The following is a 54176-nucleotide window of genomic DNA, read 5'->3' on the forward strand; positions in this document are numbered from 1 at the left end:
CCGACAGCGAGAAGAGATCGTTTCATGTCAGCCTCCAGCCTGTTCCCCGGACCGAGATGACCACCTCTGCCGGCGGCTCGCAAGGGCTTCCCCCGGTTTGCGTAGGACGCCGACCTCGCCCTACTCCCGCCGCGGCACGATCGCGATCGGGGTGAAGGTGTAAACCTCCTCGCCGTTCTGGTTGAACATCGTCCATTTCACCAGCGCGATGCCCTGCGGCTTCGACTTCGACGGCGTCAGGCTTATGACCTCCCCGACCAGATGCAGGCGGTCATCGGGCCGTACCGGGATGGTCCAGCGCAGCCCGTCGACGCCGGCGCCGATCAGCGGATGCGGGCCGAAGGGGCGGGTCTGGATCGCGAGGCTCATGGCAATCGCGGCGGTGTGCCATCCCGAGGCAGCGAGACCCCTGAACAGCGTCTGCTTGGCGGCTTCGTGGTCGAGATGCATCGGCTGTGGGTCGAACTCTGCCGCGAACCGCTTGATGTCCGCCTCGGTGACGTGAACTTCAGGGGATTTGAACTGCATTCCAATGGTGAGATCGTCGAACCACTCGACCTGCGCCATGATTTCGCCTCGCAATGTGATGCGCCGCCTCGCGCTAACAGAATTGAGCAAGAGCGGGATGTAGCGGCTCCGCAGCGCACAAGCCAGCCCGGGGGTTCCCCAAGAAACCCGTTTCCAGATGCGACGAAACACGCCTGAAACAGATGGCCGGTTATCTGGTTGTCAAAATCATACAGGGACGGCCACCATGCAATTCTTCCTCGACCTGATCTGGGATTACTCCTGCTGTCAGCACCTCGTTGCCCTGCCACCGCAGGAGGACGAGCTATGATCGAGCTGATCTCGGCCTTGCTCGCGCTTTGCAGCGTCGGCGTTTTTGCAGCGCACGCGGTGGATGCCTATCGCACCACACATCACTGATAGCCGTGCACTGATAGCCTTGCCCTAGAACGGCCGCCGGTAGAAGTGCTCCGAATGGGTTGCCGGCGGAAACCTGTTGGCGAGCGCGAGCGCCCCCCTTTCGTCCGTCTCGAGCGCAATCTTCTGTGCGAGCATCACGTCGCCGGGAACGAGAAAGCCTGACGGGACGAAGCACCACCCCATCGTCGCATTTCCGGCCGCATCGATCTCATGGACATTGGCCGCAGTGCCATAATGGATGCGATAGGTCTTGCCGGTATCGCAGCCGACGACATCGAAATGCCGGTGCTGCTCGAATTGCGCGCGCTGCGCCGGCGACAGCCAATCGGCCAGAAGCCGGCGGCCGCGGGCATCCGGCGTGTTCTCGCCGAAAAAGCGCCGATAGAGTTCGCGTAGCGCATGCAGACGCGCACGCGCCGGCGCGCGGAGCCAGACTGCCGCGATCATGAGCAGCTCAGATCAACCGCCGACCAGGCGGGGATAGAACAGCGTTTCCTGCACGGTCGGGTCGAACGATCGGATCCGGGTGACTTCGCCAGGTCCGGTTCGCAGCGCGGCGGTGAAGCCCGCTCCGGTCAGCTCCCGAAAGCGCCGTTCGGCCCGCGCCAGCGCTTCGGCATTGCCAGGATCAAACTCGTGGCGCGTGTCGCCAGTCTGGTCCATCACGATCTGGGTTGCCATGTTGAGTCTCCTCATGCCCAGCCCTGTTCGATCTAAGCAAACCTCGTGCCGTCGGTTCCTGATGGCAACAACTTTCTCTTGTCGGCGCATCACGCCTTGCTGAGCTGCTCAGCGCGAGGCGGCCGTTCCTCCGCCCTCGTCGATCTGCCGTCCCATCAGGGCGATCGCCTTCTGATAAACGCCGGCGGCATTCCAGGCCTCAATGGCGACGAAATTCGGCTCGCCCGGCTGGTAACCGGCTCCTGCGCGCCAGCCGTGGGCCTTGAGGAAATTCGCCGTCGAGTTCAGCGCATTGGCGGCAACTTCGAGATTGCCGGTGCCATAGGCCAGGATGTTCTTGGGCATGAACTGGGTCTGGCCGACCTCACCGTGCATCGAGCCGCGGGTTGCACCCGACAGCGTGCCGCGATCGATCAGCTTCAGCGCCGCATAGAGCTGCTCGGTGAAGAATTCGGGACGGCGGCAGTCGTAGGCGAGCGTCGCAATCGAGGAGAGCATGTTCTGGTTGCCCCGCTGGCTACCGAAGCCGGTCTCCATGCCCCAGATCGCGATCAGCGGGCCCGGCGGGACGCCATAGCGCTGCTGGATCGAGGCGAACAAGGCGGCCTGCGACTGCTTGAGCTGGCGGCCCTTGGCGACGATGGTGGTGGCGCCGCGCTTGGCGAGGAACTGGTCGAGCGTCAGCGAGAAACTGCGCTGGCCGCGGTCGGCCGCGATGGTGGCACTGGCGTAATTGGTCTGCATCAGCGCCGAGAGTGCAGTCTGGCCGACGCCCTTGCCCTGCGCCTCCGCGCTGAATTCGCGCTTCCAGGCCTCGAAGCCGGCCGACGAACTGCCGCATTGCGCGGCGTGAGCGGCGGGCGCCAGGCAGCCGAGCAGCGTCATCGCCCCAAAAACCGCCCCAGCTACAGTTCTGCCCCTGATCATGTACGATGTCCTCTCTCTGGCGCGATCCAATGCCCGAGCTTACCCGGACGAAGGCGCCGACTCCATGGCGTGATCATACGACAGTTCCAGTCCATCCAAATTGCCCTCCTTGCGCCACTTGTCGAGCAGCCGCAGGAATGCCACCGGCCCGCGCCAATACTGGCTGTTTCTCGCCGCGATCGGATCAAACACGCCTTCATTGTTGTAGTAGCCGGGCGTGCATTCGGCGAGATAGGTCTGGCGGCCGAGCGCGGCTTTGACCACCTCCTCGACCCAGGCGTCCTCGGCCTCGAGCGTCGGCTCCAGCGTCCGGGCTTTGCGCTTGCGCGCCTCGGCGATCACATAGGCGATGTGCTGCGACTGCGCGTCGATGATGTGTGGGAAGTTGGCGCTCTGGCCGGCCTGCACCGTGACGATCTGGAAGCAGTTCGGGAAGCCGCGACTGTAGAAGCCGTGCAATGTCTTGACGCCATCGCGCCAGCGCGCGGACAGGCTGATGCCGTCGCGACCATAGACCTCAAAGCCCATGCGGCGGGCGTAGTCGGTGCCGACCTCGAAGCCGCTGGCATAGATCAGGCAGTCGAGCTCATAAGCCTTGCCATCGACCACGACCGCGTTCTCGGTGATGCGCTCGACGCCCTGTCCCCTGGTGTCGACGAGATGCACGTTGGGGCGATTGAAGGTGTCGAGATATTCGTCGTGGAAACACGGCCGCTTGCAGAAGGCCTTGTACCAGGGCTTTAACGCCGAAGCCGTCGCCTCGTCCTTGACGATCGCATCGACGCGCGCCCGGATCTCTTCCATCTTGCGATAATCAGCCTGCTCGATAACCTTGAGCGCCTCCTCGATCGAGGTCACCGGCTGGGCCTGGCGGCGCGGCGCCAGCAGGATCTCGCCGAGCAGGCCGGTCCAGCCGTCCTGCACCAGATCCTGTTCGAAGGGCTCGCCCGAGATCACCGCGGTGAAATTATCCATGCGTTCGCGCTGCCAACCAGGCCTGAGCCCCTGCGCCCAGCTCTGATCCGTGGGGCGGTCGTCGCGCACGCCGATCGCCGACGGCGTACGCTGGAAGACGTAGAGCTCCTTGGCCGAGCGGCCGAGATGCGGCACGCATTGCACGGCGGTGGCGCCGGTGCCGATGATGCCGACGCGTTTGTCGCCAAGACCGGTCAGACCACCTTCGGCCGTGCCTCCGGTGTAGGCGTAATCCCAGCGGCTGGTATGGAAGCTGTGTCCCTTGAAGCTTTCGATGCCGGGAATGCCCGGCAGCTTCGGACGGCTCAGCGGGCCTCCGGCAAGAATGACGAAGCGCGCGCGGATGCAATCACCGCGATCGGTCTCGACCAGCCAAATTGCCTCCTGCTCCTGCCATTCCATGCGCGTGATGACGGTCTGAAACAGCGCGCGCTCATAGAGACCGAAGTGACGGCCGATGCGGCGCGAATGTTCGTAGATCTCAGGTGCTCGCGCATATTTGCGCACCGGCATGTAGCCGGTCTCTTCCAGCAACGGCAGGTAGATGTAGCTCTCGGTATCGCAGGCCGCGCCAGGATACCGATTCCAGTACCAGGTGCCGCCGAAATCGGCGGCCTTTTCCACGACCCGGAAATCATCGATGCCGGCTTCGCGCAGTCGCGCGCCGCACAGAAGGCCGCCGAAGCCGCCGCCGACGATGAGCACCTCGGTCTGTTCGCTGACAGCCCGCGCGCAAATCCGGAATTGGCCCAGAGATCGTCGAGATAGCGCCCGAACTCGCCGGTCACCTCGACATATTGCGCCTTGCCCTCGGTGCGCAGGCGGCGATCGCGCTCGTCGCGATAGCGCGCACGGAGTGCCGCAATGTCGATTGTAGATTCGCCGGCTGCACCGGTCTTGTGTCTTTGCGCTGACATCCGTTTCCTCCCCGGCGGACACTGCTTCGCCGGCAGCTCGCATCACTTAGCCCCGAAAAAGAGACGCGCGCAATCACGTCCCTCGCTTTTTGCGTGAACGTCGCGTGGCGTTCCGCTAACCTCAAGCGCACATCACAAAGCGTACGCCATGCAACGACATGGCGGTCCGGAGGACACGATGCAGGGATTGATGATGGACATGCCGCTCCTGATCAGCGGCCTGATCCAGTATGCCGCCGATTATCACGGCGAGGCCGAGGTCGTCGCCCGCGAGATCGAAGGCGACATCCATCGCTACACCTATGCCGACGCCCATCCACGCATCAAGCGCATGGCATTGGCGCTCAAGAGGCTCGGCATGATGCCCGGTGACCGCGTCGGCACGTTGGCCTGGAATACGCACCGGCATTTCGAGATGTTCTACGCCGCGCCGGGCATGGGCTATGTGCTGCACACCATCAACCCGCGGCTGTTCCCTGAACAGCTCGTCTACATCGTCAATCATGCCGAGGACCGGCTGCTGTTCATCGACCGCGCCACACTGCCGATTGTCGAGGCGATCGCGCCGCAGCTGAAGACGATCGAGGCGTTCGTCGTGATGTCCTCCCGCGAGCGGATGCCGGAGACGAAGCTGGCGAATGTTCATTGCTACGAGGAGCTGCTGGACAAGGAGAACGACGCCGGCTTCGCATGGCCGGAGTTCGACGAAAAATCGGCATCGACCATCTGCTACACCTCCGGCACCACCGGCAATCCGAAGGGCGTGATCTATTCGCACCGCGCCGCGATCCTGCAGACCATGGTCTCCTGCAATTTCGACTTCCTGCCTGGGCACCTGGAAGGCGTGCGCGAGGTGATGATGCCGATGGCGCCGCTATTCCACGGCAACGGCTGGAACATGCCGTTCACCGCGCCCTATACCGGATCGAAGCTGGTGCTGCCCGGCCGCAATTACGAGCCCGACAAGCTCTATGAATTGCTCGAAGGCGAGAAGGTGACGCTGTCGGCGGGCGTGCCGAGCTTCTGGTTGATCCTGCTCGACTGGCTCGGACGAACCGGCAACAGGTTCTCGACACTCCGTGCAACATTGTCGTCAGGCTCGGCGCCGCCGCGCGCGATGGTCGAGAAGCTCAAGCGCGAGTATGGCATCGATTACATCCAGGCCTGGGGCATGACCGAAGCCCTGGGCTGCTCGATGCCGGGCTTGCGGCCGGGCTCCGAGCATCTCGACGACAAGGAGAAGTTCGACCGCCGTCAGGTGTCCGGCCGCGCCTGTTTCGGCACCGCCTTGCGCATCGTCGACGAGGGCGGCAACGAGCTGCCGCGCGACGGCAAGAGCGTTGGCCATCTGCGCGCGCGGGGACCGTGGGTTGCGTCCGGCTACATGAAACTTGATGAAGGCCTCGACCGCGACGGCTGGCTGATCACCGGCGACATGGCGGTGATCGACCCTCAGGGCCACGTCACGCTGACCGACCGCTCCAAGGACGTGATCAAGTCCGGCGGCGAATGGATCTCCTCGATCCAGCTCGAGGACGTCGCCTTGTCTCATCCCGATGTGCTGCAAGCTGCCGTGGTCGCGATCAGCCATGAGAAATGGCAGGAGCGGCCTCTGCTCCTCGTCGTCCGCAAGAAAGGCGCGACCGTCGACGGCAAGACGCTGCTCGACCACATGCGCCCGAAGATCGCGAGCTGGTGGATGCCCGACGCCGTCGAGTTCATGGACGAGTTCCCGATGACCGGCACCGGCAAGGTGCTCAAATCGGCGCTGCGCGAGAAATTCAAAGAGTATCGCGCCCCTTGAGCCGATCGCGCGCCGGCCTGTCCATCGATCAAGGAGACCAAAGATGCTCTACCCGATGTCCCCCAAAGTCGTCGAGCTCAAGCGCAGGCTCGAAAGTTTCATGGACCGGCACATCTATCCGAACGAGGAGCGCTTTTATCGCGAGGCGGAGGAGCTGGGGCCCTGGAAGGTCTATCCGGTCGTCGAGGAGCTGAAGCCGCTGGCGCGCGCCGAAGGCCTCTGGAATCTGTTCCTCCCGGACTCCAGCCACGGTGCAGGCCTGACCAATCTCGAATATGCCCCGCTCTGCGAGGTCATGGGCCGCTCGCATCTCGCGCCCGAAGTCTTCAACTGTTCGGCGCCCGACACCGGCAACATGGAGGTGCTGGAGCGCTATGGCACGGACAAGGACAAGGAGCGTTGGCTGAAGCCGCTGCTCGCAGGCGAAATCCGCTCCTGCTTTGCCATGACCGAGCCTGCCGTCGCCTCATCCGAGGCGACCAACATCGAAAGCTCGATCGTCCGTGACGGCGACCATTACGTCATCAACGGCCGCAAATGGTACACGACGAACGCGACCGACCCGCGCTGCAAAATCTGCATCTTCATGGGCAAGACCGATCCCGACAATGCGGACCGCCACAAGCAGCAATCCATGATCTTGGTGCCGATGGACACAGCGGGCGTCGAGGTCAAGCGTCCCCTGCCCGTGTTCGGCTTCTACGGCGTGCCCGACCGTGCCTCCGAGGTCGTCTTCACCAATGTGCGGGTCCCCAAGGAGAACATGCTGCTCGGCGAGGGCCGCGGTTTCGAGATCGCGCAGGGACGCCTCGGTCCCGGCCGTATCCACCACTGCATGCGGCTGATCGGGCTCTCCGAACGCACGCTGGAGAAGATGTGCCGCCGGGTGCGCAGCCGCGTCGCCTTCGGCAAGCCGGTTTCCGAGCAGACGGTGACGCAGGAGCGCATCGCAGAAGCCCGCATCATGATCGAACAGGCCCGGCTGCTGACGCTCAACGCCGCCTACGCGATGGATACCGTCGGCAACAGGGTGGCGAAAGCCGAGATCGCGATGATCAAGGTCGCCGTGCCCAACATGGCCTGCCAGATCATCGACTGGGCGATCCAGGCCCATGGCGGCGGCGGCACGTCGAACGATTTCGGATTGACGCAAGCCTATGCGACCGCGCGTTTGCTGCGTCTAGCCGACGGCCCAGACGAAGTGCACAGGAACCAGATCGCGCGGTTCGAGCTGAAGAAATATTCGAACGCCTAGCGTCCCACACTGGCCGATGAGCACAGTGCCCTGTTCCTTCTCCCCTTGCGGAAGAAGGTGGCGCGAAGCGCCGGATGAGGGGTCTCTCTCAGCGAAGACAACCCCCTCATCCGAGGGTGTCTGCATCAACCAGCGGAGCTGCCCTCTCCCGCAAGGGGCGAGGGCACAATGACACGCAGCCCGATTGCAACCAGCGCCTTGGCGCCCTCGCCTCAATTCACGACGTACACATCCGGGTCGAAGCTGGAGCTCGGCTTCTTGAAGGCGTTGCGCAAGGCGCCCGACATGGGGACGTTGTAGTTGAGGCCGTTCGGCGGCGTCGGCGATTCCAGCCACTTCTTGTAGAGGACCTCGATCTCCTGGCTCGCATAGAGCTCCGCGGTCGCGCGATCGGCGAGCGCCTTGAAGGGCGCGTCCTCCCGACGCAGCATGATCCCGTAAGGCTCCGGCTTCGAGAACGTCTCCTCGCTGATCATGAAGAGCTGTGGTTCCTTCGAGCGCGCGATCGCGACCGCGAGCTGCACGTCGTCGAGCGCGTAAGCCTGGGCGCGATCAGTTTCCAGCAGCAGGAAGGCTTCGGCCTGGTCCTTGGCGGGCATCACATTGATGCCGAGATTGCGCTCGGTGTTGACCTTGGCGAGCTGCGTCAGGTTGACCGAGCCGGCCACCGCCGTCACCGCCTTGCCCTTGAGATCGTCGATGGTGTTGATCTTTGCGGCTTTCTTGGCCGCAAATCGCGTTGCGCTGAGGAAGTGCGTGTTGGTGAATGCGACCTGCTTCTGGCGATCGGCATTGTTGGTGGTCGCCGAGCAATGCAGGTCGAGCGTCCCGTTGACCATCAGCGGAATCCGGTTCGACGACGTCACGGCGAGGGTGTCGACGGCGATGTCGGGCATGCCGAGCTGCTTCTTCACGGCATCCACGATCTTGAGGCAGATATCCATGGCAAAGCCGACCGGCTTCTGGTTGCCGTCGAGATAGCTGAACGGGACCGAGGCCTCCTGATAGCCCAGCGTGATCTTCTTGGTCTCTTTGACCTTCTGAAGCGTACCCGACAGGTCTTCGGCTGAGGCGGCAGTCGCAAGGCATGTGAGGGCCAGGACAACAGTGGGAAGACGCATCGGGAGCTCCTCAGGGATCAGCGGCTTGCGCCGGCGCGCAGCCGCGGATGGTGTAACCCATGGCAGGACCAACCGCCAGACGAGGTTGTACCTATCAGCTATCGCGGTTTTATATCGACGCCAGCCAAGGTGTATTCGTGCCCGTCTATTCGCAAGTGAGTTGCTGCTCGAACCAGCCAGATAGCCGATCGGACAGCGGCGGCCACATCCGCTGGAAGCTCGCGAGCTTGCCGACATTGGCGCGATACATCGCGCGTAACTCCTGCTCGATGGCCGGCAGGTCAACGCCAATACAAGCCCCGTCCTTGGCAATCGTTTTCCCCGCAACGACGACTTCCTTGACCATGGACGCATTGCCGCGGGCGAACAGTAACGCCATGGAATCAACCGGCATGATCTGGTCACGGTCGAGCCGGTCGAGATCAATCACGGCGAAGTCCGCGGGATTGCCGGGCGCGAGCTCGCCCGTCCCCGGCGCGCCGGTAGCGCGCCGGCCGTTGTGGACGGCGAGCGCGAACAGTTCGGCCGGCGTCCATGTCTGCCTGAAGCCGAGGCCACCATGGACCATCTGAACCAGCCGCATCTCGCGCAGGACGTCGTCATCCTCGTCGAGCGCCAGCCCGTCGACGCCGACGGCGATGGCACAACCGCATTTGTGCGCGGCGGCGATGGGGGCGAGCCCTGAGCGCAGATGCATGTTCGAGCTGAAGTTGGTAACGATGCGCGCGCCAGAGGCCGCGATCATCTCGAGCTCATCCGGGCGGGCGTGGATGCAATGCGCGAGCGTCAGCCGCTCGGAGAGGAAGCCGATGTCGCGCAGCCATCGCACCATGTCGGGAAAGTTCTGGTCCGCCCAGGCGCGCTGATACACGGTCTCCAGCAGGTGCATGTGGATGCGGCGGCCGGTCCGCACCGAGTTCTCGGCAACGGCTTCAAGGAGCGGCTTCGAGCACCATTGCACGCCGGCGGGCCAAGCTGCACATCGACCATGGGGCCAGTGATCGCCGCGGCAATGGCGTCGGTCATTTCGATATAGGCCTTTGGCGACATCGGTACGCGGACAAAGAGGTCCTCGATGGTCTTGCGATCATCGCGGGAGAGCCCAGCGAGGACCGGTTCGGCATCACCATAGACGATCGGATTCTGGTCTCGCACGGCCAGCGCGAAGGCGATGCGGATGCCGACATTGGATGCAGCCCTCGCGATCACCTTGGCTTCTTCGAGCATGGGCATCGTCCCGCTCGGCCGCGTGTAGTGAACCATCATCGCCGCGCAGCCGGCCTTGGCCGAGCGCGCCAGCGCAGAGGCCGCGGTCAGATAGGGATCGACCGGCGTGCCCAGTGCGGTCCGCAGGATCCAGCTCTCCAGGGGCATGCCGACCGCACCGAAGGACGACGCGGTCACGCGGGCATGGTCATGGGCGTTGACGAACGCTGGAATGACGAAGGAGCGAGGACCGCTGGTTGGCCCCGCTCCTTCAGAAACATCGGTGATGACACCGCCGTCGTGCCGCAGCACGACATTGTCGGAGACACCACGATCGAGGCCACGGAACAGGCTGGTCGCCGCAATCTCCGTGACCATGACCGCCCCTCCCAATCAGTTGGCGGTATACACCAACTCCCGCTCCGCGCGCGGCGGCAGGAATTCGCGCGAGAAGACTTCCGCCGGGGTCGGCGCCCGGGCGAGCTGATAGCCCTCAACCACGATGCCGATAGCCCGCGTCATGCGGTCGTCCTTGATGTCACCGATCCCGATTTCTTTCATCTCAGCCGAGACGATCAGCTTGTCGAAGGAATATTGCAGCCGACGCTTCTCGACTGCGACGTCGATCAGATTGTCGTAGTTCAGCGCGGCTTTCATGCCGGCGTTCTGGTCCTTGGCGACGGCAATCGCGCCCTTGTTGATGGCACGCACCAAGCCCGCTACCGCCTTCGGGTTCGACGCGATCAGCTTCTTGGAGACCATCACGCCGTTGGAATAGAGATCGAGGCCGTATTCACCGAAAGAGAACCATTTGAAATCCTTGTCGGGATCCTGGCGGTTGAGCACGAGATTGAAGTAGCTGGTGATGTTGAACACGAGAGCAGCATCAATGTCGCCCTTGATCAGCATCGGCTCCTGCAGGTTCGGCGCCATGTTGGAGATCTTGATCTTGTCGCCGTCACGGCCGTTCTTGCGCGTGAACACCGGCAGCAGCCGCGTCGTCGGCGTGCCCTGCGCGCCCCCGAGCGTGTGCCCTTCAAAATCCTTGATCGTGTTGATGCCGCTGGTCTTCTTGGCAACAATCGCGAACGGCGGCTGGTTCCACATCATGTAGACCATGACGGGGGCGTCCTGCGGCTTGGTCGAGGCGTTCTGGATGATGGCGTTGACGTCGCCGAACCCTGCGTCATAGGCGCCTGACATGACGCGCGTGACGGTGGCACCTGATCCCTCGCCCTGGTCGATGACAACGTTAAGGCCTTCCTCTTTGAAGAAACCGTTGTCCTTGGCATAGAAGAACGCGGCATCGCTACCCTGCGTCTTCCAGCCCAGCGTGAACTTGATCGTGGTGTCCTCGGCCGCGGCGAGGCCCGTGGACAGGGCCAATCCCAGCACTGCGGCAGTTACTTTTCTCAACATCGAGACCTCCTCAGCTTCGTTGCGTGACGTTTGAAAAAATCAGGTGGCGATGACGTCGTTCTTGCGCGTGGCCCAACCGGTGACACGCCCCTCGATCAGCGAGAACACGACGTAAAGCGCGACGCCGAGGGCGGCGAGCACGAACAGGCTGGCGAACACCAGCGGCACGTTGAAATTCGATGACGCGGTCATCATGACGTTACCGAGGCCGCGGTTGGAGGCGACCGTCTCCGACAACACCGCGCCGACGAAGGCGTAGGAGATCGCGACCTTCAGAGAGGCGAAGAAGAACGGCATCGTCCTGGGCAGGCCGACATTCCAGAGGATGTCAAACTTGCTGGCGCCGAGCGCCTTCAGCACGTCTTCGAGTTCGGGCTCGGTGGTCGCAAGTCCCGTCGCGATATTCACGACGATCGGGAAAAAGCAGATCGAGAGCGCCGTCAGGACGGCGGGCACCGTGCCGGAGCCGAACCACAGCACGAAGATCGGAACTACCGCGACCTTGGGGATTGAGGAGAAGCCGATCAAGAGAGGATAGCAGGTGTCATAGGCCGTCTTGGACACGCCGATGATGGCGCCGAGTGCGACACCGAGCGCGACGCCGAGCACGAAGCCGAACATTGTGGTGGCAAGCGTCTGCACGATGCGGGGCCACAGCACCGGAAAGCGCAGGTACAAGGTCACGAATACTTGCGACGGCCGGGGAAGCACGAGATCGGACATTCCCGTCGCGAGACAAAACAGTTCCCACGCGACGAAGAACAGCACGATCAGTCCGGCCGACCATGCCTTCTGCCTGATATAGATTGCGGACATCTCAGCCTGCCCTCTGTTGGGCCGCGCCGCGCGCATCCTCGATGAAGGCGCGCAGCTTCTGGTTCAGCGCGACGAATTCCGGCTCGAAGGTCATGGCGACGGTGCGCGGCCGCGCGAACTCCACACGACTGTCGTCGAGAATGCGGCCGGGACGCGCGCTCATTACGCAAATGCGGCTGGCAAGGAAGCCGGCCTCGCGCAGGTCATGGGTGACGAGCAGCACCGTCGGCTTGTGCGTCATCCAGAGGTTCTGGAGGATCGCCCACAGCTCCTCGCGGGTGAACTGGTCGAGAGCGCCGAATGGCTCGTCCAGCAGCAGCATGCGCGGCTCGTGGATCAGCGCTCGGCAGAGGTTGGCGCGCTGCAGCATGCCGCCGGAGAGCTGCCAGGGAAAGTGGCTGCCAAAGCCCTTGAGGCCGACCTGCTCAAGCAGGGCGTTGGCCTTGTCGCGGAACGCAGTCTTGCGCAGCTTGCGGAAGTTGGAGCGGAACGGATCGACGATCTTGAGCGGCAGCATGATGTTCCGCTCGATCGTCATCCACGGCAGCATGGTCGGGTTCTGGAAAGCCATGCCGACCCGCAGCGCGCGCGCCGCGACCTCCCGGCCGCCGACGATGACGACCCCGCTGGTGGGCTGCACCAAGCCGCTGACGAGACGCAGAATGGTCGATTTGCCGCATCCGGACGGGCCGACCAATGCGACAAACTCGCCGTCGGCGATCTTCAGGCTGGTCTTGGACAGAGCGGGCACGGCGCGGTCGCCCCGTCCGAAGGTCACTGACGCCTCGGACAGCTCTATCGCTGTCGCGGCGGCCTCTTCGGAAACGGGCCGACCGTCAAATTGAGCGTTGGGTTGCATGCGCATCACAGCCAAAGTGCATGCAAGGTGGATGCCAGCGGGCAAAGCTCGTAAAATCAATGTCCTGAGAGAATTCCGTGCCTGCGAAGCGGATTCGGTTTAGGCAATCGAACCGTCAAACTGCATGCAATTGGGGCGCTAAATTGCCGGAACGCCGTGCTAAACAGAGGTGACACCCACCCAAGGAAACGCCGATGCCGGCGCGCGCCACCAGGAAGACTTCCGAATCGTCAGACAAGGTCAGCATGATCTGCCGCGCGCTCAGGCGCGCGATCATTGAGCAGGCGCTGGAGCCCGGCGCAAAGCTGCCCGAGGATTCACTAGGCGAGCGCTTCGGCGTCAGCCGCACCATTGCCCGCCACGCGTTAGGGCAACTGGCGGCGGAAGGCCTGGTCGAGCTCCGCCGCAACCGGATCGCAGTGGTGGCGACGCCGAGCTGGCAGGAGGCGCGCGACGCCTTCGATATCCGCATCGAGCTCGAGCGGCTCGTGGTCCGCCAGCTCGCGGGCAAACTAACCAAGAGCCAGATCAGCGAGCTGACCGACCACGTCGATGCGGAAGACCGTGCGCGTGGCGGCACGGACGCAGCCTCGATCCGGCTGGCCACCGAATTCCATATCCTGCTCGCCCAGATGACGAATAGCCCGATCCTGGTGCGCTATGTCAGCGAGGTTGCCTACCGTTGCTGCCTGACGCTGTCGCTGTACAGCCGACCGCACTCGACCGAATGCGCGATCAACGAGCATCGCGCCATCATCGCCGCGCTCGCCAAGGGCGACGAGGCCAAGGTGATGGAATTGATGCACCATCATCTGGATTCTGTGGCCAATCGCGCATTGGTCGCCCCGACTCCGCAGCGCGGCCGCGATCTGCTCGATATTCTCGCGCCCTACGCCGATGAGGTCACGAGCGACCGCGTCGTCAAACTGCCTAAAGTCGCCCGGCGCGGTTAGGCTTCGATCCCGCGTTGAACCAAAATGCGCTCCGCGCTGTCGTTCCAGACATCCATTTTCACGATCTGGCCGCCCCTGACGACGAAACGATCGACATAACGATTGCCCTCGAACGGCGTGCCGTCGATCCACTCGCCATAGAGCGTGCCAACGCTGTAGACGACGGTCTCGTCCGCGCCCGGGCAGACGTCGAACCGATCCATCTTCTTCTTGACCCAGCGATAGCGTTTTGCGTTGAAGCCGGTCGGCCCGCGCGGGTGATCGAATTCGCGCCCGCCTGTAAACGTGATCACCGTCCCCGGCTTCATATAGGCTGCGGCTGCATCGGGATCGGGTATCATCGAGGCCGTGAGATAAGCTTCGACGATCTCAGCGTCGGTCGTCGGACGTTGGGCTGTTGCAGGAGCGGACATGACGGGTTCTCCGGGGCCGACACATTCTACAATTCACCCCTCGAATTGCATGCACGTTTTTTGAACAATTCGACTGCGGAACTGCACACAATCTAGAGCTGCCCACCTCCTCCGCTTCCGTTAGGCTATCCACCTGAATCAGACGCCATGACCAGCCAAACCGCCCTCGACCTGATCTTCCGCAACACGCTGTTGCGATCATCCGCCGCACCGGTCGATATCGGCGTGAAGGCCGGCCGCATCGCCGCGATCGAGCCGAAGCTCGCCTGCGAAGCCGTCGAAGTCGATGTCGGCGGGCGTCTCGCCCTGCCGGGCTTCGTCGACAGCCACATCCATCTCGACAAGGCCTGCCTGCTCGGCCGCTGCGGGCATGATCACGGCAGCGTCTCGGAAGCGATCCGCGCCGTCGCCGGAATGAAGAAGGATTTCTCGGTCGAGGACGTCTACGCACGCGGCGCCCGCGTGCTCGAACGTGCCATCGTGCACGGCACGACGCGCATGCGAACCCACGTCGAGATCGATCCGCGCATCGGCTTGCGCGGCTTCGAGGCGGTGAAGGCGCTCAAGCGTGACTACGCCTGGGCGATCGACCTGTCGCTCTGTGTCTTTCCGCAGGAAGGCCTCACCAACGATCCCGGCAGCGAGGAGCTTCTGATCCAGGCGCTGCGCGACGGCGGCGAGGTGATCGGCGGCTGTCCCTACACGGACACCGACCCGAACGCCCATCTCGCACGCATCTTCGACCTCGCCGAGGCGTTCGACGTGGATGTCGACCTCCATCTCGATTTCGATCTCGATCCCTCCTGGTGGCACCTCGACGAGGTCTGCCGGCAGACCGAGCGGCGCAACTACGGGGGCCGCGTGGCGATCGGCCATGCGACGAAACTCTCCGCACTGCCACCGGAGCGGCTGAAGGCCGCGACAGCGCAACTGGCGAAGGCCGGCGTTGCCGTGACCGTGCTGCCGGCAACCGATCTCTATTTGATGGGGCGCGAAGCGACCCACAACGCGCCACGCGGGCTGACGCTCGCCCACAAGCTCTCCGGCGACGGCGTGGTGTGCTCGATCGCGACCAACAACGTGCTCAATCCCTTCACGCCGTTCGGCGATGCCTCCCTGCTCCGAATGGCGAACTTCTACGCCAACGTCGCGCATGCCTCGGTGAACGACTTCGATGCGTGCCTCGATCTCGTGACCGAGCTGCCGGCGCGGCTGATGAACCTACGGAATTACGGCATCAGGGTCGGAAACCCCGCCGATCTCGTCGTGCTCGATACGCAAGACAGCCGCTTCGCGATCGCCGAGCTGCCGGATATCGTGATGGGCTTCAAGAGCGGCCGGCAGACTTTTGCGCGGCAACGACCCATTCTGTTTCGCCCCGGCTCCTGAGCCGCTCTGGACGCATATCTGCATTGAAGCGAGGCGGATTGCCGCGTTATTTCCGTTCGATGTTACCGCCAATCGTTCTTATATTCCGAATCCGGTAGAATACCGGATAGTCGATCCGCGCTGATTGCCGATAGCTGAGCGTATTGCCAGTCCCGCGGTGCCGTTCAAAGCAGAACCTGCACTGATGTCTGCATTCATCGGGGAAGCATCGACATGTTCAGCGCATTCAGCAGCATCGACCATCACGCCATTCGAGCGAGAACGCCCGGCGATGCCGCGATAAAACGGCTCGACGGCATCGGGCATGTCCTGTCAAACCTCGATCTGGCGAGCATCCGGACCCAGGATGACTTGACGCGCATGCTCCTGACGCTCGACACCGCCGACAAGTGCATTCGGGTGATCCGCGCGGAATTCCGGACCCAAGTCGCGAACGATCGGCTGGCCCGCAAGACCGAAGACCTGATGGCGTTGATCGAACGCGTCCGGGACGAGCTCACGGGCTGTTGCGCGGTAAAGTCCTGAGCAAGAGCCGCCCTATTTCTCGCGATTGATCTTCGCCAGGATTCGGTCCGCCTCGGTGCGCCAGTCAGCGCTGCGGGCGAACTCCTTGGTGCCCTTCGTTCCGAACAGGCCCTCATCGGCGAGGTCCGCCACCCAGGCCTGCCGCTCGGCGGTGCCCTGCGCGGACCACGGCGTCAGTCCGGCTTCACGCACGGTTTCGGCGACTTCGCGTACTTCCTCGGCGCGGCGGCGGCCATGCTCGATCACGCGCTGGAAGCAATAAGCACCCTGCTTCTCCCAATCGATCGTGGGGAAGGTTTCCGCCAGCGAAGCCAACACCGCATCCTCGATGCCATAGGCGCGCGCGGTGGTGAAGCTTTCGATCACCATGGCCTCCAGGCCCTTGATCATGATGCTGCGGCACATCTTCACCGCCGATGACACACCGAGCTTGTCGCTCGCAACCTTGGCCGCAAAACCGATCGCGTTCAAAAGCGGCTGCAGCTCCCTTGCGCCGGGACCGCCGAGCAGCAGCGGCACCTTGATCCGATAAGGCGGCACCGACGTCATAACCGCGCCCTCGACATAGCGTCCGGCGGCGCCATCGATCAGGGCGGCGGCACGCTGCTTGGCGCCGGGAGAGGCCGAATTGAAATCCAGGAACCAGGTGCCCTGATTGATTGCGGCCGCGCAGGCCTCTGCCACCGGCACGGCCTGGCTCGCCGTGACCGCGGAGATGATGAAATCGGACTTCGCGGCCAGCTCAGCGTGAGACGCCGCCAGCGCCACACCGAATTTCGCCGCATGCTCGAGCAGCGTTGCGCCCTGCTCGCCACCGAGCTTGATGTCATAAGCGGCAACCTTGATGTCCTGCTGGCGCAAATCCTCGGCCAGGATCCTGCCGACTTCGCCATAACCGATCAGCCCGATCTGCCATCGCTTGGGATCGCCCGCCATCAGTTCAGTCCTCGCGTGGTCTCGTCGAACAGCTCTTCGACCGCATAGCGGCGCGGGATTAGCGCCTGCTGAAATGCATAGTCGATGATCAGCTCCAGCGGCTTCCTGTTCGCCTCCATTCCGAACGGAACGAGATCGGGCGTCTCCGCAGGCCCCATCTGGGTCTTATTCCGCTTGAGCAGATCATAGACGCCCGAAACCACGTCAGGACGCGATTTCGTCAGCTGCTCGGTCACGACCACGAGATGGTTGACCGGCACGACGCCGCGACGCGCGTACCATTTGGCGGCTTCCGCGGCCGGATCGGGGAATAGCGTCTTCAGCTTGGGATCGTTCGAGGGCTCACCAAGGACGGCATCGAGCTCGCCGTCGAGCAGCATCTGCAAGATCTTCTTGCCCTTCGACGCGCGCTCGGTGGTGTCGACATATTCGGCGACGTGCGGATCCTCGAACGTGACCCAGCGGATGTTGTCGAGATTGACGCCGCAGTCATTGGCGAGGATGCCCCTGATCCAGGCGCCGGTGGTGGTCGTGAACGAGCGGATACCGACGCGCTTGCCTTCGAGATCGGACGGCCCGAGGGTTCCGTGCGCGGGATTATAGAGCGCGTAAGAATGCTGGAAGCGGCCGAGCATGGTGGCAGGCAGCAGCACCAGCGGCTTGCCATGCGCCTTTGCCATCAGATAGGTGACGATCGCCATCTCGCAGACGTCGAAGGCCCGCTCGCGCACCATCGGTTTGAACGCGGTGTTGGTCGGCGTGTACTCGACGAAATCGAGATCGAACAGGTCGGAGCGGAGTTCGCCGCTCTTCACCGCCTGGACATGGGGGTGACTGCCGAGCACGGCCTTCAGCTTGAGACGATCCATCGGCCCGCTCCGCTTCTCTTCAGACATCCTCGGGATTGTCGACATAGACGAGCCCCGCCTTCGCCAAGGCCTCACGCATGCTGTACATGTCGAGGCCCAGCTCGCCCGAAGCCAGCCGCTTGCGTTTGCCGCCTTCGTCCGCGTTGCGCTTCTTCGCCTTCTCGGCGACCTCGGCTGCGTAGCGCTTCGGCACAACCACGACGCCGTCGTCATCGGCCACGATGATGTCGCCGGGGTCGACGTTGACGCCGGCGCAGACCACGGGGACGTTGACCGAGCCGAGCGTGGCCTTCACTGTGCCCTTGGCCGAGACCGCGCGCGACCACACCGGAAACTTCATCTCGTGCAGTGCCCTGACGTCGCGGCAGCCGGCATCGATGATCAACCCCTGCACGCCGCGCGCCTGCAGCGAGGTGGCGAGCAACTCGCCGAACATGCCGTCGGTGTTGTCGGTGGTGCAACCGACGACGAGAACGTCGCCCTTTTTGCACTGCTCGACCGCGACATGGATCATCCAGTTGTCGCCGGGCTGCGCCAGCACGGTGACGGCAGGACCGGCGATCGCCGCGCCCGGCCACACCGGCCGCAGATAAGGCTTCATCAGGCCGATGCGGCCATAGGCCTCGTGCACGGTCGAGACGCCGTACTCCGCCATGGCGGCGGGATCGGCACGCTCAATGTTGCGAACGACGACCGGCCTCATGCCAGCTCCTCCGCTACCGTCGGGAACAAGCGCTGATAGGCCTCGCCATAGGTCATCGGCACACCGGTGTTGCGGCTGCCCTGGATGCCGCGATTGAGCGCAACGCGCTCGTAATAGCCCCAGAGATGCTTCTGCGCGGCAAGGATCTGGAATGCCTCATACTTATCCTTCCAGACCTCGTCGATCTTGAGGAGCAGGTCCGGCTTGTAATTGCATTGCTCCGGCTGGTGCGGCTCGAACAGGAACACCGGCGGCGCCGAATATTTGTACTGCGCGCCTGGCTTGTGGCCCATGGCCTGCGCGACCACGCGGGTTTCCTGCGCGAAATGCGCCGCGTTCGGATGATCGAAATTATACGGGTCTTCCAGCGCGTGCGTCAGCACGAAGCTCGGATTGAGCTTGCGGTAAATGTCGACCATGCGGTCGAAATGCGCTTCGTTAAGCTTCAGCGGATAGTCGCCGCAATCGAAGAACTCGATCTCGGCTCCGAGCAGCTTGGCAGCACGTTCCGCCTCGTCCTTCCGGCCAGCCTTAACCGATTCCGGCGTCGCGCCCTTCTCCTTCCAGGCGAACTGGCTCTCGCCGCGCTCGCCGAAGGACAAGCAGACAATCTTCATGCGATAGCCCTTCTTCGCATGCAGCGCGATGGCACCGCCGGCGCGCCAGACGAAGTCGCCGGGATGGGCGGTGACCACGAGACCTGTTTTCATGGCTTATTCCCCTCTTTCCTTGATGAGCAATTTATCGAGCACGGACACCGTCATTCCTCGAACTCGAACAGGCGGGCTGGATTATCGACGAGGATCTTCTGCTGATACTCCGGCTCCGGCGCGAACAGCGGGATCAGGTCGACGAGATCGCCGTCGTTCGGCATCGCCTTGACGTTGGGATGTGGCCAATCGGTGCCCCAGATGATCCGGTCGGGCGCGGTCTCGACGATCTTTCGCGCGAACGGCACCGCGTCGGTGAACGGCGGACCCGCCGATGACACCCGCTCCGAGCCGCAAATCTTCACCCAACATTTCTCGTCGCGCTGCATCAGCTCGATCAGGATCTTGAACGGAAGCTGATCGAGCCCTTCGGACGCCTTCACCCGTCCCATATGATCAATGGTGTAGCTCAGCGGCAGCCTTGTCAGCATGTCGGCATATTCAGGCAGGTCGATCGCGTCGAAATGCAGGTCGACGTGCCAGCCCAGCGGCGCGACCATCGCGACGATACGGTCGAACACGCTTTTGTCGGGGACGCCGCCGAGATGGCGGACGAAATTGAAGCGGCAGCCGCGGAAACCACCCTCGTGCAGCACGCGAAGCCCGCGCTCCGTGATGGTGTCGTCGATATTGGCGACCGCACGGTAGGCCCCGTTGCTCTGCGCGATGGCGTCCAGCGCCACCGTGTTGTCGGTGCCATGCACGCTGGCATTGACGATGACGGCACGCTCGACCCCGAGCTTGGCATGCAGCGCGCGGAAATCCTCGAGCGGAGCATCCGGCGGCGTATAGGAGCGGTCCGGCGCATAAGGATATTTCGCGCCGGGGCCGAAGATGTGGCAATGCGCGTCGCAGGACAGTTTCGGCAGCCTGAACTTCGGCGTGCGCGTGTCCGGATCGGGCGGCGGAATGGTCGGCGTGTACATCATTGCCATCAGATAAACCGCCGAACGAGACCGTGTCTTTAAGTCTTGCTGCTGACGACGGGCCGCCGCCGTGCCGGCGCAGCCTGATCGAGCGCCGGCGCCTGGAACGCGGCCACGGTGGCTTGCACCAATTGCTCGATGGCGGTTGCGGCATCGCTGCCGTCGGCCTCGCCGCGCGACAGGCGGGAGACGCGATCCGGCGTCACCAGCGAATAGTAGAGCGCGCCAAGCAGAAAGTGGCTGCGCCAGACGATGTCGGTGCGCGGAACGTGCGGCAGGCTGTCGTGAATCGCGTCGATGAAGGCGTGGCTGGTGTCATCAAACGTCTGCGCGATGATCTTTCGTGTGACCTCGTTGCCCTCCGCGGACATCACCGCGCGCAGGCGCGTGAACCGCGCCCCGCCCCCGGCTAGATCACTGCCTGAGGTGAAGGCCGGCGCGACATAGGCCCGCACCACTGCTTCGAGCCGGTCCTGGAGATCGCGCACGCGTTTGGCGGCCGCGAGCAGCTCGGAACGGCGCAAATTCATCGGCCCGCAATGGCGCCGGTAGATCTCCAGCAGCAGGCCGTCCTTGGTCTTGAAATGATAGGTGACGCTGCCGGGATTGGCGCCGGCGGCCTGTGCGATATCGCGCACCGACACGGCGTTGAAGCCGTTGGTAGCGAACAACTCCTCGGCCGCAGCGAGGATAGCCTCGCGCATGTTCGGCTTGCGGGCCGTTTCCTTGCTGGCGGGGTTGCGCATCATGTGATTTGTACTATCGTACAAAAGATCAGGTCTCGTCAACAAGAACCGCGGGCGCGTCCGGACGGCTCGAAAGCCGACGGTCCGCCCGCAAGGAGTGCTGGAAAATGCCGGGTTTGAACAAGAAGATCGGCGGCTTGATGCTGGGTGCCGGTCTGCTGTTGGGAGGCGGCGCGGCGCAGGCCGCCGACAGCTATCCGAGCAAGCCGGTTCACATCCTGGTGCCCTACGCGGCCGGCGGCGCGGTCGACGTACTCGCGCGCACGCTTGGGCAGGCATTGGCGAAGACCTGGGGCCAGCAGCCGGTGGTCGACAACCGCCCCGGCGCCGGCGGCATCGTCGCCTCGCAGGCACTGACGCAGGCCGCCCCCGACGGCTACACGCTGATCCTGGTCGCGAGCGGTCATCCCCTCAATCAGTTCATTTATCCGAGCGTGCCCTACGACACGTTTAGGGATTTTACCGCGATCACCGAAGTCGCCTCCTCGCCGCTCGCGATCGTCGTCGCCAAGGACAGCCCCTACAAGACACTCGGCGATCTCCTCACTGCGGCGAAGAAGGAGCCGGACAAGCTCTCCTACGGCATGTCCGGCAACGGCACCTCGGCCCACCTCGCCGGTGAGCTGTTGAAATACATGTCCGGCACCAAGATCGTCGCGATCCCTTACAAGGGCGGCGCGCCCGCGCTGACCGCCGTAATCGCCGGTGACATCCCGCTCAGCATCAATCCGCTTGCGGAGGCCATCGGCCAGATCGAAGGCGGCCCGGTGCGCGCACTCGCGGTGACCTCGGCCGAACGCTCCAAGGCGCTGCCCAATGTTCCGACCATCGCCGAGTCGGGCGTGGCAGGTTACGACGTCTCCGTCTGGTGGGGCGTTCTCGGCCCGGCGAAAATGCCGCCGGAGATCGTGGCGAAGCTCGAAGCCGATCTGAAGGCGGCGCTGCAGGACCCGAACGTTCTGTCGACGCTCGGCAAGATCGGCGCAGCCCCTGTCGGTTCTTCGTCCAAGGAATTCGACGCCTACATGCACGCCGAGGCGATCAAATGGGAGCCAGTGCTGAAGGCCGCCGACATCCGAGCGCAATGAGACACTTCACATGAGCACCGGCGCGCTCGACACGATCCAGTAGCGGGCAGCCTTGCGCGGCGCCACGAAGGCGACGCGCGAGCAGGTCAATTGCGTGCGCTCGCCCGCATCTTCTCCGGCGGCGCGGGACGCCGCGCGAAATCGGCATCGTCATCGCCTCCTCCCGACGGGATCAGGATTGCGCGCTCGCGCGGCAGCGCTTCCGGCATCTCGTCGCGGATGAAGGCGATGAGCTTCTCTCTCATCTCGCAGCGCAAATCCCAGGACTGCGGCGCGTTCCTTGCGCTGACGAGGGCGCGAAGTTCGATGGTGCGAGAATCCGCGTCGATCACCTGGAGATTGACCACCTCGCCGTCCCAGAGCTTGGACTCCTTCACTGCTTCTTCCAGCCAGCGCCGGATCCGCGGCACGTCGGCGCGATAATCGACGTGGAGGGCGATCACGCCGATCAGGGACGCGGTGTCGCGGGTCCAGTTCTGGAATGGCTTTTCGATGAAATAGGACAGCGGCACCACCATGCGGCGCCAATCCCACAGCCGGATCACCACATAGGTCGAGGCGATGTCCTCCACCCAGCCCCACTCGTTTTCGATGATCACGGCGTCCTCGATGCGGATCGGCTGGGTGATCGCAATCTGCAAGCCCGCGATCAGGTTGCTCAGCAGCGGACGGGCGGCAAGACCAACGATGATACCGGCTGCGCCGGCCGAGGCGAACAGGCTGACGCCGTATTGCTTCACCGAATCGAACGTCATCAGCGCAGTCGACACCGTGATGACGACGATGATGGTGTCTGTGACCCGCTTGAACACCCGCACCTGCGTGACGTGCTTGCGCGCAACGAGATTCTCGGTGACGTCACGAAAGTTCTGGAGATAGCGCGCCGCGCTCATGTCGACGATCCGGATCGATATCCAGCCGATCAGGGCGATGAAAGCCACGACGAACACGCGCATCAGCGGCGTGCGGATGATGTCGTCGAGCGGCGCAAGCGGCAGAACCAGCGCAACCGCAGCAAGACACAGGGCTAGCCTAGCTGGACCTGCGGTACGCTCGATGAACACAGCCAGCAAAGGGAGGCGGGTTCCGAAGGCACGATTGAGGAGCCATACCGCGACCCGATACAGGAACAAAGTAAGCAGGATCGCGATGACAATCAAGCTGAGACCGACGAACCAGGAAGGCACCCAGCCAAGCATCTCGTCGAGGTCGGCCACAATTGCTTGCAGATTCATGCGTCTCCCCGCGTTGCATTAGCGTCCGCGCTCAACGCATTTAGAGCGGCTTCGCTCCCGCACTCGGTGCAATGCAGCATCCCCTTGGTGCATCCGTCGTCGAATTGCGCTATTTCTGAGCAATCATGACTCGACGGACCGGCAGCGCCGACCTTCCTCTTCACACCGGCCGGGTTCCACCCTGGCTGGCCACCCGCATGTCCTCGCTCGGCGCGATCGTCACGCAGGCGATCGTGCATCACTACGGACGCGATGCATTCCTCCAGCGGCTCTCGCACCCGTTCTGGTTCCAGTCGTTCGGCGCCGTGATGGGGATGGACTGGCACTCCTCGGGCATCACGACCTCAGTGATAGGCGCGCTGAAGCGAGGTCTAGGCCCCCTCCAGGATGAGCTCGGAATCTATGTCTGCGGCGGGCGTGGCCAGCACTCGCGCAAGACCCCGGACGAACTGATGCAGCTCGGCGACCGCGTCGGCTTCGACGGCGCAAAGCTCACGCGTGCGAGTCGCCTTGTGGCGAAGGTGGACAGCGCCGCGGTCCAGGACGGTTTCGACCTTTATCTGCACGGCTTCTTCGTCACCGCCGACGCCAAATGGACTGTGGTGCAGCAGGGCATGAACGGCGACAAGCGACAGGCTCGCCGCTATCACTGGCATTCCGAGGCGCTGAAGAGTTTTGTCGATACGCCGCACAGCGCGATCGACGGGCCGCTGCAGGGCGAGATCGTCAACCTCACCGACCATCGCGCCGATATCTCGCGCACCGCACAGCTCCAGCTCCTGAGCGATCTCGGCCCGGATCGCATCCTTTCCGAATTCGAGCGGCTCACCGGGACTGCGCCCGAGCCCGCGCAAGCGATGCTGCCGCACCTGACCATGCCGGCACATCACGACGTCCGGCCGAAGGACGTGTTCGCGCGCCGCTTGCACGGCACACTCGCGGCCGCCGCCGAGCGCGGCCCGGTCGATTTTCCGGAGCTGCTGCTGACGCCCGGCGTTGGCGCGCGTACCGTGCGTTCGCTGGCGATGGTCGCCGAAGTCGTACACGGCGCGCCTTACCGCTTCAATGATCCCGCCCGCTTCTCGCTTGCCCACGGCGGCAAGGACCGGCATCCCTACCCTGTCCCGATCAAGGTGTACGACGAGACCATTCGCGTGCTGAAGGGCGCGATCCAGAACGCAAAGCTCGGACGCGAGGAAGAGATGCAGGCCATCAAGCGCCTCGACGACCAGGCGCGGCGGCTGGAGCGAACCGCGCACGGGCCGTCGGTCGAAGCCTATATCGCCGGAGAGCGTGCGGCCTCTCCCGATCTCGACGGCCGCTCCGTGTTCGGCTGGGAGCGTGATCTCGGGCCGACAAAAAAGCGGACCGGCTGAAGACCGGTCCGCAAGTTTAGCGGGAGGAGCGCCTCTCTCAGGTATCGTCGTCCTTCGATTCCTCATCGAGCCGGTTAGCCGAGTGATCCTGATATTGATCCGTCTGGATCGACTTGCCGTCCATGCCGCGAATGTCCGAATGCTGCTTCTTGTCGCGGTTCGAGAGGACCATGTTGTCGCCGATCTTGTCCTTGGGGACGTCCGTCATGGCGCCGGTACCGTCGCCTTTGCCGTGCATGCCCGATCTGAAATGCGTCTTGCTGCCATGACCACCTGGCATCTTTTTCTCCTCTTGCTTTGATCGTCGGTGAGGCTCAGTGCTTCTGCTGTGCCGGCGTTGGTTTCGGCGGCTTGTGGCCGCTCTGGCCGGTATCGTTGTGCTTGTTGTGGTCGCTTTCCTGGTTGAGGCCGCCCCGGCTCACCGGAAATTCACTCTGCCGCGCCCCAGGTCGCGCTCGGTGAACCGCCGTGCCCTCGGGATTGTGGCCGAGGGCCCGTTCAAGCTCTCGCGCGTCTGGAACATCCGGCTTGCGCTCGAGGATGCGAACCTGTTGCTCGTGGGTCTTCTTGCCTTGCATGCTTGTCCTCCAGAGCTAGCGGCCTCTTCGGTGGGCGCCGCTGCGTGCGACGTCCTTGTCGATACCGCCAGCGGCGTTCACGTCGTTCTCGACGTCGCCTTCGATCGTGTTCTCGCCCAGGGCGTCCTCGAGGTCCTCAGGCGAGATACCGGCCATTGTTGCGCCCTTCGATCCGCCGATCGTGGGGTTGTCGTGCAGATCCTTTTCGGTCGGTGCATAGAGTTTGGGTTGCTTATTGGTCATGTCTCACCTGCCTCCGCCTTTTCCGGCCTCGTCATGCCTGTGGTGTGAATCGTGCTCGCCACCTCCGCCGGAGACGCGGCTGTGCTTGCGCTGCGGGTCGTCCGCCGGTGGCTTCTTCACTTCGAGCGGTGTCTTCGCATTCTCGTGCGATGCGCCAGGTCCGCCCTGACGGATGCTGTTTGGTGTCTTGGTGGATGTCGACATGAAGGTCCGCTCCTCAGCGATCTTGCTGATAGCCTTGGTTGGTGGTGTTCTGCTTGATGTTGCCCTGCTGCCCTTGCTGATCCGGATCTTGCGCACGCTGCTGGCCGCGCGGGGCAGTCGAGGACACTTGCTTGGCGTCGCCGGTTCCCTTCGGGCTTTGGTTCTCGGCGGGAACAGGTGGCATCTTGCCAGTCATGATGCTGTCTCCTGTTGTTGGTTCTGCGACATCGACCGGAGGAACTCATCCGGCTTCCGATGTCCCAAAAACAACTAAAGCAGCGACATGCCGTTCCTAGCGACCGGGTACAGAAAAATTTCCGAGGGCGTGTAAGTCTCAGCACGCCGCTGGCTGGGAACGAACCATCATCGATTCAGCTGACGCTGTCGTCTGTGCTCTGTAGCCGTCCGGCACGACAGGGAGGTTCGCGATCGCACGCATGCCCGGTCGCTTGCGCCAGTGGATCTGAGACCCGTCCACAGCAAAGCCAAGTTTCGGCCATCGCACGAACAGCGCTTCCAGGGCACACGCTGCCTCGATCCGGGCCAGCTGATGGCCAAGGCAGAAATGGATTCCCGTTCCGAAGGAGATGTGACGGTTCGGCTTGCGCGCGAGATCGAGGCTCTCGGGACGATCATGCATCGCCGGGTCCATGTTCGCGGCGGCGAGCATCACCATGACGCGATCGCCCTTCTTCAGACGCACGCCCGCAAGCTCGATATCCCGCCTCACATAGCGCGGCTTCGAGAACTGCACCGGCGACACGAAGCGCAGGAATTCCTCCACCGCGAGCCCGACGCGGCTCCAGTCCTGTGCCAGCCAGTCGCGGAGTCCAGGATTTCTGAGGAGTTCGTAGACCGAACCGCTGATGAGATGCGTGGTGGTCTCCGAGCCCGCCGCGAGCAGCAGGAACACCATCGACACCATTTCGTCTGGCGTGATCTGGCCGCCCTCACGCTCGACCTGGACCAGCTCCGCGATCAGGCCCTCGCCGCCCCGCACGCGGGCAATCTGCAACTGCCGTTCGAGATAGGCTCGCATCTTGCGGAACGCGAACAGCATGCGGAAGAAGCTGGCGACGTTCGTGAGCGAGGACATTGTATTGGCCCAGGCGATGAAGCGAGATCGATCGGCCAATGGCAATCCAAGCAGCTCGGAGATCACCGCAAGCGGCAGGATGCGGGCATACCGCTGGACGAGATCGGCCGGGCTTCCTGCCATGAACAGCTCGTCGGCGAGACCATCCGCGACGGCGCGGATACGCGGCTCCATCGCGACGATCGCGCGGCGGCGGAAGGCCTCGTCCACGATGCTGCGCAGCCTCGTGTGGTCCGGTTCGTCCATCGTCAGCATGTTGCTGGCGATGGTTCTGACGTAGTTCGGCATCCACCAGCGCAAACCTGCGACGTCGCCATCCTCCTTGCGCAGCGTGAAATCGGCGCCGTCTTTCAGGACTTGCGCCGTGGCCTCATGGGTCGTGGTGATCCAGACGTCGCCGACGAAAGGAAATCGCGCCGCGACCACAGGACCGGACATGCGCAACGTTGCGATCGCCTTGGGCGGATCGCGAAAGAAGGCCTCGCTGGTGAAATCGAGGCGTGGTGCCATGTGATCACCGGAGCGGTTGATGGCGTCTCAGCGAGATGGTGCGTGTCATTGCCCACGCAAGGGGTGCGGAACCTCCGCTTCGGCATCGCTGCAGGCGCAAGAGTCGAGTCTCACCCCCGCCCAGGCGAACGCGGGCCGATCTTGCGCTGCTGCTGATTGGTGTAGGCGTCCCAATTGCTCCAGCTGCCATTGCTGAGGCTCTGCAGGTCGGTGGTGAGCGGACGGCGCGTGCGCTTGTCGTGATCGGCGATCACGCGCTCAGATTGCAAGATCTTGCGCTTGAGTTCCCCGACCGCCTTCTGGGTCTGGCCGTTCCGCTTCGAAGACGCGATCTCGCCCATCGTGAAGCGCGCGGTCTCAAGTGCCTTCAACTCGGCGCGGTTCTTCTTCAACTGAACCCGGTGCCAGGCGATGTTGCTGTCGCTGTCCGCAACCATGGGGGAACTCCGCTGATTCGCTCCCGCAGTGTATCGCGTGCCGAATCGGCGCCGCAACGGGCGCACGGCGGCGAAAATACGGTCTTATTGCGCGGGAGTTCCGAGCCTAGCGCTCGGCGAAGGCCTTTTCGACCACGAATTGGGCCGGCTCGCCGTGATTGCCCTCGATCAGCCCCCGCTCGCCAAGGAGCACGCGGGTATCCGCCACCAGCGCCGGGCTGCCGCAGATCATGACGCGGTCGTGGGCGGCTTCCAAGGCCGGCAGGCCGATATCGGAAAACAGCTTGCCCGAGGTGATGAGGTCGGTGATGCGGCCGCGATTGCGGAAGGGATCGCGCGTCACGGTCGGGTAGTAGATCAACTGGTTGCGGATGTACTCGCCGATCAGCTCGTCCTTCGGCAGCGTCTCGGTGATCATCTCGCCATAGGCGAGCTCCTTCACGTGCCGGCAACCGTGCAGCAGCACGACTTTCTCAAAGCGCTCGTAGGTTTCGGGGTCCTTGATCACGCTCAGGAACGGCGCAAGGCCCGTACCGGTGCCGATGAGGTAGAGGTTGCGACCGTCCTCCAGATTGTCGATGACCAGCGTCCCGGTGGCCTTGCGGCTGACGATGATCTCGTCGCCTTCCTTCAGATGCTGGAGCCGCGAGGTGAGCGGGCCGTCCGGCACCTTGATCGAGAAGAACTCCAGCGTGTCCTCGTAATTGGCGCTGGCGACGCTGTAGGCCCGCAGCAGCGGCTTCTCGCCGACCTTAAGTCCGATCATGGTGAATTCGCCGTTGCGGAAGCGGAAGGTCGGGCTGCGGGTGGTCTTGAAGGAGAACAGCGTGTCGGTCCAGTGGTGGACGCTCAAAACGGCTTCCTGATTGAAATTGCTCATCTCACCCTTCCGTGGCGCGTCGTGGCGGTTCTCAAGGCGGCAGCTATGCGTCGTTTGTACACAATCATTTGTATACTAATGAATAATCCGGCTTGATCCCGCGGTCAAGGCTGCCCAAGATCGGAAGCGTTGCAGTTAAGGACAAGGACCCATTCCATGGCGCATGACGCACCCCAGGCCACCGGACCCTCGAAGCTCGTGATCCGCAATATCGGCCTGATCCTGTCCGGCGCGCTGGAAAAGCCGATCCTGGACGGCGACACCATCGTCGCCGAGAACGGCAAGATCACCGCGATCGGCCGCTTCAAGGACCTCAACACCGAGGACGCAACCACCATCGTCGAGGCCAACGGCACCACGGTGGCGCCCGGCCTGATCGACAGCCATGTCCACCCTGTTGCGGGCGACTGGACGCCTCGCCAGAACCAGATCGGCTGGATCGACAGCAATTTGCATGGCGGCGTCACCACGATGATTTCCGCCGGCGAGGTGCATATGCCCGGCCGCCCGCGCGACGTCGTCGGGTTGAAAGCGATGGCAATTTTCGCACAGCGCGCATTCTGGAATCTGCGGCCTGGCGGCGTGAAGGTTCACGCCGGAGCGCCCGTGATCGAATGCGAGATGGTCGAGGAGGACTTCAAGGAGTTGGCCGCAGCCGGCGTCAAGCTGCTCGGCGAAGTGGGCCTGGGCGGCGTCAAGGACGGCCCCACCGCGCGAAAAATGGTCGGTTGGGCCCGCAAATACGGCATCCAGAGCACGATCCACACCGGCGGTCCCTCGATTCCCGGCTCCGGCCTGATCGACAAGGACGTGGTGCTGGAGGCCGACACCGATGTGGTTGGCCACATCAATGGCGGCCACACGGCCCTTCCCGACGACCAGATCCGCTGCATCTGCGAGGGCTGCAAGCGCGGCCTCGAACTCGTGCACAACGGCAATGAGCGCTCGGCGCTGTTCACGTTGCGCATCGCGCGCGAGATGGGCGATCTGCATCGCGTCATCCTCGGCACCGACGCGCCGGCCGGCTCCGGCGTACAGCCGCTCGGCATTCTCCGGATGGTCTCGATGCTGTCCTCGCTTGGCGACCTGCCGGCCGAGGTCGCGTTTTGCCTAGCCACCGGCAACACGGCGCGGATGCGCGAATTGGATTGCGGCCTGATCGAAGTTGGCCGTTCCGCCGACTTCGTCATCATGGACAAGGCGCAGCACTCGGCCGGCAAGAACATTTTGAACAGCGTGCAGCTCGGCGACCTCCCGGGCATCGGCATGACCATTATCGACGGTATCGTGCGCACCCAGCGCAGCCGCAACACCCCACCGGCCGGCAGGGTGCCCGAGGTGGTGGCGAAGTGACGCAGCCGGAGCGGCTCGCCGCTCCGCGCGGTCCCCTGAAAGCATTGAACAAGTCACCAGCCTGCTGCGTCTAACGCAGGCAGTTCATTGCTGGACGTCGAGGCAGACATGAAGAATTCGTCGCGGATTGCTGCCGGCGTTGCCGGTGCGGTCGGAGGTTATGTCGCGACCTTTGTGCTGTTTTCGGTGCTCGATCTGGGCAACCGGGCGGACCCGATCACGTCTGGTCTGTTGGCACTGTTCGTCTACTCACCCGTCGGCGCGATCGCTGGCGTGGTGCTTGCCAGCTGGCTGGTGACGCGTTCCGGCGCGGATGTAAGCAATAGCGGTCTCGCCCGCAACAGCCTGAAGTCGCTCGGCGTCGTCGCCCTGCTCTGCGTTGCCGCTACGGCCACTTACATGGGCGTCGCGTACATGACGGCCACACCCTGGCTCAACCGGAACGGCGCCACTCCCCTGCTCGTGTTCGAGGTTCGCCTTCCGGCCGGCGCAACGGTGCCGAAATCACCGCAAGACATCACTATCGAATTGCAGACCGACCTCAACACCATGCCGGGCGAATTGAACCCGGCCGGCTTCCATCGTGACGGCGATCAGCCCGTTATCGCAGGCGAAGTCGAACTGGCGTTCCGAACCTCGCACCGGCAGCTCGCCGTCAACATCCAGGGACAGCCCAGCCGAGTGTACCCGATCGGACTGACGGCCTGGGCTCCGCATACGCCGGAGTTCGGAACGTGGCGACGGCTCGCCGACGGCAGCGAAATCCGCTATCGCGCCAAATGGCCAGGGAAGACGTAAGGGCCTCACCGCGGTTTTGCGATTTCACAACGCACATAGGTCTGGCGCTTGCTTGGCCCGACCGGGCTGTTGTCCATCACCAGCTTGCCGTCCGCTGCAATGGAAACCCGGGGACTGGAGCGATACTTCTCGCCCTCACCTTCGCAGGCGAGCTTCATTTTCCAGGCGAGCTTCCCATCGGCAGTGATCTCACTGGCGCGGCACCGGGTCTCGTACCAATAGAGGCGGTTGCCGCCCTCGATGCTCATGCGGTTGGCACTGTCCTGGTCGCGGCAATCCTTTTTGGTTGACGCCCAGAACCCCTCATAGGCTTGCGCCGCCAGGGCGGGAGCACACTGGCTTGCCAGCACCACACTCATACTCAGAGCCATCGCAAAGCGGGTCGTCGCTCTCATATCAAAACCTCGACAAGTCCTTCACCGAGGTTAGTCGCGCCTCAGCGCAGCTTGTTCAACAGGGCCATCAGCATCTCGCGCTCCTTTGCCTCGAGCGGCGCCAGTGTCTCCCGTGTGATCGCGAGCGCATTCGGCGCCACCTTTTCCGCCAGCTGCTGCCCGGCGCGCGTCAGGCTGACCAGAAGTCGCCGTCCGTCCTCGGGATCCTGGCTGGTCTCGGTGAGGCCGCGCGCCGTCAAGCGATCGATCACGCCCTTGATGGTCGCCACATCCATCGCCGTCAGCCGTCCAAGCTGGTTCTGCGAGCATGGCCCGGCTTCGGCGAGCTTCGACAGCGCCGCCCATTGCGTCGGCGTAATATTAGTGCCGATCTCGCGAGAGAAGATCGCGCTGTGGCGCTGCCAGACCTGGCGAAGGATGAAGCCAACCTGCTCATCGAGCACGTAAGGCGGCTTTGCCGGTTTGACGCTTTTCTTCGCCGCGACGCTTCTCGCCATCCGCTCCCCACTCCCTACAACGACAGATGCGCGTCGCGGATATCCGGACGCGCGTCGAGCTCGGCCATGGTGCCGCCGAAACAGATGCGGCCGCGCTCGATGATATAGGCCCGATCGGAGATCAGCCGCGCAAAGTGCAGATTCTGCTCGGAGACGACGATGCTGACGCCCTCCTTCTTCATGGTCAGGATGGCATCGACCATCTGCTCCACGATCTTCGGCGACAGGCCTTCCGAGGGCTCGTCCAGCAGCACCAGCGACGGATTGCCCATCAACGTGCGTGCGATGGTGAGCATCTGCTGCTCACCGCCGCTCATGCGGCCGCCCGGGCGATTTTTCATCTCGCCCAAGTTTGGGAACAGCGAAAACAGCTTGTCGCGGGTCCAGTGCGGCGCGTTCGGGCGCTTCGGCTGGCGGCCGACTTCGAGATTTTCTTCTACCGTCAGGTCGGTGAAGATACGCCGCTCCTCCGGCACGTAGCCAAGCCCGTCCCGCACGATCTCATGTGTCGGACGCGCCGAGACATCCTTGCCTTCGAACATGATCCGTCCCGAGCGCTGCGCGACGAGCCCGACGATCGAGCGGAACGTCGTCGACTTGCCGGCGCCATTGCGGCCGAGCAACGCCACCACTTCCCCCTCGCCGACCTCGAAACCGATGTCGAACAGGATATGGGCCGGCCCGTAATGACTATTGAGCCCCTCGACCGTGAGCTTCATACCGCTGCTCCCTCGCGATGCCCGGCCTCGTAAAGGAGGCCCTCGCCGAGATAGACCGCCTGCACCTGCGGATTGCCGCGCACCTCCGCCGGCGAGCCCTCGGCGATCAGCGTGCCGCGGTTGAGCACGATGATGCGGTCGGCGTGCTCGAACACCACGTCCATGTCGTGCTCGGTGAAGAGAACGCCGATCGATTTTTCACGGGCGATCTGCGCGGTCAGCCGCATCAAATCGACGCGCTCGCGCGGCGCCATGCCGGCGGTCGGCTCGTCCATCAGCAGCAGCTTTGGCTGGTTGGCGAGCGCGACGGCGAGCTCGAGCCGCTTGAGATCGCCATAGGCAAGCTCGCCGCAGGGACGATCCGCATAGCCGCCCATGCCGACCAGCTCGAGCAGTCGCCCGGCTTCGCCGCGGTCGAAGTTCGGCGCCGAGCGCCAAAGATTGAACAGCTGCTTGCCGTGCGAGATCAGCGCGACCTGCACGTTCTCGCGCACCGTCATGGTCGCGAAGGTCGCCGTGATCTGGAAGGTGCGGCCCACGCCCATCCGCCAGATCTCGCGCGGCTTCCTACCGGTCGTGTCTTCGCCGAGCAGGCGGACGTGGCCGCTATCAGGCTTGTTCTGTCCGTTGAGCATGTCGAAACAGGTGCTCTTGCCCGCGCCGTTCGGTCCGATCAGCGCCAGGATTTCGCCGGCGCGTAGCGAGAACGAGACGCCGCGCACGGCGTGGACGCCGCCGTAGGATTTGGTCAGTCCTTCGACCGCAAGAAGTGGGGGGGCGAGGCTCATTCGGCGGACTCGATCGGCTTGGCAAGCAAGGGTGCCCCCGGCGGCGACGTCTTCCTGCGGCGCTGCGCCAGCATCTCCAGCATGCCGACGATGCCCTTGGGGAAGACGACGACGATCAGAACGATGAAGCCGCCGAGCACGAGTTTTGACAGGTCGGTCTGGCTGACCAGCCAGATGTTCAAAGCCTTGTAGACGATGGCGCCGATCACTGCGCCCGACACGGTCTCGACGCCGCCGAGCAGCACCATGACGAGGGCATCGACCGAGAGCGAGATGCCGAGATTGTCCGGGAAGACGCTGCCCTTGAGGTAGGCGAACAGCGCGCCGCCGATGCCGGCGGTCGTGCCCGCGATCACGAAGGCCGTCCATTGGATCCGCTTGGCGTTGATGCCGACCGCTTCGCTGCGCAGCACCGAGTCGCGCGTCGCCCTCAGCGCATAGCCGAACGGCGAGAACGCCATCGCCCGCAACGCGATCGTCACGAGTGCCGCAATGCCGAGCGACAGCCAATAGAAATGCGATGGGCTCGCCGCCCAGCTCGCCGGCCAGACGCCCAGAATGCCGTTGTCACCGCCGGTGACGCTCACCCACTGGAACGCGATCGACCAGACGATTTGCGCGAAGGCGAGCGTCAGCATCGCAAAATAGACGCCGGAGAGCTGCACCGCGAAGAAGCCGAACACGGCAGCCCCCATGCAGCCGAGCAGCGGACCGAGCAACAGGCAGACGATCATCGGCAGTCCCGCCATCTTGGCCAGGAAAGCAACGCCGTAAGCGCCGAGGCCGAAATAGGCGGCGTGGCCAAAGGAGGCGAGTCCTCCGACCGACATCAGGAAGTGCAGGCTGACGGCGAAGATCACTGAGATCGCGATCTCCGAGCCGACGGTCAGTGCATAATTGCCGGCAAACAGCGGCAGCGTCGCCGCGATGACGAGCGTTGCAAGCGCAGCCAGCCGCTCGTTCGACGTCAGCGGTCGCCAGGGATTGACGGTGAGACCCGGCGTCTTGCGCGCGGGGGCCTCGGGCCTGCCGAACAGGCCCCAGGGCCGCACGATCAGCACCGCCGCCATCACCAGGAAGACCAGGATGATGGAGATTTTTGGAAAGATCAGGATGCCGAAGGCGTTGAGCTCGGAGACCAGCACCGCCGCGACGAAAGCGCCGATGATGCTGCCGAGGCCGCCGATCACCACGACGACGAAAACCTCGACGATGATACGCAAATCCATCGCATGATGCACGGCATCGCGCGGAATCTGGAGCGCGCCGCCGAGCGCGGCCAGGAAAACGCCGACCGCAAACACGGATGTAAACAGCCATTTCTGGTTGACGCCGAGCGCTGCGACCATGTCGCGGTCCTGCGTCGCTGCGCGCACCAGAACGCCCCAGCGCGTGCGCTGAAACAAAAGCCAGAGAATGCCGAGCACGACCGGGCTGAGCACGATCAAGAATAAATCATAGCTCGGGATGTTTTGGCCGAAGAAGTCGATCGCCCCCTTGAAGCCGGGTGCACGGCGTCCCACGAGATCGTCTGGGCCCCAGATCAGGACGACGAGGTCCTCAACCATCAAGGTCAGGCCGAAGGTCGCGAGCAGTTGGAACAGCTCGGGCGCGTGATAAATGCGCCGGAGCAGCACCATCTCGACAATGACGCCGATCACCGCCACGGCAAGCGCTGCGATGACGATCCCGCCCCAGAATCCGAACGTCCCCGATAGGCGCTCCGTCAGTGTGAAGGCGATATAGGCGCCGATCATGTAGAAGGCACCGTGCGCGAAATTCACGATCCGCGTTACGCCAAAGATGATCGACAGGCCCGACGCCACCAGAAACAGCGACGCTGCGCTGGCGAGACCGGTCAGAAACTGTACGACGTAAAAGGCCATCGGCGGTCCGGGTTGGTGTTGCATCACCTCTCCCCGCTTGCGGGGAGAGAGAGCTTCGTAGGGTGGGTTAGCGCAGCGTAACCCACCTCTTGTGGTCCTGCGGGTACAGACCGTGGTGGGTTATGCCTGCGGCTAACCCACCCTACGGCAGCGGAGATCAATCCTTCGGACGCAGCTTCTCGACTTCGGCATCACTTGGCAGATAGTCCGCGCCCTTCTTGTAAGACGAGTCCACCATCACGCCCTTGCCGTCCTTCAGCGCGGTCTTGCCGACATAGGCACCGAGCGTCGACTGGTGATCGATCTTGCGGAAGGTGATCTCGCCCAGCGGCGACGGCATCGACAATCCTTCCGCCGCAGTGATCAGCTTCTCCGGATCGGTCGAATTGGCCTTCGCCAGGATCGCCGCCGCAGACTTGATGGTCTGGTAGCCGACGATGGAGCCGAGACGCGGATAGTCGTTGTACTTGGCCTGATACGCCTTCAGGAACGCGTCGTGCTCGGGCGTCTTGATCGAGTACCAGGGATAGCCGGTGACGATCCAGCCCTCGGGCGTCTCCTCCTTGAGCGGGTCGAGATATTCGGGCTCGCCGGTCAGGAAGGACACAACTTCGCGGCCCTTGAACAGCCCGCGGGTGTTGCCTTCACGCACGAGCTTCACGAGGTCGGCGCCGAAGGTGACGTTGAGGATCGCTTCGGGATTGGCCGCTGCAACCGCCTGCACCACCGGGCCCGCGTCGATCTTGCCCTGCGGCGGCCACTGCTCGTCGACCCACTGGATGTCGGGCCGCTTCTCCGACATCAGCTTCTTGAACACCGCGACCGCGGACTGGCCGTATTCATAGTTCGGCGCGATCGTCGCCCAACGCTTTGCCGGCAGCTTGCTGGCTGCTTCCACCAGCATAGCCGCCTGCATGTAGTTGGAAGGGCGCAGTCGGAACGTGTATTTGTTGCCCTTGGACCAAGTGATGGCGTCCGTCAGCGGCTCGGCCGCCAGGAAGAATACCTTCTTCTGGTTGGCGAAGTCGCTGACCGCAAGACCGATGTTCGACAGGAACGTACCCGTCAACATCGCCACGCCCTCGCTCGACACCAGCTCGTTGGCCGCGGTCTGCGCATCCGCCGGCTTGCCGCCGTCGTCTTTGGAGACGACGACAAGCTTCTTGCCGTTGATGCCGCCGGCCGCGTTGATCTCTTCGACCGCGAGCTGCCAGCCCTTGCGATAGGGCTCGGTGAACGCCGGAAGCAACGAATAACTGTTGATCTCGCCGATCTTGATGTCCTGCGCCAGAGCCGAATGAGCCATGCCGCTCGCCAACAGCGCAAATGCCGCGCCGGCGAAATAGTTCTTTGCTCGCATCCCAACCTCCACTTTTCTGAAAAGATTAACGCAGTCCGTCTTCGCCCTTGATCTCCGCAGCCGTCAGCCCGCCGACGCGCGGCAAAGGACGGCCGCTGTCGGTAACGGCGACCGCCACCATGATTTCGTTGGCGCGCGGCGCGTCGTTGATCTGCACTTCCATGCCGTCGAAATGACTGCGCACGAAGGCTGCATCCTTGTGGCCCAGCGGAATGTCCAGCGTCGTGCCGGGTCCACTGCGCTTCTTCGACGACGGGATCAGCGCAGCGCCCTTGCTCAGCACTTTGCGCACCGGCGCGCCCATTTTCGGGTGAAGGATGGCGGCTGCATGCTCCAACTCGCCGTTCTCGCCGACGGCCGCGGCCTTGCCATAGCTCTGCGCCTTGGACCCGTCGATGCCGAGCGCCGCCACCGCGCGCTTCGATAGCAGCTCGCCGAGCTCTTCGCCAATCGCGATCAGCGGCGAGAGATCCTCGACATACTTTCCAGCAAACGGGTTCTCAATCACGGCGATTGCCGCCGCACGCCGCGTCGGCGGCGAGACCTGGCGGCCCATCTCCATCTGCGTCTCTTCGACGACGGTGACGATCTTGCGGATGATCGCGCTCATGATTGTTTCCTCAAGCCGCTTCCCTGTTCAGGCATGAACCGCGTTCTCCGGCACAAACTGGCGCGGTCGTTGCCGTTCAATATCCTTGGTCCCGATGACAAGCATATCACCACAAAGCTGCAGCACGGCACTCTCGATCAATCCGCGATCGAATAATTGCCGTGCACATTCCGCGCCAGATTCGAGCGCGGTGGTGATCTCGTTCTGCGACAATCCACCAACGTTGCGGGTCACGAGCCGCCCGCCGAGATCGCTGTCGGGCTGAAGTTCGTTCGCAGGTTTTCGGATGACCGCGGGATGCCCCGGCAGATCGACGGCGTTTGCAATGATCGTCGCAGCCGCATCGGCTTGCGACGCCGTTCCGGCCAATACGGTCACCGCATCGGCAATCCCGAGCGAAAAGCTGCGGCCGTGCCGTCCACTGGTCGCAATGCCGCGCACGGGATCATCGGCGTCCACTCTGATCGTCCGTATCACGCCGTCGCGATCGGGCCGATCCATCAGGCCGACCGAAAAATGCTCGCCCTCGACGAGATGCAGGGCGATGTCGCCGCCATTGTTGACATAGGCCCGATCGAGCGATGCCGCACCCAGCATCGCGCCCAACACCTCCTCCGCCACGCTGCCGGCCACAGCGGCCATCGGCGTGATGAAGCCATCAGCGGCATAGGGCGCCGCCGCGGCGTGCATGCGACGCGCCACAACGCCTACCAACGAGGTCCGCCCCTCGACGGCAGCCCGCAACTCCGGCAGTTCCGCGCAGAGCTCGTCGAGCAAACCCGTGAAGCGCTGCGCGGCCGCCTCATAGGCTGCATGCACTGCGTCGGCGGCCCCCCTCGCCTCGACGATCAGATCAATCGGTCCATCCTGCAAATGCAGCCGCCGGCCGTCAGACAGCAACGCGATTTGCGGAAGCCTTGTCATGCCCGAGGTCCCGGAATCGGGTTCTGCCAAGGCAATTGGCGGACATCGTCGCCGCCCTGAACTTCGGAGAGCGGTTTCACATAATCCATGTGCCCGCCGAGCGCTGCATAGTCCGACAGCTTCATCGTGAATTCGATCGGCGCGACCAGCGCGGGCGTCGGCACGTAGCCGAACGCCCCCGCAGGCATCTGCGTCACGTCGACCATGTAGGTGATGCCGCCGCCCGGCCAGACATAGACCGGTGCGCCGCCACTGGTGACGCGCGTCAGCGCGTCCTTCACCGAGCGCGTCAGCCGCACCGGATTGTCGGTCACGCCCGCCCGCAAGGATCCACCGGCGCCCGCCATGAACAACACCGTACACAGCGCCGGTTCGCAATTCTCCTGAATGCGCTCGACCGAGAACTTGAGGTCGTCCGGCATCTCGGTCTCGACCGGCTTCAAGGTCTCGTCGAGCACGTAATAAGACGAATGCTCGCCGGTAGTGGAGACCATCAGCATGGAAAGACCGGCCCTGGCTTCCTTGGCGTCGAACGGTCCCAGGATTGCGAGCGGATCGGAGATATTGGTGCCGCCCCAACCCGTGCCGGGATCGGCGACCTGGAAATAGCGGCCGGGCGTCGAGCGCCGCCCTTTCATCTTGATGCCGGTGTCTGCGATGTCGAGCAGCTTGCCGGCCTGGTGCTCGCTAAGCACGCCGGTGATATGGTCGTCGACCACGACGACCTCGTCGACCTTGCCGTGCCATTGCTTGGCGAACATGCCGATCGTCGCCGAGCCGCAGCCGACGCGCATGCGCTCTTCTTTCATGCCGTTGACGATCGGCGGCTGGCCGGCCTGCACCACCACGCTCGCGCCGCCGTCAATGGTGAGCTCGACCGCCTTGCAATTCGCCAGGTCCATCAGCGTGTCGCAGGTGACGCGGCCTTCCTTCTTGGAGCCGCCGGTCAGATGATGCACGCCGCCGAGCGACAGCATCTGCGAACCGTATTCGCTGGTGGTGACATGACCGACCGCCTCGCCTTGGGCACGGACGGTCGCGGTCTCCGGCCCGAGATAGCGGTCGGTGTCGATCTTCACCTTGATGCCGCAATAGGAGAAGATGCCCTCGGTGACGACAGTCACCATATCGACGCCGTCGACCTCCGCCGAGACGATGAACGGCGCCGGTTTGTAGTCGGGATAGGTCGTACCCGCCCCGATCGCGGTTACAAAGGTGGAAGGCTCGTGGACGATCTTGCCGTCCCAATCTTCGGTGCGGCTGAACGGAACGAGCTTGCCGCCATGCGACACGGTGCGCTCCAGGATCACATGCGGATCGACGCGGACGAGCTTGCCCTCGTGATTGGCATAGCGGTCGCAGGCGCCCGCCGCGCCCGGCTTGATGTAGCACATCACCGGACACGCATCGCAGCGGATCTTGTCGATGGCGGCGCTCGTAGGTTCAGTCACCATGTCAAAGCCAGCCGACAGTGCAGTTATCATTTGTACACGAACGATGTTGCGCGCCCTCCCGATGGCTGTCAAGCGGCGGTGCGGCGCAAAACATACGCCTGCCGCATAAAACCTCATTTGCCTATCCGCTCTGTCCACAAAGAAGGCATTCGCGCTGCACTGCGGCATGCACGGCTTGCACGTTTGTGTACAAACGGTATCGTCGCAACGTAGATTTTGAGCGAGCTTGGAATTTTCGCGACGCTTTGGCCGCGGCGCTCGACGAGTCGACTTGGGAACGAGGATGACGCAGACACCGATCCGCCTCACCGTGAACGGCAGAATCCACGAGATCACTGCGGCGCGAGACACGCCGCTGCTCTACGTGCTGCGCAACGATCTCGCGCTCAACGGTCCGAAATACGGTTGCGGCCTCGGTGAATGCGGCACCTGCACTGTCCTGATCGATGGCGCGGCGGCGCGCTCCTGCGTGATTCCGATCAGTGGCTGCGCAGGCCGCGACATCGTGACGCTCGAAGGGCTCGGTAGCCGCGACAAGCCGGACGTGGTGCAGCAGGCCTTCATCGACGAACAAGCCGCGCAATGCGGCTACTGTCTCAATGGCATGATCATGACGACCAAGGCGCTGCTTGCGATCAACCCGCGGCCCACCGAACAGGAGGCGCTGGCGGCGCTGCGCTACAATCTCTGTCGCTGCGGAACGCATATTGAAATTCTCCGCGCCGTGATGCGTGCGTCCGGCCACCTCGCCGAGGCCGGTGATTGATGGCCTCCCCGCATCCGAACGGAGCTGAGCTGCAATCCGGCTCGCTCGTCGTCGTCCGCACCGTGGACGAGTGCACCTCCGAGACCTTCGTCCGCATCACAGCGGACGGTTCGGTCACAGCCTACAATGGTCATGTCGATCTCGGTACCGGCATCCGCACGGCGCTTGGCCAGATCGTGGCTGAAGAGCTCGACGTCTCCTTTGCCCGCGTCGTCGTGGTGCTCGGCGATACCGCAACGGTGCCGAACCAGGGCGCCACGATCGCGAGCGAGACCATCCAGATCACCGCCGTTCCCCTGCGCAAGGCCGCCGCGCAGGCGCGACACTTTCTGATCGCACGTGCGGCCGAGCGCCTGGAACTGCCGGCAGCCGATCTCAGGATCGAAGACGGCCTTGTGCGCGGGCACGACAATCGCAGCGTCAGCTATGGCGAGTTGATCGGCGGAGAGACGATTCGTCTCGAGCTTGCCGACGATGTCGCCGTCAAGCAGGTCGGCGATTACGCCATTGTCGGCCAATCGATGCCCCGCGTCGACCTGCCGGCCAAGGCCACGGGCGAGCTGACCTTCGTGCACGACATCCGTGTAGCAGGCATGCTGCACGGCCGCGTGGTGCGCCCGCCCTATGCCGGCGTCGACGCCGGCCCGTTCGTCGGCACCAGCCTGATTTCGGTCGACGAATCCTCGGTGCGCGACATTCCCGGCATCATAGCCGTCGTGCGGATCGGCGATTTCGTCGGCGTCGTCACGGAGCGCGAGGAGAACGCGATCCGCGCGGCGGAGCAGCTTGCGGTGAGCTGGCGCCCGACGCCTGAACTAACGGATCTTTCCGACGTCGAGACGGCACTGCGAGCCAATCCATCGACACCGCGCACCCTGATCGACAAGGGTGACGTCGATGCTGCCATTGCCGGTGCGGCCAAGCCGATGCAGCGCACTTACGTCTGGCCATATCAGATGCATGCCTCGATCGGCCCGTCCTGCGCGGTCGCCGACTTCCAGGACGGCAACATCCGCGTCTGGTCGGGCACGCAGAATCCGCACGTGCTGCGCGGCGACCTGTCGCTGTTGATCGAGCGTCCCGAGAGCGAGATCGATGTCATCAGGTTGGAGGCCGCCGGCTGCTACGGCCGCAACTGCGCCGACGATGTCACCGCGGACGCGCTGTTGCTCTCGCGCGCGGTCGGCCGACCCGTGCGCGTGCAGCTGACGCGCGAGCAGGAGCACGCCTGGGAGCCCAAAGGCGCCGCGCAGCTCATCGACGTCAATGGCGGCCTGAACGCGGAGGGTGACGTCGCTGCTTACGATCTCGCCACGCGCTATCCCTCGAATGCCGCGCCGACGTTGGCGCTGTTGCTGACGGGGCGGATATCGCCGAAGCCGGACGTCCTCCAGATGGGCGACCGCACAGCGATCCCGCCTTACGATTACGACCACATGCGCGTCGTCGCCCACGACATGGCGCCGATCGTGCGCGCGTCCTGGTTTCGCGGCGTCTCGGCCCTGCCGAACACCTTTGCGCATGAATCCTATATCGACGAGGCCGCGACCGAGGCCGGCGTCGACCCGATCGAATATCGCCTGCGTTATCTGAAGGACCAGCGCGCCGTCGATCTCGTCAATGCGGTCGCCGAGCGCGCGGGCTGGACGCCGCGGCCAGTGCGCGAAGAGAAAGACGGCGAGATCCTGCATGGGCGCGGCTTTGCCTATGCGCTCTACGTCCACAGCAAATTTCCCGGCTATGGCGCGGCGTGGTCGGCCTGGGTCACCGACGTTGCCGTCAACAAGTCGACCGGCGAGGTCAGCGTCACGCGAGTCGTCGCGGGGCAGGACTCCGGATTGATGATCAACCCGGACGGTGTGCGCCACCAGATCCATGGCAACGTCATCCAGTCCACCAGCCGCGCGCTGATGGAGGAGGTCTCGTTCGAGCGCGGCGCAGTCGCGGCGCGGGAATGGGGCGCCTATCCGATCATCCCCTTCCCTGACGTGCCCAAGATCGACGTGTTGCTGCTGCCGCGGCCGGACCAGCCGCCGCTCGGCGTCGGCGAATCCGCCTCGGTCCCGAGTGCGGCCGCGATTGCGAACGCGATCTTCGATGCCACCGGCGTGCGCTTTCGCGAGCCGCCGTTCACGCCTGAACGTATCCTCAACGGGCTGCACGGCGGCGCCCCAGCCACGCCGCAGGCGCTGCCAGCTCCCGCTACGCCACAGCCATCCCGCATCTGGGAAAACCCCTTCGCCAAACGCGCCGGCATCTTCGCCACGATCGCGGCCGTCTGCACCGCGGCGATTGGCATCGGTGCGGCTGTTTTGCCCGGCCGCGCCATCGCGCCGATCGCGCGGCCCGACCCATCGGTCTATTCCGCAGCGACGATCGCGCGCGGGCAACAACTGGCCGCACTCGGCAATTGCGCGGAGTGCCACACCACGATCGGCGGTGCGCTCAACGCCGGCGGCCGCGCCCTGGAGACGCCGTTCGGCACGATCTACGCGACCAACATCACGCCAGATGTCGAGACCGGAATCGGCGCCTGGTCCTATCCCGCGTTCGAGCGCGCGATGCGCGACGGGCTGCATCGCGACGGACGGCAGCTCTATCCCGCCTTCCCCTACACGCACTTTTCGAAGACCGGCGATGCCGACATGCAGGCGCTCTACGCCTACCTGATGGCGCAGCCGGCGGTGCGCGCGACGCAGCCTGCGAATACGCTCGCCTTCCCGTTCAATCTTCGCCCGCTACTTGCCGGATGGAATGCGCTGTTTCACCAGACGCGGGAGTTCAAGCCTGATCCCGCCAAATCCGAAGTCTGGAATCGCGGCGCTTATCTCGTTGAAGGTCTCGGCCATTGCAGCGCCTGCCATTCGCCGCGCAACGCGCTCGGCGCCGAGCAGCGTGGCGCCTATCTCGCCGGCGGCTTTGCCGAGGGCTGGGAGGCGCCGCCGCTGACCTCGCTCTCGCACGCGCCGATCCCATGGAGCGAGGACGAGCTTTTCGCTTATTTGCGCACGGGCCAATCGCGATATCATGGCGTCGCCGCCGGACCGATGGCGCCTGTTGTCAGGGACCTCAAAGCCCTGCCCGACCATGACATCCGCGCCATGGCCGTCTATCTGAACTCGTTCAATGATACCGCGACCGGGACGCCGACGCAGGACGCACTCGCAACCAGGCTTGAAGCGTCAACGCAAGTCACGGTTGCTTCCTCCACAGGCGCGCGGCTCTATCAGGGAGCCTGCGCCGTCTGTCATGAGGTCGGCGGCCTGCCGCTGTTCGGCAGCCGGCCCTCGCTGGCACTCAACAGCAATCTGTACAGCGCCGCATCGGACAATCTCGTGCAAATCATCCTGCACGGCATCGCCGAGCCGGTGTCGAGCGATCTCGGCTACATGCCGGCATTCAAGAACAGCATGAGCGATACGCAGGTCGAGGAACTGGTCACCTTTCTGCGCAAGCAGTTTGCACCGGACAGGCCGGCGTGGACCGGCGTGAAGGAGACGATTGCGCGTGTGAGAGCCGCCGCGAACTAAGCGCTACTCCTTGTGCTCCACAGGCGGCGTGCCGTGCGTATGGAACGACTCGATCGTCTTCAGGCCCCACGCCTGCCCCTTCTTGCGCTCCTCCTCCGTCCACACGATTGGCCTCCAGTCGGGCGCGAGGATGAGGCGCGCGCCGGCATTGGCGACTTCGACGCGATTGCCGCCGGGCTCGTAGACGTAGAGGAAGAAGGTCTGCTGGATCGCGTGCTTGTGCGGGCCGGTCTCGATGTGGACGCCGTTCTCCAGGAAGATGTCGGCGGCGCGCAAGATCTCTTCGCGGCTGTCGAGCGCGTAGGTGACGTGGTGGAAGCGGCCGGGCGTGCCGGAATGGTCGAGCGAATAGGCGAAATCGTAGCTCTTGTTCGACATCGTCAGCCACATCGCCGCTTCGCGGCCGTCGTTCAGCACGATCTGCTCGGTGAGGCGGCAGCCGAGATAATTCTCGAAGAACTCGCGGTTCGCCTTGATGTCCACGGCGAGGCAATTGAGATGGTCGAGGCGCCGGACGTTGACGCCGCGCGCGGGAAAGCGCTGCGCCTGGTTCTTCAGCGCCGGCTTCAGCTCCGGCGGCGCTTGATACCATTCGGTCTCGTAATAGAGCTCGACGATGTGTCCATCGGGATCGCGGCAGCGGAAGGTCGGCCCCTGCCCCATGTCGCCGTCGATCCAGCCGATGTCGAAGCCGGACCCTTTCAGCGCCGCGACGCGGCGCTCCAGCGCCTGCTGGCTGCGCGCGCGTAACGCCATGTGCTCCATGCCCGATGTCTTCGACGCCGTCAGTTTGAGCGAATAGCGCTCATAGTCGTCCCAGCCGCGCAAATAGACCGACTCGCCCTTTTGCCCGCTGACGGTCATGCCCATCACGTCGACGAAGAATTTCAGGCTCTCGTCCGGCTTGGGCGTCAACAGCTCCATGTGGCCGAGATGAGCGAGATCGAGGATCGGTTCGGGCTGCATGATGTCCTCCAAGGCGTGGCTTGCGATCCGCTGGATCGGATCCCTCGAGCTGGCGCCGGCGGCAATCCGCTCATGCGCCGGTGGGCGGCACTGAGGCTGCCGGTTCATTTGCACCAATGTACAAATGATTAGGTCCCGTCAACAAATCAAAAGTCGTCACTGCGAGCGAATGACGGCCCATCCAAGACGACGACCCGTCCCCCAAGGCGACCGACTGCCCGAATGGTAAAATCTTCCTTAAACCCTGTCGGTGTCGACGGCCGGGAAAAAGCAGCATTTCTCGGCCGCTTCTGCCAGGAAGTATGCATTGGGAACAAACCTCGCACCCGAATTGTCGCGGATTTAACGAAGCGCCGGCCCCTGCCGCTTAACCGTTTGTCCAGCGACGGCCGTGCATAGTCCGGGTCAACCCGTTGCTCTTGCCAGGTTCATTCATTGTGACATCTTTTGGACGCGTGATTTCGGTTCGCGGATCGCTCGCCCGGGTCGGGCTGCTGGCCGAAAGCCGCATGCCGGTCTCGGAAGTGCGGGCCACTGTCGGCCGGTTCGTCAGTATCCGCTGCGCCAGCTCGGTCATCGTCGCGATGATCACCGAGGTGTCCTGCGAAAACCTGTCGAGCAACGACAATTTGATCGCCATCGCCTCGGTCGACCTGCTGGGCGAAATCCTCAACGCGACCGGCAAGGCCAAATTCCAGCGCGGCGTCACCAACTATCCGACAATCGGCGATTCCGTCGATCTGATCACGAGCCAGGAGCTGCGCACAATCTACGCGCCGACCGGATCCGACCAGATCAATGTCGGCTTCCTTCAGCAGGACAGCTCCGTCGTCGCCTATGTCGACATCGAGGAAATGCTCTCCAAGCACTTTGCAGTGCTGGGATCGACCGGCGTCGGCAAATCGACCGGTGTGTCGCTGTTGCTCAACGAGATCCTTAAGGCGCGCCCGAACCTGCGTATCTTCCTGCTCGATGTGCACAACGAATATGGCCGCTGCTTCGGGGACCGCGCGCTGGTGCTCAATCCGCGCAATTTGAAACTGCCATTCTGGCTGTTCAATTTCGAGGAAATCGTCGACGTGCTGTTCGGCGGCCGCGCCGGCGTGCCCGAGGAGCTCGACGTCCTCGCAGAAGTCATTCCGCTCGCCAAGGGCGTCTACACCCAGTACCAGAACGCCGACCGCATTGGCCTGAAGCGCATCGATCCCAAGCAGATCGGCTACACCGTCGATACGCCGGTGCCCTATCGCCTGGTCGATCTGATGTCGCTGATCGACGAACGCATGGGCAAGCTCGAGAACCGCTCCTCGCGCATCATCTATCACAAGCTGATCTCCCGCATCGAGGCGGTCCGCAACGACCCGCGCTACGCCTTCATGTTCGACAACGCCAATGTCGGCGGTGACACCATGGCCGAGGTGATCAGTCATCTGTTCCGCCTCCCAGCCAACGGCAAGCCGATGACGGTGATGCAGCTCGCCGGCTTCCCGGCCGAAGTCATCGATTCCGTCGTCTCGGTGCTCTGCCGCATGGCCTTCGACTTCGGCCTGTGGAGCGATGGCGTTTCGCCGATGTTGTTCGTTTGCGAAGAGGCTCACCGCTACGCCTCCGCTGATCGCAATGTCGGCTTCGGGCCGACCCGCAAGGCGGTGTCGCGCATCGCCAAGGAAGGCCGTAAATACGGCGTCTATCTCGGCCTCATCACCCAGCGTCCGGCTGAGCTCGACGCCACCATCATCTCCCAGTGCAACACGCTGTTCACGATGCGTCTTGCCAACGAGCGCGACCAGGCGCTGCTGCGCGCCGCCGTGTCAGATGCGGCCGCGAACCTGCTTTCGTTCGTGCCTTCGCTCGGGACCCGCGAAGTGCTGGCATTCGGCGAAGGTGTCGCGCTGCCGACGCGGCTGCGCTTCAAGGAGGTGCCGCCGCATCAATTGCCGCGCGGCGAAGCCACCATCAGCAGCGTGCCGTCCGTCACCTCCGGTCACGACATGCATTTCGTCGGCGCCGTGCTCGAGCGCTGGCGCGGTGCCACCTCGCAGCGCGACGTGCCGAACGATCCGGTGTTCTCGGCGCCGCCCGCGAAGACGCTCTCGAACGTCGAAGCCCCGATGCTGCAACCGTCGATGGGGCTGGATCCGGACCGCTTCTCGCTGCTGAAGAAGCCGCTGCGGTAAAGCAACGCTCGTTTTTCCAGCTCCGGCATTGCGAGCCTGGCGTCACGTTGAGCATGGCGCCGGCATCGACTATGGTTGCCGGCCCCAAGCCGGAATCCATGCCCATGACAAAGCCCGCGCAACGCTTCCCCGCTCCCGCCCTCGATGCGCTCCCTGACGACATCCGCACACGTCTCCTCGCCGTGCAGGAGAAGAGCGGCTTCGTGCCGAACGTGTTCTTGACGCTGGCCTACCGCCCGGACGAGTTCCGCGCCTTCTTCGCCTACCACGACGCGCTGATGGAGAAGGACGGCGGCGTCACCAAAGCCGAACGCGAGATGATCGTGGTCGCGACCTCGGCGGCGAATCAGTGCCAGTATTGCGTGATTGCGCATGGCGCGATCCTGCGTATCCGCGCCAAGAACCCGCTGATCGCCGACCAGATCGCCACGAACTACCGCAAGGCCGACATCACGCCGCGGCAAAAGGCGATGCTCGACTTCGCGATGAAGGTCTCGGCCGATGCGCAGCGGATTTCCGAGGATGATTTCACCGCGCTCGCGCCGCATGGCTTCAGCGACGACGACATCTGGGATATCGCCGCAATCTCCGCCTTCTTTGCGTTATCTAACCGGCTGGCGAATTTCACCGGCATGCGGCCGAATGACGAATTCTATTTGATGGGACGGCTGCCGAAGAAATGAGCGCCCGCCGCGAGCGCGGAAGGAACGCGTCGACGACAAATGCAGCGGATGAGTTCCCGTGTGACGGGAACTCTGCGTTTTCGCAATCGCACACGTTTAATTAAGAATCTCACCCTCAACTAGCACAAACGCTTTGGCACAACTTGCGCAGTTTCCGTCACCGGAGACGCTGATGAGTCGTGCCTGTTGGGGGCTTCTCATGAACGTGCGGGCATTTGTTATCGCGACCTGTATTGGCACGGCATTCTTCGCGGCCGGATACGCATGGAACTATCAGCCCGACTTCATCGACGCGAACGAGATATGGAGCATGTTCGAATCGGAGCATGGCAAGGCGCGGGCTGCCGTCTTGCGCGTCCTGGTTGCGCCGAATTCAGCTCACTTCAACGGCCTGCGAACGATCGATGCAGACAGGGCAAGATACGTATGCGGCTCCGTAAAGGCGATGGATAAAGAGACGCAGTATGTCGAGGCCGCGTTCGTCTACACCGTCGCGATCGATTTTGCCCGTATCGACGACGACGGCCGGATGACGTCGCAGCGCTCTGCTTACAAGCCCTGCCCAGCCGCGGCCGATGACAAAATTGCCGATCAGAACACGCTGATATCGCCAGGCGCGCTGTCGATGATCAAGACCGTCGAAAAAATCATCCCCAAGTCCAGCAGCGGAACGATGGAACAACAGCTTGGCCAGCTGGCCGGACAGACAGCGGCGGTCGCGCCAGGTTTGGCGGCCCCGCAGAGATCGGCCGGCTCATCGGGTTCGGCAGCGTTAGCAGGGGCAGGACGGGCGCCAGTAGCACAGCATTCAAGTTCGGGCGTGGAGGGGCGACAAGCAGATGAATTGACGTGGCGTGTCGATCAGCCGCCGGCCGCATGGCCGACCTTCCCCTCGGACCATCCGCTGGCGAAATCGGCGCAGAAGCGGACGGGCGCCGAGGCCCTGGCTTTCGCGAAAGATATCGAGGCTCGCTGGGAGGAAGCCAAATCATCCGGGGTTCCGACCAAGCGTCCTTCGCCTGAGGAGATCAAGGAAGCATGCCGCGCGCTACTTGCGATTGATCCCACGGACAAGGATTATCCGCGGGCCTGGGCCGCCTTTGTCCGCTTGCGCAAAATCGATCGCGACGCTGCTGGTTGAAGGCCTCGCTCAGGCCTTGCGCCGCAAGCTCCAAAGGCTCCCGAGAGCCACGACGGCGGTCATGAGCAGGATGGCGACGAAGGTTTGGATGATCGTGAAGTTCAGGGCGTCACGCGCGACGAACAGCGCGGTGACGGCCCCGGCGAACACAAACAGAATGCGAAGAATCAGACTCATCATCATGTCTCCAGACGGCATGATCCGGAGCCACCCGGCGACGCGGATGCGCAAGGCTGGTTCGGCGGTCATGCCGGCGGACCTTAGCGGCCGGCATCAAAGCCTGTTTGCGATACGTCAAGCGCGCCACGCCGTTACGCAGCAGGTTCGAACCGCCCCCCGCACGCTGTGGCGGCATCGCAATTGCGCTAGGCGAGGCTGCGCAGCACTGTGGTGCTGGACTAGCGCTTCGCCATCAACTCGAGCGCCGGGGCAAAGCGCTCGGAAAACGTCAATGTCTTGGCATGGTGTACTGCGGCAAACGATGCCGAGATCCCGGCTGAAGCGACCACGAGCAGGGCAACGGCGAAAACCAGACGGCGCATTTCGGCCTCCTATGAGCTCGATGACTCCAACAGATGGCACGGCTTTGTTTCAGCACCGCTTCGCGCGGACGGAGGATGGTTTCGCTCAAGAGACTGTGATCGGATCCGGTCTGTGGCGCCGCATGCCGTACCGATGAGAGCGCTGCGCCTAATCATCGTCAGCCGGACCGCACCAGCCGGGCAGATAGATCGCATCCTTGCTCTTGGCTGAGGACATCGCCTTCTCGAGCGCCTTGTCAAAATTGGCATCCACAGCCTTGCGCGACAGCTTTCGGCGCAGATAATCGGCCCACAGGAATTCGGAGAACGGCGTGGTGTCCTTGGCGAAGCCGCCCATGCGGCGCAGCTCGCCGGCAAGGCTCCGGAAGGGATCGTCCTTGAGATCGACGACGGATTTCGGCAAATCGCGGAACGTCCGCCGTTCGCCCTTGGCGTCGTAGGGATAGACCCAGCGCTTATTGTCCATCACGCCCCAGAACGCTTCGCGCTCGACCATCCTGAGGTCGCCGACGATGGTGACCAGCACCTCCTTGACGCCCTCATCGTGCAGCGCGCGACCGAGATGATGATGGTCGATCACGTAATAGCGCTCGTCGGGGCCGTGCACGACGGGGATCATATGCTTGCCGAGCAGATCGGCCTGCTTCTTCTTGTCGTGCTCGCGCCAGCGCTTGCGCTTCTCCTTGACCTCGCGCATCCCGACCGTCATCTGCGTCGGCCGCAGCGACAGGATCGACACCGGATGTACTCTCGGTTCGCGCGTATTGGTCATGGTCGAAAGGCCCTTAACATGGTTGCAGCTGCGTGATCAGGTTCCCTGAACTATGGCATAGCCCTCGCGCCGGCAAATGCATTCAGCTGGGCGGAGGTTTTTGCATCGCACCCTCTGCATGTCCGGGACGACGGTTCCGCAGTCATTCGTTCGCAGCCCCGCAGGATAGTGCGAACGCGCAATGCACGTGCGCGTTGAGAAGATTTTCTGCAACGCGTTCACCACCTATGCTATCTAAAAATCGCTGCTTCGGAGTGATCCCTGCACCATGACAACCCAGCGGCCCATAAGCTCGGATGACGAGCACCGGGTGCTCCAGTTCAGGCCGCGCACCTCGCCTTCCCCGACGGGCTACCGCGGCAATGCTACCGTGCAGAAATTGCGCGTCGCGCCCGAGCCGCTCGACCTGTCGCGCTATGAGCAGCCCCGCACGGCACCGGACGATTTCCGCCATCGCATGCTCGCCAACATCGCGGCGCTGGCCTTCACCATCGCACTGACCGCGATCGGGATCTGGCTCGCGGTGAGCATCGCCGACCTGCGCCGGACCCAGGATTGCGTGCTGATGGGCCGCCGCGACTGCGTCAAGATCACGACGCCGCACATCTAGGCGACGGTCCTTCGGCCGGAGCGGCTCAGCCGGGGCGTCCCCAGTCCAGTTCCCACACCCATCCGGCTCCATTGAACTCAGGGCGGCGCTCCGATATACGGGCTTTCGACCCGGCCAGAGGGGGGTTGAGGGCGTCATCGGGGCGCGATGCCCACCCACCGTTCCACTCTGGACAATCTGACAAATATGTGCAATATATCAAAGGCTTAGTGATGTCCTCCACATTCGATCAGGTCGCTACGATCATCGCTGAAACCTGCGACATCCCGCGCGACACGATCACGCCGGATAGCCATGCCATCGATGACCTCGGCATCGACAGCCTCGATTTCCTGGACATCGCGTTCGCGATCGACAAGCAGTTCGGTATCAAGTTGCCGCTGGAAAAGTGGACCCAGGAGGTCAACGACGGCAAAGCGACCACCGAGCAGTATTTCGTGCTGAAAAACCTGTGCGCCCGCATCGACGAACTGGTTGCGGCGAAGGGCGCGAGCGCCTAAGCGCGCGGTCATGCAACTCGAATACTTCCACATGATAGATCGCGTCGTCGACCTCAACGTCGACGCGAAGACGATTGTCGTCGAGGCTCAGGTCCCGATGGAGAGCACCATCTTCGAGGGACACTTCCCGGGCTACCCCCTGATGCCCGGCGTGCTCCTGATCGAATCTATGGCGCAGGCCTCGGGCTGGCTTCAGCTTGGCGTGCTCAAATTCGAGCGCATGCCGATCCTGGCCGCGGTCAAGGAGGCCAAGGTGCGCGGCTCGGTCTTCCCCGGCGATCTCATGAGCATCGAGGCGAGCCTTGCCCATCAGGGCTCGGGCTACGCCGTGACCGAAGCCAAGATCAAGGTCGGCGGCAAGCTGCGCGCGAATTCGACGCTGACCTTCACGCAGATTCCCTTTCCCCATGCGGATATGCGCGCCCACATGGACGCGGTCGCCAAACGCGTCGGCTTTCCGCAACAGGCCGTATCGCCATGACCGAGACTGCTTCGAAGCCCGCCCAGACGGAAGTCTGGATCACCGGCATTGGCCTCGCCACCTCGCTCGGCGAGGGCCTGGACGCCAACTGGGCCGCGCTTCAGGAGAAGCGCATCAATGTCGATGAGAAGGGCTTTGCACCCTATATCGTGCACCCCCTGATGCCTGTGACCTTCGACAGCCAGATCCCGAAGAAGGGCGACCAGCGCCAGATGGAAGCCTGGCAGCGCATCGGCACCTATGCGGCCGGGCTTGCGCTCGACTCCGCCGGAATCAAGGGCAACAAGGACATCCTGTCGAAGATCGACATGGTGGTCGCCGCCGGCGGCGGCGAGCGCGATCTCAACGTCGACACCGGCGTGCTCACGGCCGAGGCCAAGGGCGCCAATGCGCCCGGCTTCCTCAACGAGCGGCTGATGAGCGATCTCAGGCCGACGCTGTTCCTGGCCCAGCTCTCCAACCTGCTCGCCGGCAACATCGCTATCGTGCACGGCATTGGCGGCACCTCGCGCACCTTCATGGGTGAAGAGGTTGCCGGCGCCGATGCCGCCCGCATTGCATTGTCACGCATCGCCTCCGGCGAGAGCGACATCGCGCTGATCGGCGGCTCGCACAATGGCGAGCGCAAGGACCTGATGGTCCTCTACGAATTCGGCGACTTCAATCTCAAGGACAAGTTCGCACCCGTGTGGGCGCGCAAGGACCACGCCGGCTTCGCGCTCGGCTCGGCCGGCGCGTTCCTGGTGCTGGAATCGAAGGCGCATGCGGAAGCGCGCGGCGCAAAGCCATTCGCGAAGCTGTCGAGCGTCGTTGCCGACCTCGCCCGGCGCAAGACCCCCGGCGACATGGCCGCGACGCTGGAGAAGCTTTGGGCAAAGTTGCCGAAGCGCGACGGCAAGGGCGCGATCATATCCGGTGCGACCGGCGCTGAGCCGGCGACATCAGAAGAGCACGGCTTCCTGAAGGGCCACGCCGAGTTCCCGGTGCGCTCGACCGGCACGATGTTCGGCCACACCATGGAGACGCAATTCCCGCTCGGCATCGCGCTCGCTGCGCTGTCGATCTCTCGTGGCGCGCTGTTTCCGCCGAACGATTCCACGGGCACCGAGATTGAAATGCAGGGAGCGCCCACCCAGATTGTGGTGGTGGGGGCCGGACACTGGCGCGGCGAAGGCATGGCGCTGGTCGAGGCAGTAAGCTAAAGCGCGTTGCGCTTTTGGCAGGTTATTGTTTGGGCATGATCTTCTCGGAAAACCGCGTCACGCTTTTTCGGATCATGCTCCAGCTCAAGCGGGGATCGACATGACTGCACCACGCGACAAACTCGGGCGCCCCGTCGTCGTCGTCACCGGCATGGGCATCATGACCTCGCTGGGCAACGGCAAGACCGACAATTGGGCGAAGCTCGTCGCCGGCGAATCCGGCATCCGCACCATCACGCGCTTTCCGGTCGACGGCCTGAAAACCACGATGGCCGGCACGGTGGATTTCGTCAGCGTCGATCCGTTCTCCTCCACCGGGCTGTCCGAACGGATGGCCGAACTGGTGACGCAGGAGGCGCTGGAGCAGGCCGGCATCGGCGCCAAGGCGGATTTCCCGGGTCCTCTCTTCCTTGCGGTCGCACCGGTCGAGGTCGAATGGCCGCAGCGCCGCGAGCTCGGCCGCGCCGTTGGTAAGCTCGACTTCAATTACGACGATCTGCTGCGCATCTCCGGCGGCGGCAAGTACAGCGCCTATCACCACCGCTTCATGTTCGGTTCGGTCGCCGCCTATCTCGCCGAGACTTTCGGTACCAAGGGCTCGCCGATCTCGTTGTCGACGGCCTGCGCTTCGGGCGCGACCTCGATCCAGCTCGGCGTCGAGGCGATCCGCCGCGGCGAAACCGATGCCGCGCTGTGCGTGGCGACCGACGGCACCGTGAATCCGGAGGCGCTGGTGCGCTTCTCGCTGCTCTCGGCGCTGTCGACCCAGAACGATCCGCCGCAGGCGGCCTCCCGTCCTTTCTCCAAGAACCGCGACGGTTTTGTCATGGCCGAAGGCGCAGGTGCGCTGGTGCTCGAAAGCTATGAAGCGGCCACCGCGCGCGGCGCAAAAATCCTCGGCGTGATCGCCGGCTGCGGCGAACTCACCGATTCCTTCCATCGCACCCGCTCGTCGCCCGACGGCAAGCCGATCATCGGCTGCATGAACAAGACGCTGGCCGACGCCGGCATGACGCCGGACCAGATCGACCACATCAACGCGCACGGCACCGCGACGCCCGAGAACGACAAGATGGAGTACAATACGACATCGGCCGTGTTCGGCGATCTCGTCTCGAAGATTCCGGTCACCTCCAACAAGTCGATGGTCGGCCACACCATCTCGGCCGCCGGCGCGGTCGAGGCGATCTTCTCGCTGCTGACGCTGGAGCATCAGCGCATCCCGCCGACGATCAACTACGACAATCCGGATCCCACGATCCTGTTCGACGTCGTCGGCAACAAGGCACGCGATGCCC

58 protein-coding genes and 1 pseudogene (2 of these 59 running past the window's edge) are annotated in these 54176 nt (G+C 63.7%); 19 read left to right on the forward strand and 40 right to left on the reverse strand.

Annotated elements, in window-relative coordinates:
* The 6 genes and pseudogenes from ABIC03_RS03385 to ABIC03_RS03410 form a co-directional block, all read right to left on the reverse strand.
* On the reverse strand, window positions 1-26 hold the start of the coding sequence (locus ABIC03_RS03385; protein WP_354055519.1) for a hypothetical protein. Its footprint begins 487 nt before the window's first position; the window shows 26 of its 513 coding nt (coding positions 1-26); its start codon is at window positions 24-26; its stop codon lies beyond the left edge, outside the window.
* 94 nt (window positions 27-120) lie between these two features.
* A complete protein-coding gene (locus ABIC03_RS03390; RefSeq protein WP_354055521.1) occupies window positions 121-567 on the reverse strand; it encodes a MaoC family dehydratase in 447 nt (148 codons plus the stop codon).
* Between the two features lie 384 nt (window positions 568-951).
* Window positions 952-1374, reverse strand: coding sequence for a hypothetical protein (locus ABIC03_RS03395; RefSeq protein ID WP_354055523.1), 423 nt, complete (start codon window positions 1372-1374; stop codon window positions 952-954).
* Between the two features lie 12 nt (window positions 1375-1386).
* Window positions 1387-1608: a hypothetical protein gene (locus ABIC03_RS03400; RefSeq protein ID WP_106943097.1), complete on the reverse strand. Its 222-nt coding sequence runs from the start codon at window positions 1606-1608 to the stop codon at window positions 1387-1389.
* Window positions 1609-1716: 108 nt separating this feature from the next.
* Window positions 1717-2535, reverse strand: a complete 819-nt coding sequence (locus ABIC03_RS03405; RefSeq protein WP_354055525.1) for a lytic murein transglycosylase — start codon at window positions 2533-2535, stop codon at window positions 1717-1719.
* 39 nt (window positions 2536-2574) lie between these two features.
* Window positions 2575-4427 (reverse strand): annotated as a pseudogene (locus ABIC03_RS03410) (flavin-containing monooxygenase).
* A gap of 178 nt (window positions 4428-4605) precedes the next feature.
* On the opposite strand from ABIC03_RS03410, the gene ABIC03_RS03415 reads away from it, so the two are divergent.
* Both ABIC03_RS03415 and ABIC03_RS03420 read left to right on the forward strand, forming a co-directional pair.
* On the forward strand, window positions 4606-6231 hold the full coding sequence (locus ABIC03_RS03415) for a long-chain fatty acid--CoA ligase (RefSeq protein ID WP_354055527.1): 1626 nt from the start codon (window positions 4606-4608) through the stop codon (window positions 6229-6231).
* Window positions 6232-6274: 43 nt separating this feature from the next.
* Window positions 6275-7486 carry an acyl-CoA dehydrogenase family protein gene (locus ABIC03_RS03420; protein ID WP_354055529.1) on the forward strand — a complete coding sequence of 404 codons (1212 nt, stop codon included), beginning with the start codon at window positions 6275-6277 and terminating at the stop codon, window positions 7484-7486.
* Between the two features lie 212 nt (window positions 7487-7698).
* Here ABIC03_RS03420 and ABIC03_RS03425 read toward each other — a convergent pair whose 3' ends face one another.
* From ABIC03_RS03425 to ABIC03_RS03445, 5 genes are all read right to left on the reverse strand, one after another.
* Window positions 7699-8607: an amino acid ABC transporter substrate-binding protein gene (locus ABIC03_RS03425; RefSeq protein WP_354055531.1), complete on the reverse strand. Its 909-nt coding sequence runs from the start codon at window positions 8605-8607 to the stop codon at window positions 7699-7701.
* Between the two features lie 145 nt (window positions 8608-8752).
* Window positions 8753-9568 carry an amidohydrolase family protein gene (locus ABIC03_RS03430; protein ID WP_354055533.1) on the reverse strand — a complete coding sequence of 272 codons (816 nt, stop codon included), beginning with the start codon at window positions 9566-9568 and terminating at the stop codon, window positions 8753-8755.
* 638 nt (window positions 9569-10206) lie between these two features.
* A complete protein-coding gene (locus ABIC03_RS03435) occupies window positions 10207-11232 on the reverse strand; it encodes an ABC transporter substrate-binding protein (RefSeq protein WP_354055535.1) in 1026 nt (341 codons plus the stop codon).
* 39 nt (window positions 11233-11271) lie between these two features.
* Window positions 11272-12048, reverse strand: coding sequence for an ABC transporter permease (locus ABIC03_RS03440; protein WP_354055537.1), 777 nt, complete (start codon window positions 12046-12048; stop codon window positions 11272-11274).
* Window position 12049: 1 nt separating this feature from the next.
* On the reverse strand, window positions 12050-12907 hold the full coding sequence (locus tag ABIC03_RS03445) for an ABC transporter ATP-binding protein (protein ID WP_354055539.1): 858 nt from the start codon (window positions 12905-12907) through the stop codon (window positions 12050-12052).
* Between the two features lie 194 nt (window positions 12908-13101).
* Between ABIC03_RS03445 and ABIC03_RS03450 the strand changes: the two genes are divergently transcribed.
* Window positions 13102-13860, forward strand: a complete 759-nt coding sequence (locus tag ABIC03_RS03450) for a GntR family transcriptional regulator (protein ID WP_354055541.1) — start codon at window positions 13102-13104, stop codon at window positions 13858-13860.
* Here the strand turns inward: ABIC03_RS03450 and ABIC03_RS03455 are convergent.
* A complete protein-coding gene (locus ABIC03_RS03455) occupies window positions 13857-14273 on the reverse strand; it encodes a nuclear transport factor 2-like protein (RefSeq protein ID WP_354055543.1) in 417 nt (138 codons plus the stop codon). The genes ABIC03_RS03450 and ABIC03_RS03455 overlap by 4 nt on opposite strands.
* A 147-nt stretch (window positions 14274-14420) precedes the next feature.
* Here ABIC03_RS03455 and ABIC03_RS03460 point away from each other — a divergent pair, with 147 nt between their 5' ends.
* The gene (locus ABIC03_RS03460) at window positions 14421-15662 is read left to right on the forward strand and encodes an amidohydrolase family protein (protein ID WP_354055545.1); all 1242 of its coding nucleotides are present in this window, start codon (window positions 14421-14423) and stop codon (window positions 15660-15662) included.
* A gap of 213 nt (window positions 15663-15875) precedes the next feature.
* Complete coding sequence (locus tag ABIC03_RS03465) at window positions 15876-16187, forward strand: hypothetical protein (RefSeq protein WP_275167386.1); 312 nt, start codon at window positions 15876-15878, stop codon at window positions 16185-16187.
* Window positions 16188-16199: 12 nt separating this feature from the next.
* Here ABIC03_RS03465 and ABIC03_RS03470 read toward each other — a convergent pair whose 3' ends face one another.
* The 6 genes from ABIC03_RS03470 to ABIC03_RS03495 are packed head-to-tail and all read right to left on the reverse strand — an operon-like array spanning window position 16200 to window position 21080.
* The gene (locus tag ABIC03_RS03470; RefSeq protein ID WP_275167387.1) at window positions 16200-17123 is read right to left on the reverse strand and encodes a DUF1932 domain-containing protein; all 924 of its coding nucleotides are present in this window, start codon (window positions 17121-17123) and stop codon (window positions 16200-16202) included.
* Window positions 17123-17992, reverse strand: coding sequence for a substrate-binding domain-containing protein (locus tag ABIC03_RS03475; RefSeq protein ID WP_354055547.1), 870 nt, complete (start codon window positions 17990-17992; stop codon window positions 17123-17125). The genes ABIC03_RS03470 and ABIC03_RS03475 overlap by 1 nt, the downstream gene beginning before the upstream one ends.
* 19 nt (window positions 17993-18011) lie before the next feature.
* A complete protein-coding gene (locus ABIC03_RS03480; RefSeq protein WP_354055549.1) occupies window positions 18012-18695 on the reverse strand; it encodes a 4-carboxy-4-hydroxy-2-oxoadipate aldolase/oxaloacetate decarboxylase in 684 nt (227 codons plus the stop codon).
* Entirely contained in the window at window positions 18692-19405 is a 714-nt protein-coding gene (locus ABIC03_RS03485; protein WP_354055551.1) for a PIG-L deacetylase family protein, read from the reverse strand. Before ABIC03_RS03485 ends, ABIC03_RS03480 begins: the two co-directional genes overlap by 4 nt.
* 50 nt (window positions 19406-19455) lie before the next feature.
* The gene (locus ABIC03_RS03490) at window positions 19456-20340 is read right to left on the reverse strand and encodes an amidohydrolase family protein (protein ID WP_354055553.1); all 885 of its coding nucleotides are present in this window, start codon (window positions 20338-20340) and stop codon (window positions 19456-19458) included.
* A gap of 29 nt (window positions 20341-20369) precedes the next feature.
* Complete coding sequence (locus ABIC03_RS03495) at window positions 20370-21080, reverse strand: TetR/AcrR family transcriptional regulator (RefSeq protein ID WP_354055555.1); 711 nt, start codon at window positions 21078-21080, stop codon at window positions 20370-20372.
* Between the two features lie 104 nt (window positions 21081-21184).
* Here ABIC03_RS03495 and ABIC03_RS03500 point away from each other — a divergent pair, with 104 nt between their 5' ends.
* A complete protein-coding gene (locus ABIC03_RS03500; RefSeq protein WP_354055557.1) occupies window positions 21185-22165 on the forward strand; it encodes a tripartite tricarboxylate transporter substrate binding protein in 981 nt (326 codons plus the stop codon).
* Between the two features lie 86 nt (window positions 22166-22251).
* Here ABIC03_RS03500 and ABIC03_RS03505 read toward each other — a convergent pair whose 3' ends face one another.
* Window positions 22252-23400, reverse strand: coding sequence for a mechanosensitive ion channel family protein (locus tag ABIC03_RS03505; RefSeq protein WP_354055559.1), 1149 nt, complete (start codon window positions 23398-23400; stop codon window positions 22252-22254).
* A 125-nt stretch (window positions 23401-23525) separates the two neighbouring features.
* Between ABIC03_RS03505 and ABIC03_RS03510 the strand changes: the two genes are divergently transcribed.
* Complete coding sequence (locus ABIC03_RS03510) at window positions 23526-24776, forward strand: DUF763 domain-containing protein (protein ID WP_354055561.1); 1251 nt, start codon at window positions 23526-23528, stop codon at window positions 24774-24776.
* A 37-nt stretch (window positions 24777-24813) separates the two neighbouring features.
* Here the strand turns inward: ABIC03_RS03510 and ABIC03_RS03515 are convergent, their stop codons facing one another.
* From ABIC03_RS03515 to ABIC03_RS03550, 8 genes are all read right to left on the reverse strand, one after another.
* Window positions 24814-25056: a hypothetical protein gene (locus ABIC03_RS03515; RefSeq protein WP_354055563.1), complete on the reverse strand. Its 243-nt coding sequence runs from the start codon at window positions 25054-25056 to the stop codon at window positions 24814-24816.
* Window positions 25057-25090: 34 nt separating this feature from the next.
* A complete protein-coding gene (locus ABIC03_RS03520; protein ID WP_354055565.1) occupies window positions 25091-25354 on the reverse strand; it encodes a hypothetical protein in 264 nt (87 codons plus the stop codon).
* 15 nt (window positions 25355-25369) lie between these two features.
* Window positions 25370-25597 (reverse strand): hypothetical protein, encoded by a 228-nt coding sequence (locus tag ABIC03_RS03525; protein ID WP_354055567.1) that lies wholly within the window; start codon window positions 25595-25597, stop codon window positions 25370-25372.
* A gap of 3 nt (window positions 25598-25600) precedes the next feature.
* On the reverse strand, window positions 25601-25801 hold the full coding sequence (locus ABIC03_RS03530) for a hypothetical protein (RefSeq protein WP_354055569.1): 201 nt from the start codon (window positions 25799-25801) through the stop codon (window positions 25601-25603).
* Window positions 25802-25814: 13 nt separating this feature from the next.
* The gene (locus ABIC03_RS03535; RefSeq protein WP_354055571.1) at window positions 25815-25997 is read right to left on the reverse strand and encodes a hypothetical protein; all 183 of its coding nucleotides are present in this window, start codon (window positions 25995-25997) and stop codon (window positions 25815-25817) included.
* A gap of 138 nt (window positions 25998-26135) precedes the next feature.
* A complete protein-coding gene (locus ABIC03_RS03540) occupies window positions 26136-27407 on the reverse strand; it encodes a cytochrome P450 (protein ID WP_354055573.1) in 1272 nt (423 codons plus the stop codon).
* Window positions 27408-27517: 110 nt separating this feature from the next.
* Complete coding sequence (locus tag ABIC03_RS03545) at window positions 27518-27844, reverse strand: hypothetical protein (protein WP_354055575.1); 327 nt, start codon at window positions 27842-27844, stop codon at window positions 27518-27520.
* 106 nt (window positions 27845-27950) lie between these two features.
* Window positions 27951-28724 carry a ferredoxin--NADP reductase gene (locus tag ABIC03_RS03550; RefSeq protein ID WP_007608907.1) on the reverse strand — a complete coding sequence of 258 codons (774 nt, stop codon included), beginning with the start codon at window positions 28722-28724 and terminating at the stop codon, window positions 27951-27953.
* A 156-nt stretch (window positions 28725-28880) separates the two neighbouring features.
* Here ABIC03_RS03550 and ABIC03_RS03555 point away from each other — a divergent pair, with 156 nt between their 5' ends.
* Window positions 28881-30077, forward strand: coding sequence for an amidohydrolase family protein (locus ABIC03_RS03555; protein WP_354055577.1), 1197 nt, complete (start codon window positions 28881-28883; stop codon window positions 30075-30077).
* A gap of 108 nt (window positions 30078-30185) precedes the next feature.
* Entirely contained in the window at window positions 30186-30875 is a 690-nt protein-coding gene (locus tag ABIC03_RS03560) for a hypothetical protein (RefSeq protein WP_354055579.1), read from the forward strand.
* Window positions 30876-30880: 5 nt separating this feature from the next.
* Here ABIC03_RS03560 and ABIC03_RS03565 read toward each other — a convergent pair whose 3' ends face one another.
* The 9 genes from ABIC03_RS03565 to ABIC03_RS03605 form a co-directional block, all read right to left on the reverse strand.
* Window positions 30881-31270: a hypothetical protein gene (locus ABIC03_RS03565; protein WP_354055581.1), complete on the reverse strand. Its 390-nt coding sequence runs from the start codon at window positions 31268-31270 to the stop codon at window positions 30881-30883.
* A gap of 41 nt (window positions 31271-31311) precedes the next feature.
* Window positions 31312-31767, reverse strand: a complete 456-nt coding sequence (locus ABIC03_RS03570) for a MarR family winged helix-turn-helix transcriptional regulator (RefSeq protein WP_007592445.1) — start codon at window positions 31765-31767, stop codon at window positions 31312-31314.
* Window positions 31768-31781: 14 nt separating this feature from the next.
* Window positions 31782-32486, reverse strand: coding sequence for an ABC transporter ATP-binding protein (locus tag ABIC03_RS03575; protein ID WP_027517314.1), 705 nt, complete (start codon window positions 32484-32486; stop codon window positions 31782-31784).
* Window positions 32483-33274 carry an ABC transporter ATP-binding protein gene (locus ABIC03_RS03580; protein WP_354055583.1) on the reverse strand — a complete coding sequence of 264 codons (792 nt, stop codon included), beginning with the start codon at window positions 33272-33274 and terminating at the stop codon, window positions 32483-32485. Before ABIC03_RS03580 ends, ABIC03_RS03575 begins: the two co-directional genes overlap by 4 nt.
* Complete coding sequence (locus ABIC03_RS03585; protein ID WP_354057490.1) at window positions 33271-35160, reverse strand: ABC transporter permease; 1890 nt, start codon at window positions 35158-35160, stop codon at window positions 33271-33273. The genes ABIC03_RS03580 and ABIC03_RS03585 overlap by 4 nt, the downstream gene beginning before the upstream one ends.
* Window positions 35161-35317: 157 nt before the next feature.
* Window positions 35318-36520 (reverse strand): ABC transporter substrate-binding protein, encoded by a 1203-nt coding sequence (locus ABIC03_RS03590; protein ID WP_354055585.1) that lies wholly within the window; start codon window positions 36518-36520, stop codon window positions 35318-35320.
* A gap of 25 nt (window positions 36521-36545) precedes the next feature.
* Window positions 36546-37130, reverse strand: a complete 585-nt coding sequence (locus tag ABIC03_RS03595; protein WP_211399699.1) for an amino acid synthesis family protein — start codon at window positions 37128-37130, stop codon at window positions 36546-36548.
* Window positions 37131-37157: 27 nt separating this feature from the next.
* Window positions 37158-38054, reverse strand: a complete 897-nt coding sequence (locus tag ABIC03_RS03600; RefSeq protein WP_354055588.1) for a UPF0280 family protein — start codon at window positions 38052-38054, stop codon at window positions 37158-37160.
* Window positions 38051-39508 carry a 6-hydroxynicotinate reductase gene (locus ABIC03_RS03605; RefSeq protein WP_354055590.1) on the reverse strand — a complete coding sequence of 486 codons (1458 nt, stop codon included), beginning with the start codon at window positions 39506-39508 and terminating at the stop codon, window positions 38051-38053. The genes ABIC03_RS03600 and ABIC03_RS03605 overlap by 4 nt, the downstream gene beginning before the upstream one ends.
* Window positions 39509-39791: 283 nt before the next feature.
* On the opposite strand from ABIC03_RS03605, the gene ABIC03_RS03610 reads away from it, so the two are divergent.
* Both ABIC03_RS03610 and ABIC03_RS03615 read left to right on the forward strand, forming a co-directional pair.
* A complete protein-coding gene (locus ABIC03_RS03610) occupies window positions 39792-40274 on the forward strand; it encodes a (2Fe-2S)-binding protein (protein ID WP_354055592.1) in 483 nt (160 codons plus the stop codon).
* The gene (locus ABIC03_RS03615) at window positions 40274-43804 is read left to right on the forward strand and encodes a molybdopterin cofactor-binding domain-containing protein (RefSeq protein ID WP_354055594.1); all 3531 of its coding nucleotides are present in this window, start codon (window positions 40274-40276) and stop codon (window positions 43802-43804) included. Before ABIC03_RS03610 ends, ABIC03_RS03615 begins: the two co-directional genes overlap by 1 nt.
* Window positions 43805-43807: 3 nt before the next feature.
* Here ABIC03_RS03615 and ABIC03_RS03620 read toward each other — a convergent pair whose 3' ends face one another.
* Window positions 43808-44770 (reverse strand): catechol 2,3-dioxygenase, encoded by a 963-nt coding sequence (locus ABIC03_RS03620; protein ID WP_354055596.1) that lies wholly within the window; start codon window positions 44768-44770, stop codon window positions 43808-43810.
* Between the two features lie 437 nt (window positions 44771-45207).
* Between ABIC03_RS03620 and ABIC03_RS03625 the strand changes: the two genes are divergently transcribed.
* From ABIC03_RS03625 to ABIC03_RS03635, 3 genes are all read left to right on the forward strand, one after another.
* The gene (locus ABIC03_RS03625) at window positions 45208-46947 is read left to right on the forward strand and encodes an ATP-binding protein (RefSeq protein ID WP_007592463.1); all 1740 of its coding nucleotides are present in this window, start codon (window positions 45208-45210) and stop codon (window positions 46945-46947) included.
* Between the two features lie 104 nt (window positions 46948-47051).
* Window positions 47052-47630 carry a peroxidase-related enzyme gene (locus ABIC03_RS03630; protein ID WP_354055598.1) on the forward strand — a complete coding sequence of 193 codons (579 nt, stop codon included), beginning with the start codon at window positions 47052-47054 and terminating at the stop codon, window positions 47628-47630.
* A 199-nt stretch (window positions 47631-47829) separates the two neighbouring features.
* Window positions 47830-48771: a hypothetical protein gene (locus ABIC03_RS03635; protein WP_354055600.1), complete on the forward strand. Its 942-nt coding sequence runs from the start codon at window positions 47830-47832 to the stop codon at window positions 48769-48771.
* A gap of 9 nt (window positions 48772-48780) precedes the next feature.
* Here ABIC03_RS03635 and ABIC03_RS03640 read toward each other — a convergent pair whose 3' ends face one another.
* The 3 genes from ABIC03_RS03640 to ABIC03_RS03650 form a co-directional block, all read right to left on the reverse strand.
* Window positions 48781-49020, reverse strand: coding sequence for a hypothetical protein (locus ABIC03_RS03640; RefSeq protein ID WP_275167416.1), 240 nt, complete (start codon window positions 49018-49020; stop codon window positions 48781-48783).
* A 149-nt stretch (window positions 49021-49169) separates the two neighbouring features.
* Entirely contained in the window at window positions 49170-49313 is a 144-nt protein-coding gene (locus tag ABIC03_RS03645) for a hypothetical protein (protein ID WP_007608861.1), read from the reverse strand.
* Window positions 49314-49461: 148 nt separating this feature from the next.
* Entirely contained in the window at window positions 49462-50085 is a 624-nt protein-coding gene (locus ABIC03_RS03650) for a ParB-like protein (RefSeq protein ID WP_354055603.1), read from the reverse strand.
* Between the two features lie 268 nt (window positions 50086-50353).
* On the opposite strand from ABIC03_RS03650, the gene ABIC03_RS03655 reads away from it, so the two are divergent.
* From ABIC03_RS03655 to ABIC03_RS03675, 5 genes are all read left to right on the forward strand, one after another.
* Window positions 50354-50695, forward strand: a complete 342-nt coding sequence (locus ABIC03_RS03655) for a hypothetical protein (RefSeq protein ID WP_275167418.1) — start codon at window positions 50354-50356, stop codon at window positions 50693-50695.
* Window positions 50696-50907: 212 nt separating this feature from the next.
* Window positions 50908-51195, forward strand: a complete 288-nt coding sequence (locus ABIC03_RS03660; protein ID WP_007592476.1) for an acyl carrier protein — start codon at window positions 50908-50910, stop codon at window positions 51193-51195.
* Window positions 51196-51205: 10 nt separating this feature from the next.
* Window positions 51206-51676 carry a 3-hydroxyacyl-ACP dehydratase FabZ family protein gene (locus tag ABIC03_RS03665; protein ID WP_007608856.1) on the forward strand — a complete coding sequence of 157 codons (471 nt, stop codon included), beginning with the start codon at window positions 51206-51208 and terminating at the stop codon, window positions 51674-51676.
* Window positions 51673-52878, forward strand: coding sequence for a beta-ketoacyl-ACP synthase (locus tag ABIC03_RS03670; protein ID WP_354055606.1), 1206 nt, complete (start codon window positions 51673-51675; stop codon window positions 52876-52878). Before ABIC03_RS03665 ends, ABIC03_RS03670 begins: the two co-directional genes overlap by 4 nt.
* A 100-nt stretch (window positions 52879-52978) precedes the next feature.
* Window positions 52979-54176, forward strand: the 5' portion of a protein-coding gene (locus tag ABIC03_RS03675; protein ID WP_354055608.1) for a beta-ketoacyl-ACP synthase. The gene runs 80 nt beyond the window's last position; the window shows 1198 of its 1278 coding nt (coding positions 1-1198); the start codon lies at window positions 52979-52981; the stop codon falls past the right edge of the window.

It is taken from the genome of Bradyrhizobium sp. RT6a (assembly GCF_040547675.1).
In the GTDB taxonomy this organism is placed as follows: Bacteria; Pseudomonadota; Alphaproteobacteria; order Rhizobiales; family Xanthobacteraceae; genus Bradyrhizobium.

What these genes read in the sequence shown, in the direction of transcription:
- ABIC03_RS03665 (WP_007608856.1), top strand. Translation starts at nt 51,206, where the DNA reads ATGCAACTCGAATACTTCCACATGATAGATCGCGTCGTCGACCTCAAC.
- ABIC03_RS03405 (WP_354055525.1), bottom strand. Translation starts at nt 2,535, where the DNA reads ATGATCAGGGGCAGAACTGTAGCTGGGGCGGTTTTTGGGGCGATGACG.
- ABIC03_RS03475 (WP_354055547.1), bottom strand. Translation starts at nt 17,992, where the DNA reads ATGGATCGTCTCAAGCTGAAGGCCGTGCTCGGCAGTCACCCCCATGTC.
- ABIC03_RS03575 (WP_027517314.1), bottom strand. Translation starts at nt 32,486, where the DNA reads ATGAAGCTCACGGTCGAGGGGCTCAATAGTCATTACGGGCCGGCCCAT.
- ABIC03_RS03505 (WP_354055559.1), bottom strand. Translation starts at nt 23,400, where the DNA reads ATGAATCTGCAAGCAATTGTGGCCGACCTCGACGAGATGCTTGGCTGG.
- ABIC03_RS03425 (WP_354055531.1), bottom strand. Translation starts at nt 8,607, where the DNA reads ATGCGTCTTCCCACTGTTGTCCTGGCCCTCACATGCCTTGCGACTGCC.
- ABIC03_RS03535 (WP_354055571.1), bottom strand. Translation starts at nt 25,997, where the DNA reads ATGACTGGCAAGATGCCACCTGTTCCCGCCGAGAACCAAAGCCCGAAG.
- ABIC03_RS03540 (WP_354055573.1), bottom strand. Translation starts at nt 27,407, where the DNA reads ATGGCACCACGCCTCGATTTCACCAGCGAGGCCTTCTTTCGCGATCCG.
- ABIC03_RS03515 (WP_354055563.1), bottom strand. Translation starts at nt 25,056, where the DNA reads ATGCCAGGTGGTCATGGCAGCAAGACGCATTTCAGATCGGGCATGCAC.
- ABIC03_RS03590 (WP_354055585.1), bottom strand. Translation starts at nt 36,520, where the DNA reads ATGCGAGCAAAGAACTATTTCGCCGGCGCGGCATTTGCGCTGTTGGCG.
- ABIC03_RS03635 (WP_354055600.1), top strand. Translation starts at nt 47,830, where the DNA reads ATGAACGTGCGGGCATTTGTTATCGCGACCTGTATTGGCACGGCATTC.
- ABIC03_RS03550 (WP_007608907.1), bottom strand. Translation starts at nt 28,724, where the DNA reads ATGAGCAATTTCAATCAGGAAGCCGTTTTGAGCGTCCACCACTGGACC.
- ABIC03_RS03415 (WP_354055527.1), top strand. Translation starts at nt 4,606, where the DNA reads ATGCAGGGATTGATGATGGACATGCCGCTCCTGATCAGCGGCCTGATC.
- ABIC03_RS03560 (WP_354055579.1), top strand. Translation starts at nt 30,186, where the DNA reads ATGAAGAATTCGTCGCGGATTGCTGCCGGCGTTGCCGGTGCGGTCGGA.
- ABIC03_RS03500 (WP_354055557.1), top strand. Translation starts at nt 21,185, where the DNA reads ATGCCGGGTTTGAACAAGAAGATCGGCGGCTTGATGCTGGGTGCCGGT.
- ABIC03_RS03510 (WP_354055561.1), top strand. Translation starts at nt 23,526, where the DNA reads ATGACTCGACGGACCGGCAGCGCCGACCTTCCTCTTCACACCGGCCGG.
- ABIC03_RS03580 (WP_354055583.1), bottom strand. Translation starts at nt 33,274, where the DNA reads ATGAGCCTCGCCCCCCCACTTCTTGCGGTCGAAGGACTGACCAAATCC.
- ABIC03_RS03400 (WP_106943097.1), bottom strand. Translation starts at nt 1,608, where the DNA reads ATGGCAACCCAGATCGTGATGGACCAGACTGGCGACACGCGCCACGAG.
- ABIC03_RS03520 (WP_354055565.1), bottom strand. Translation starts at nt 25,354, where the DNA reads ATGCAAGGCAAGAAGACCCACGAGCAACAGGTTCGCATCCTCGAGCGC.
- ABIC03_RS03450 (WP_354055541.1), top strand. Translation starts at nt 13,102, where the DNA reads ATGCCGGCGCGCGCCACCAGGAAGACTTCCGAATCGTCAGACAAGGTC.
- ABIC03_RS03610 (WP_354055592.1), top strand. Translation starts at nt 39,792, where the DNA reads ATGACGCAGACACCGATCCGCCTCACCGTGAACGGCAGAATCCACGAG.
- ABIC03_RS03525 (WP_354055567.1), bottom strand. Translation starts at nt 25,597, where the DNA reads ATGACCAATAAGCAACCCAAACTCTATGCACCGACCGAAAAGGATCTG.
- ABIC03_RS03660 (WP_007592476.1), top strand. Translation starts at nt 50,908, where the DNA reads ATGTCCTCCACATTCGATCAGGTCGCTACGATCATCGCTGAAACCTGC.
- ABIC03_RS03495 (WP_354055555.1), bottom strand. Translation starts at nt 21,080, where the DNA reads ATGATGCGCAACCCCGCCAGCAAGGAAACGGCCCGCAAGCCGAACATG.
- ABIC03_RS03640 (WP_275167416.1), bottom strand. Translation starts at nt 49,020, where the DNA reads ATGACCGCCGAACCAGCCTTGCGCATCCGCGTCGCCGGGTGGCTCCGG.
- ABIC03_RS03435 (WP_354055535.1), bottom strand. Translation starts at nt 11,232, where the DNA reads ATGTTGAGAAAAGTAACTGCCGCAGTGCTGGGATTGGCCCTGTCCACG.
- ABIC03_RS03595 (WP_211399699.1), bottom strand. Translation starts at nt 37,130, where the DNA reads ATGAGCGCGATCATCCGCAAGATCGTCACCGTCGTCGAAGAGACGCAG.
- ABIC03_RS03490 (WP_354055553.1), bottom strand. Translation starts at nt 20,340, where the DNA reads ATGGCAATGATGTACACGCCGACCATTCCGCCGCCCGATCCGGACACG.
- ABIC03_RS03630 (WP_354055598.1), top strand. Translation starts at nt 47,052, where the DNA reads ATGACAAAGCCCGCGCAACGCTTCCCCGCTCCCGCCCTCGATGCGCTC.
- ABIC03_RS03460 (WP_354055545.1), top strand. Translation starts at nt 14,421, where the DNA reads ATGACCAGCCAAACCGCCCTCGACCTGATCTTCCGCAACACGCTGTTG.
- ABIC03_RS03445 (WP_354055539.1), bottom strand. Translation starts at nt 12,907, where the DNA reads ATGCAACCCAACGCTCAATTTGACGGTCGGCCCGTTTCCGAAGAGGCC.
- ABIC03_RS03480 (WP_354055549.1), bottom strand. Translation starts at nt 18,695, where the DNA reads ATGAGGCCGGTCGTCGTTCGCAACATTGAGCGTGCCGATCCCGCCGCC.
- ABIC03_RS03600 (WP_354055588.1), bottom strand. Translation starts at nt 38,054, where the DNA reads ATGACAAGGCTTCCGCAAATCGCGTTGCTGTCTGACGGCCGGCGGCTG.
- ABIC03_RS03485 (WP_354055551.1), bottom strand. Translation starts at nt 19,405, where the DNA reads ATGAAAACAGGTCTCGTGGTCACCGCCCATCCCGGCGACTTCGTCTGG.
- ABIC03_RS03455 (WP_354055543.1), bottom strand. Translation starts at nt 14,273, where the DNA reads ATGTCCGCTCCTGCAACAGCCCAACGTCCGACGACCGACGCTGAGATC.
- ABIC03_RS03565 (WP_354055581.1), bottom strand. Translation starts at nt 31,270, where the DNA reads ATGAGAGCGACGACCCGCTTTGCGATGGCTCTGAGTATGAGTGTGGTG.
- ABIC03_RS03530 (WP_354055569.1), bottom strand. Translation starts at nt 25,801, where the DNA reads ATGTCGACATCCACCAAGACACCAAACAGCATCCGTCAGGGCGGACCT.
- ABIC03_RS03465 (WP_275167386.1), top strand. Translation starts at nt 15,876, where the DNA reads ATGTTCAGCGCATTCAGCAGCATCGACCATCACGCCATTCGAGCGAGA.
- ABIC03_RS03645 (WP_007608861.1), bottom strand. Translation starts at nt 49,313, where the DNA reads ATGCGCCGTCTGGTTTTCGCCGTTGCCCTGCTCGTGGTCGCTTCAGCC.
- ABIC03_RS03440 (WP_354055537.1), bottom strand. Translation starts at nt 12,048, where the DNA reads ATGTCCGCAATCTATATCAGGCAGAAGGCATGGTCGGCCGGACTGATC.
- ABIC03_RS03395 (WP_354055523.1), bottom strand. Translation starts at nt 1,374, where the DNA reads ATGATCGCGGCAGTCTGGCTCCGCGCGCCGGCGCGTGCGCGTCTGCAT.
- ABIC03_RS03470 (WP_275167387.1), bottom strand. Translation starts at nt 17,123, where the DNA reads ATGGCGGGCGATCCCAAGCGATGGCAGATCGGGCTGATCGGTTATGGC.
- ABIC03_RS03555 (WP_354055577.1), top strand. Translation starts at nt 28,881, where the DNA reads ATGGCGCATGACGCACCCCAGGCCACCGGACCCTCGAAGCTCGTGATC.
- ABIC03_RS03655 (WP_275167418.1), top strand. Translation starts at nt 50,354, where the DNA reads ATGACAACCCAGCGGCCCATAAGCTCGGATGACGAGCACCGGGTGCTC.
- ABIC03_RS03615 (WP_354055594.1), top strand. Translation starts at nt 40,274, where the DNA reads ATGGCCTCCCCGCATCCGAACGGAGCTGAGCTGCAATCCGGCTCGCTC.
- ABIC03_RS03390 (WP_354055521.1), bottom strand. Translation starts at nt 567, where the DNA reads ATGGCGCAGGTCGAGTGGTTCGACGATCTCACCATTGGAATGCAGTTC.
- ABIC03_RS03420 (WP_354055529.1), top strand. Translation starts at nt 6,275, where the DNA reads ATGCTCTACCCGATGTCCCCCAAAGTCGTCGAGCTCAAGCGCAGGCTC.
- ABIC03_RS03570 (WP_007592445.1), bottom strand. Translation starts at nt 31,767, where the DNA reads ATGGCGAGAAGCGTCGCGGCGAAGAAAAGCGTCAAACCGGCAAAGCCG.
- ABIC03_RS03670 (WP_354055606.1), top strand. Translation starts at nt 51,673, where the DNA reads ATGACCGAGACTGCTTCGAAGCCCGCCCAGACGGAAGTCTGGATCACC.
- ABIC03_RS03605 (WP_354055590.1), bottom strand. Translation starts at nt 39,508, where the DNA reads ATGGTGACTGAACCTACGAGCGCCGCCATCGACAAGATCCGCTGCGAT.
- ABIC03_RS03650 (WP_354055603.1), bottom strand. Translation starts at nt 50,085, where the DNA reads ATGACCAATACGCGCGAACCGAGAGTACATCCGGTGTCGATCCTGTCG.
- ABIC03_RS03545 (WP_354055575.1), bottom strand. Translation starts at nt 27,844, where the DNA reads ATGGTTGCGGACAGCGACAGCAACATCGCCTGGCACCGGGTTCAGTTG.
- ABIC03_RS03585 (WP_354057490.1), bottom strand. Translation starts at nt 35,160, where the DNA reads ATGGCCTTTTACGTCGTACAGTTTCTGACCGGTCTCGCCAGCGCAGCG.
- ABIC03_RS03620 (WP_354055596.1), bottom strand. Translation starts at nt 44,770, where the DNA reads ATGCAGCCCGAACCGATCCTCGATCTCGCTCATCTCGGCCACATGGAG.